We start from the raw sequence: 56,765 nt of genomic DNA on the forward strand, positions 1-56,765 counted from the left end.
AGTTTCAAGACCGGCAGGGCATGAGCGCCCGGCAAACGCCGCGAGAGGCAAATGCCGCCTCGCATTCGAGACCATCTCCCGCGCGCAGCCCGATCGGCAGTGCAGCGGGCGCCTTCAACGGCGGTTCTGCCGCCAAAGCCATCGCTTCTCCCGCCGGGGACAACTGGGAAGAATTCTGATCATGAACAACAACAATGCCATCAAGCAGTCGGGCTCTTATCTCGAAATCGTTTCGTTCCATCTGGGCGATCAGGAATTCTGTATCGACATCATGGCCATTCGCGAAATCCGCGGCTGGGCGCCGGTGACGCCGATGCCGCACACGCCGCCCTACGTGCTCGGCCTCATCAACCTGCGCGGCGCGGTCATCCCCGTCATCGACATGGCCTGCCGCCTCGGCATGAAGATGACCGAACCCTCCGAGCGATCGGCGATCATCGTCACTGACATCGCCGGCAAACTGGTCGGCCTACTGGTCGAGCAGGTTTCCGACATGATGACGATCAAGAGCGAAGACCTGCAGCCGCCGCCGGAAATCATCCCGGAAGCCCAGCGCGCCTTCTGCCGCGGCATCGTCGCACTTGAGAAGACCATGGTCTGCTTCCTGAACCTCGATACGGTTATCGCCGACGAACTGACGCAGGCGGCTTGATATTCTTTTATACTGATGTTGAAAGGCCCGGCTCGTCCGGGCCTTTTTGTTTGGAGAGACGCGATTCAACTCCATCTGCTCCGAGCCACGGTACACCCTCTCCTCCCTCATCTCTGTGCTTGTCACAGAGATCCAGCCACCGCGCGTCCGCGCGGTGAATGACTCTCCTGTCTCAAGAGAAAAGTCTCCCGCGCCCAAAGACTTGGGCGCGCTGGATCCCTGTGACGAGCACAGGGATGAGGGAGCTCGGGGAGAAGCCCCATACCTGCTCGATAAACCCGAAAACCTCGCCCCTACGGCTTCCCATTCTTCCACGTGACGTTCTGCCCATAGAGCGGAATCGTCGAGATCGACATCTTCGCCGAGCCATCCGTCAATTCCCTGGAATGGGCGAGATAGATGAGCGTGTCGTTGGTCTTGTCGTAGATGCGGTTGACGACCAGCGTCTTCCAGATCAGCGACATGCCCTGCCGGAACACTTCGCTGCCGTCCTTGGACAGGTCGATCTTGCCGATCTCGATCGGCCCCGTCTGCCGGCAGGCGATGGAATTGTTGGAGGGATCTTCGAACCAGTTGCCGTTCTTGAACCGGTCGATCAGGCTGCGGTCGAAATAGGTGACGTGGCAGGTGACGCCCTTGACCTCAGGATCGGAGACCGCCTCGACGATGATGTCGTTGCCGATCCAGTCGACCCCGACCTTGCCGACGACTTCGGCCGAGGCAGCACCGGCGGAAAGCGCGGCGAAGGAAAAGGCGGCGAGAAGAAGATTGCGCGGCTTGGACATGGCAGCTCCCTGAATGATCCGCACTCTACATAAGTGCGTCCCGATGCTTTGCAAGAAATGGCGGCCCGAGGAAACGATCAGCCTTTCCGGCAGGTGCAGGGCTCGTAGGCCCGTGCCGTCAGCCGGCCGGGCCGCATGCCGATCAATGCCGGTATGGCGTGAACGGCATTGGCCTTGACCGCCTTCGCCATCTCGATCGCCGCGGCCGCGCAGACGGCCGCATCCTCGGCGGCGTTGTGGTGCACGAAACGCAGGCCGAGATGTTCGGCGATCAGGTTCAGCCTATGCGAAAGGAAATGCGGCCAGATCCGTTGCGCCATCTTCAGGCTGCAGAGATAGGTCAGTTCCGGATAGGATTGCCGGTAGAGATCGAGGCTCGCCCGCCAGACGCTGAAATCGAAGGCGGCATTGTGCGCGATCATCGTCGCACCGCTGATATCCTCGTGGAACTCGTCCATCACCTCGGGAAACTCGGGCGCATCCTCGACATGCTCCGGCCGGATGCCATGGATCGCAACGTTCATCCCGGAAAAGCGCATCTCGCGCGGCCGGATCAGCCGTTCCTCGACGCGTGTGACCCTGCCCTCCTCGATCCAGGCAAGGCCGACGGAACAGGCGCTGCCGCGCTGTTCGTTCGCCGTCTCGAAGTCAATCGCGATGGTCTTCAAATCAGTAATCCGAATCATTTCCTGGAGAAAAGAAATACCGTCCTGCTTCCGGCCGCGCAAATTCGACACGACGCACGGTTGACTTTTCAACCCACATATCGAAACTTTCCGCCATGATCGGTTCCGTGACCATGGCAGCGCTTATCCATCACACCACGACCCTTGAAGGGTACGCGGGAGCGATGGTGCGTTAACAGCGATCCGATCATCCCGAAAACCCTGCCGAGGCGAGCAGGGTTTTCAGAAGAACTCGGCTTTCCTCCTGAAACCACGGAGAGTAGCCATGTCCGAAAATGAAGAGAATGAGCCTGGCCGCCGAGCGCGCCTGCCTGACGGCGTCCTTGTCCGCGCCGTCCGCCTATCCGATGCGGAAGAGATCACCGATCTGATCAATCTGCCGGGCTACCGGGCTGGCACATTGCGGCCGCCGTACCAGAGGGTGGAAGAGGTTCGCAAACACATGGAAAATCCATCGCCGGGCGCGCTGAACCTTGTCGTCACCCTCAATGGCAAGATCGTCGGCAATTGCGGCCTCAACCGGCTCGCGGGCCGCAGGCAGCACGTCGCCAGCATCGGCATGGGCGTGCATGACGATTTCACCGGCCGCGGCTTCGGACGGATCATGCTTGGCGCGATGGTCAATGCCGCCGACGACTGGCTGGATGTCAAACGGCTGGAACTGACGGTCTATATCGACAACGATGTCGCCATCGGCCTCTACCGGAAATTCGGCTTCGAGAGGGAAGGCCTGCTGAAGGCCTTCGGCTTTCGATCGGGGGAATATGTCGACGCCTATACGATGGCGCGGCTCAGCCTATGAGTGAACGAGGCTGACGGCACCGCCGTCAGTCTCTCACCCACTGATCAGCGCCAGCCACTCGTCCTCATCCATCGTCTGCACGCCGAGTTCGCGCGCCTTGTCGAGCTTGGAGCCGGCGCCCGGGCCGGCAACGACGATGTCAGTCTTCTTGGAGACCGATCCCGCCACCTTGGCGCCAAGGCTTTCCGCCCTCGCCTTCGCCTCGTCGCGGGTAAATTTTTCCAGCGAGCCGGTAAAGACCACAGTCTTGCCGGCGACCGGGCTGCCTGTTGTCACCGGCTGTTCGGCCTGCTGGGGCGTCACTTCCTCAAGCAGCCGGGTGATCACCTCGATATTGCGCGGTTCCTTGTAGAACTCCACCATGGCGCGCGCCACGACCTCGCCGATGCCTTCGATGGCGTTGAGATCGTTCCAGGCGTCGCCGGCAAGCGGTGCCGCCTCCTTCATCACGGTCGCAAAGGCTTCGTAGCTGTTATAGGAGCGCGCCAGCAGCTTCGCCGTGGTCTCACCGACGTGACGGATGCCGAGCGCGTAAATGAAGCGGTGGAGCGCAATGCTGCGCCGCTCGTTGATCGCCGCATAAAGCTTGCCGACGCTGACCTTGCCGAAGCCGTCGATATTCTCAAGCTTGGTCAGCGATTGCTGCTGGCGCCTCTCCAGCGTGAAGATATCGGGCGCGGTGCGGATCTGCAGTGACGCGTCCTCGTGTTCGAAGAAGAAATCGATCTGCTTCGAGCCCAGCCCTTCGATATCGAAAGCGTTGCGCGAGACGAAGTGCTTCAGATGCTCGGTCGCCTGCGCCCGGCAGATGAAGCCGCCGGTGCAACGGCGCACCGAATCCATCTTGCCGGTCTTCTCGTTGACCTCGCGCACCGCATGCGAGCCGCAGACCGGGCAGGTCTTCGGAAACTCGTATGCGCTGGCGGTGGCCGCGCGCTTTTCCATCACCACGTCAAGGATCTGCGGAATGACGTCGCCGGCGCGCTGGACGATGACGGTATCGCCTTCGCGGATATCGTGGTCCTCCGGACGGATGCGCTCGCCACTATTGCCGATGCCCTTGATATAGTCCTCATTGTGCAGCGTCGCATTGGTGACGACGACGCCGCCGACGGTGATCGGCTTCAGCCGCGCCACCGGCGTCAGCGCCCCGGTGCGGCCGACCTGGATCTCGATTTTCTCGACCTCGGTGAAGGCCTGTTCGGCCGGAAATTTATGCGCAGTCGCCCAGCGCGGCGAACGCGAGCGGAAGCCGAGACGCGCCTGCAGCTCGAGACTGTCGACCTTGTAGACGACGCCGTCGATGTCGTAGTCGAGATCCGGACGCTCGAGGCCGATCTCGTCATAATGCGCCAGGATGTCGGCCACCGAATTCAGCCGCTTCATCAGCGGGTTCACCGGAAAACCCCAGTCCTTGAAGGTCTGCACCATGGCAAACTGCGTATCGGCCGGCATTTCCGACATCTCGCCCCAGGCATAGGCGAAGAATTTCAGCTTGCGGCTGGCCGTCACCTTGGCGTCGAGTTGGCGCAGCGACCCGGCGGCCGTATTGCGCGGATTGACATAGGTCTGCTTTCCCTCCGCCTCCATCTGCCGGTTCAGCGCCAGGAAATCGCTCTTGGCCATATAGACTTCGCCACGGATCTCCACCACCGCCGGCACGCCCTTCGGCAGCTCATTCGGGATTTCTGCAATCGTCCGGATATTGGCGGTGACGTTCTCCCCCGTCGTGCCGTCGCCGCGCGTCGCGGCCGTCACCAGGCGGCTGTTCTCGTAACGGATCGACATCGACAGACCGTCGATCTTCGGCTCGGCGGTAAAGGCGATCGACTGGTCCGGCAGGCGGCCGAGGAAGCGATAGACGCCGGCGACGAAATCCTGCACGTCCTCCTGCGAAAACGTGTTGTCGAGCGACAACATCGGCCGCGCATGGACGACGGGTGAGAAGGTGACAGAGGGCGCCGCCCCCACATGCCGCGACGGGCTGTCCTCACGGATCAACTCGGGAAAGCGCGCCTCCAGCGCATCGTTGCGGCGCTTCAGCGCGTCGTAATCGGCATCCGAGATCTCCGGCCGGTCCTTGCCGTGGTAGAGCGCATCGTGATGCGCGATCTCCTTTGCCAGCCGCTCAAGCTCGGCGGCAACCTCTTCGATCGTCAACGTGTCGACGGCGGAACCTTCGGTGGACATGGAATATCACTCCAGGGAATCTGGCCAGAAAATCTCGATTGTTTTTAGAGCAAAATTTCTGGATGAAAAGAGAGGCGACGCCGGCTTTGCCGGGAAGATTGCCGTACAACATTGACGGGCCACTAATCCCTCCGCCCTCATTCCTGTGCCCGTCACAGGAATCCAGCCACGGCGCGTCTGCGCCGTGAATGACTATTTTGAAATAAGAAGGGTCTCTTGCGCCCAAGGACTTGGGCGCGCTGGATCCCGGTGACATCCCCCGGGGCAAAGCCCTGAGGACACAGGGATGAGGGAGTTCGAGGTGGGCGTTGGCGCCAGATTTCAGGCCCGTGAACTGCGCAGACACGCTGGAGTATCGTGCAGGCGTAACAGGAGATCGCCCTATCCGCCCCATTCCCAATCCCTCGCATTGCGCAACCGGATGCCGCTGACATGCAGGCTGGTGTCCCAGAGGCTCTTCAGCCGCCGCAAGCTGTCGACCACCCGAAGCTCCACCCTGCGCGGCGCAAACTCCCGATCGAGCCGTGACACGGCAATCCGCTCCATAGGAATGACGCGTCTGCGGGAAACCCACATGCCCGCATCGCCGAGATCCTCGAAATCCTCAGTCGGCATCTCATAGCGATGGATCGTCTCCGCTTCGAGCCGTTCCAGCCAACCGCGCTCGATGAAGGCCGCAGCCCGCCAATCGCCGAGCCAGCGCCGCCGCTCCGACTCCGGCGTTTCTGGCATCGCCCAGATCAGGATGCGCGGGCAGTCGCGCGGAAAGAGATACAGGAAGTCATGATCGCCATCGATCGCCCAGACGAGCGGACCGTTCAGCCATTCCCGGCCTGCCGGGCGGATGGAGGCAATGCGGACCGGGCGCGGTTCGAACACGGCAATGTCGGGATCATCGCTGAAGTGGAAAAGGCGCATCGCAACGGGTCACCACTGATCGGGAAGGCTGCACATAGCACGAAGCGAAACGCTGCCGGTTCGGACGATCAGCCGTTGCCGGCCAGCAGCCGTTTCGCCGCCGCCCTCGCCTCTTCGGTTACCGAAGCGCCGGCCAGCATGCGGGCGATCTCTTCGGTGCGATCCTTGTGCGCCATCGTCGCCACGCGCGTGGCGATCTTCTCCGATCCCTCGGCCGCCGGTCCCTTGGAAATCAACAGATGCGTCGCCGCCCTTGCTGCGACCTGCGGCGCATGCGTCACCGACAGCACCTGGACCCGCTCGGAGAGCCGCTTCAGCCGCTGACCGATCGCATCGGCCACGGCGCCGCCGACGCCGGTATCGATTTCGTCGAAGACGAGCGTCGGGGCCGATCCGCGATCGGCGAGCGCCACCTTCAGCGCCAGTAGGAAACGCGACAGTTCGCCGCCCGACGCGACCTTCATGATCGAGCCCGGCCGCGTGCCCGGATTGGTCTGGACATGGAACTCGACGACGTCGATACCTTCGGCGAGCGCCTCCTGCGCATTCGTGGTGATCTCGACCATGAAACGGGCGCGTTCGAGCTTCAGCGCCGGCAGCTCGGTCATGACGGCCGCAGCCAGTGCGGTGCCGGCGTGATGGCGCTTGTCGGAGAGTGAGCGCGCCGCCGTATCGTAATTCTCGTGCGCCAGGCCGACCTCGGCTTCGAGCCGGGCCAGCCTCTCCTCGCCCGCATCGAGGTCGGCAAGATCGGCGATCATGCGGACGGCGAGCGCCGGCAGCTCGGTCACGGGAACGGAATATTTGCGCGAGGCGGCTCTGAGCGCGAAAAGCCGCTCCTCCACCCGCTCCAGCTCTCTCGGATCGTACTCGGTCTTGCGCAGCGCCGCCTCGACTTCCATCTGGGCGTTGGAGAGCTGGTCGAGCGCGGCATCGAGCAGCGTCACGGTGTCTTCGAGCAGGCCCGGCGCCTCATGGCTCTTGCGCTCCAGCCGGCGTACCAGCGAGGCGATATGAGGCACGGGCGAGGCATTGCCGTTCAGGAACTCGGACGCCTCGGCAATATCGCCGGCGATTCGCTCGGCCTTCATCATCTTCTGCCGGCGATCGGCGAGTTCGTCTTCCTCGCCATCCTGCGGCGAGAGTTTCTCGAGCTCCTCGACGGAGGAGCGCAGATAGTCGGCTTCGCGCGCCGCGCCTTCCACCTTCTCGCGATGTTTCTTCAGCGTCCGCTCGCTGTCGCGCCACAGGCGATAGAGCCGGGCGACCTCCGAAACCTCGTCGGTAAGGCCCCCGAAGGCATCGAGCAGAGTGCGGTGGGCGTTGGTGTCGACAAGGGCGCGATCATCGTGCTGGCCGTGGATTTCAACCAGCATCTGACCCGCCTGGCGCATCAGCTGCACGCTGACCGGCTGGTCGTTGACATAGGCCTTGGTGCGCCCATCCGCCGATTGCTGGCGGCGGAAGATCAGGTCGCCCTCGTCATCGATGCCGTTTTCACGCAGGAGCTTGCGGGCGCCGTGATCCATGCCGACGTCGAACACCGCCGTCACCTGGCCCTTGTCCTCGCCATGGCGCACCAGGTCGCCGTCGCCGCGTCCACCGAGCGCCAGCGACAGGCTGTCGAGCAGGATGGATTTGCCCGCCCCGGTCTCACCCGTCAGCACGGAAAGGCCGGTCTCGAAGGCAAGATCCAGCCGCTCGATCAGGACGATATCGCGGATCGAAAGCTGGATCAGCATTGGATTTATGAACCGAGCAGGAGTTTCTTGCCTGCCGCAGCGATCCACGAGCCCTTGTTTTCCCGCGGCTCGGCGCCACCGGTCTGCAGCAGCTTGTAGGAATCGGCGTACCACTGGCTGTCGGGATAATTGTGACCGAGGACGGCAGCGGCCGTCTGCGCCTCGTCGACGATGCCCATCGCGTAATAAGCCTCGACAAGACGTGCCAGGGCCTCTTCGATCTGGTTCGTATTCGGATATTTCTCGACGACGATGCGGAAGCGCGAGATCGCAGCGAGATATTCCTTCCGCTCCATATAGTAGCGGCCGATCTGCATTTCCTTGCCGGCGAGCTGGTCGCGCGCAAAGCGGATCTTCGCCTGCGCGTCGTCGACATATTCGGAGTTCGGATAATTGTCGATGACGGCCTGCATCGCCTCGATCGTCTTGGCCGAGGCGCGCTGGTCCTGCGTCACGTCGACGATCTGCTTGGAATAGGTGAGACCGATAAGATACTGCACATAGGCGGCATCCTGGGACTTCGGATATTGCGACATGTAGCGGTTGCCGGAGGCAAGCGCATCGTCGAGCTTGCCCTGGCGGTATTTGACGAAGGTGCTCATCACAAGCGCCTTGCGCGCCCATTCGGAGAACGGGTTCTCGCGGTCGATGGCGTCGAACTTGCGCGACGCTTCCGCCATGTTGCCGGCCTTCATGTTGGCAAGGCCCTGGGTGTACAGCACGTCCGGTGGATCGGTTTCGAGACCGAGCTTGGTGATGTCGATGTCGGGGTCCGACTGGCAACCGGATATCGAGGCGCCTGCGCTGAGCACCAGAAGCGATGCGAACAAAGCACGCGCTGTCTTCATCATACCTTCAGATCCTGCATAACCCATTCGAAAGAACCCCACTGCCGCCGCTCGCTCCACGGCAGCCACGCCTCGCTGGCGTTTCTAGCCACAAATGTGCATCAAGAGCAACGCAATGATAAGGCATTAACGCATTTTTGTGGCAGCAGCCGGGGAATGACCGGCTTTTCCTCTTCTTCCCCGACCTGTGGCAGTAAAGCATCGGACCCCGCGGACATAAAAAAACCGCCTCCGGGAAAGAGGCGGCCTGGTCTTGAGAATGTGCTGGAGGTCATGCCGACCAGGGAGCGAATTCCGAAGCGCTGACCGCAATCATTTCGCGGGCGGCGACGCGCTGGCGCGGTGTCGACGTCTCCACCACCTCATAGGCGGAGGGATCGGCGAGCAGCGCCTTCAGCGCATTGGCATTCATCTTATGGCCGCCGCGATAGGAACGGTAGCAACCGATGAACTGAACGCCGGCAAGCGACAGATCGCCGACGGCATCGAGCGTCTTGTGGCGGACGAATTCGTCCTTGGCGTAACGCAGGCCTTCGACGTTGATGACGGTATTGTCATCCGAGATGACGACGGAATTTTCGAGCGACGAGCCGAGCGCGTGGCCCGAGGCCCAGAGACGCTCGACATCGCGCATGAAGCCGAATGTGCGGGCGCGGGAAAGCTCGGCCTTGAAGACGGCGGCGGTCATGTCGCCGGCCCACTTCTGCCGGCCGATCAGCGGGCAGTCGAAATCGATCTCGACTTCGAAGCGCGTGCCGTCATAGGGACGGAATTCGCTCCAGGAGCCGCCATGCTCGATTCGCACCGGCTTGGTGATCCGGATATAGCGGCGCTTGACGCCGAGCGAAACCAGACCGACCTGCTCGATCGCCTCGACGAAGGGCAGCGAGCTGCCGTCCATGATCGGCATTTCGGAGCCCTGCACCTCGATCACCACATTGTCGAGGCCGAGCGCATAAATCGCCGCCATGACATGCTCGATCGTCGCGACCGAATGGGCGGGCGAGAAGCCGAGCACGGTGCAGAGATCCGTATTGCCGACCTGCGAGGAGACGGCCTTGAGTTCGGTTATGTCACCATTGGCATGCAGGCGCTGGAAAACGACGCCGGTATCCGATTCGGCCGGGTTCAGCGTGATCGAGACATTAGCGCCCGAATGCACTCCGATGCCCGAAAGCGTCACGGGACGCGATACCGTCGTTTGAAAACCCAGCAAGCCAATTGCCATAAATTCTGCCTTTATTCTTCCGCACCGCAGTCTGCCCAATCGGCGCGGTCATCGTTCATTCTGTACAACGAGCCTGTCGAAAGGACCCGTGGGGCAGTTTCCTTGCACCATACTTACGTGTGCCGGCGCTCCAATCCAAATCACTGTTTCTTTCGCTTTGTTACGAAGTCACACGATTGAAATCGCTTGCGAATCAAGGGCTGAAAAACAGCAATGCCCGGGACCTTGATCCCGGGCATGAACGGTGCTGATTCAGCCGCTCAATTCGACTGGCGACGCAGGAATGCCGGGATTTCCAGCTGGTCGTCTTCCTGCATCATCCGGGCCTGCGGAACCGCCCGGCCCTGGTCGTCGAGATTGCCGCGGCGCGGTGCGTAGAGGCTTGCTTCAGGCGACAGCGGACGGCGCTGCTGTGAAGCGGCCGGCGGTGCTGCCGTCATGTCGGCGGCTACGGCTTCGTCGTCGCGGCGGCCAAGCGAATTGGTGATTCGCTTCAGCAGGCCCATCGGACCGCGCTCTTCCGCTGCATGCGCCGAAGCCGGCTGCGTGCGGTGGTCGAGTTCGGCCTGGACGACCGGCGGGAAATCCTCGACCTTCGGCATGCGCATCGGTTCGGGCGCCTGACGGATGATTGGCTCCTGCCGGACCGGCTGCTGCTGGACGGGCTGGCTCATGACCGGCTGGCTCATGACGGGCGCCGGAGCCTGCTGCTGCACCTGAGGACGCAGGACCGGAGCTTCTGGTGCAGGCGCGAAGATCTTGCTCTGCGGACGGAAGGTCTCCTGCTGTACCACCGGCTGTTGTACCGGTGCAGCACGCGGGGCCGGGAATTCGAGCTCGCGTTCCATCTCCGCTTCGCGGATGGTCTGCGCGATCGGATCGACGACCTTCGGTGCCTGCATTACGGGGGCAGGCTGAACTGCGGCCGCTGCCGGAGCAACAGCCGCGGAGGGACGGATAGCAGGCCTTGCGGCCGGCTGAAGGTTGCGCTCGGCCGCTTCGCTGATCGCCCGGTCGATGCCGGTTGCGACGACCGAGACGCGGATGATGCCTTCAAGCGATTCGTCGAAGGTGGCGCCGAGGATGATGTTGGCGTCGGGATCGACTTCTTCGCGGATGCGGGTTGCGGCTTCGTCGACTTCGAAGAGGGTGAGGTCGCGACCGCCGGTGATGGAGATCAGCAGGCCCTGGGCACCCTTCATCGAGGTCTCGTCGAGCAGCGGGTTGGCAATTGCGGCCTCGGCGGCCTGCAGCGCGCGGCCGGAGCCGGAGGCTTCGCCGGTGCCCATCATCGCGCGGCCCATTTCGCGCATGACCGAGCGGACGTCGGCAAAGTCGAGGTTGATGAGACCTTCCTTCACCATCAGGTCGGTGATGCAGGCAACGCCCGAATAGAGAACCTGGTCGGCCATCGCGAAGGCATCGGCGAAGGTCGTCTTGTCGTTGGCAATGCGGAAGAGGTTCTGGTTCGGAATGACGATCAGCGTATCGACAGACTTCTGCAGTTCCTGGATGCCCATCTCGGCCAGGCGCATGCGGCGCCCGCCTTCGAAATGGAACGGCTTGGTGACAACGCCGACCGTCAGGATGCCCTTGTTGCGGGCGGCCTGTGCGACGACTGGAGCAGCGCCCGTGCCGGTGCCGCCACCCATGCCGGCGGTGACGAAGCACATATGCGTGCCGTTCAGGTGATCGATGATCTCGTCGATGCACTCTTCGGCGGCCGCACGGCCGACTTCCGGCTGCGAACCGGCGCCGAGGCCTTCGGTGACGTTGGCGCCGAGCTGGATGACCCGTTCGGCCTTCGTCATGGTCAGCGCCTGGGCATCCGTGTTGGCAACGACGAAGTCGACGCCCTGGAGACCGGCGGTGATCATGTTGTTGACGGCGTTTCCGCCCCCGCCGCCGACGCCGAATACGGTGATGCGCGGCTTCAGCTCTGTGATGTCAGGCTTTTGCAGCTTGATGGTCATGGTACCTGTTCCTTCTCTCTCTGGCCGCATCGCCACGCCGGCCAATCACTCAATGTTCAGAAGCTTTCCTTCAACCACTGGCCCATCCGGGCTATGCGGCTGTTATTTCCTCCAAGCGACATGAGCAGACCGCTCTGTGACGCATGTGTCTCCATGTCCGCGACCTGCGGATAGATCATCAGTCCGACGGCCGTCGAAAAAGCCGGGCCCTTGGCCGCCGTCGGCAGTCCCGAAACGCCCATCGGTCGGCCGATGCGGACGTTGCGGGCAAGAATGCGCCGCGCCACATCGGCAAGGCCGGTCAGCTGGCTCGCGCCGCCGGTCAAGACGACGCGCTTGCCGACGATCGGGCTGAAGCCGGAGCGCTGGATGCGGTCGCGGATCAGTTCCATCGTCTCTTCGATTCGGGCCGAAACGATGCGCGACACCAGCGCCCGCGGCACCTGCGACGGCTGGTCGCGATCGTCCTCGCCGATCGGCGGGATCGAGATCAGCTCACGCTCGTCGGAAGAATTCGAGAGCGCCGTGGCATGCACGACCTTCAGCCGCTCCGCATCCTCGATGCGGGTCGACAGGCCGCGCGCCAGATCGGTGGTGACGTGATGACCACCGAGGCCGACGGCGTCGGTATGAACGAGCTTGCCCTCGGCAAAGACCGAGATCGTCGTCGTGCCGCCGCCCATGTCGATCGCCGCGCAGCCGAGTTCAACCTCGTCGTCGACGAGAGCGGCAAGGCCCGATGCATAGGGCGTCGCAACGATGCCCTCGACCGACAGATGCGCGCGGTTGACGCTGAGCTCGAGGTTTTTCAGCGCCGAACGCTCCGCCGTAACCACATGCATGTCGACGCCGAGCGCATCGCCATACATCGCCAGCGGATCGCGGATGCCGCGCTCGCCATCGAGCGAGAAGCCGGTCGCCAGCGAATGCAGCACAGAACGGTCCTGGCGCAGCGACTGCTGGCAGGCTGCCGACAACACCTTCTTCAGATCGTTAAGTTCGACTTCCTGACCGCCGAGATCGATCGTCGCGGTGTAGATGTCGCTGCCGAGACGACCGGCCGTCAGATTGACGATCAGGCTCTCGACGGTCAGCCCGGCCATGCGCTCCGCCGCGTCGACGGCGAGACGAATGACGCCTTCCAGCGCATCGAGATCGGCGATCACGCCGGTCTTGATGCCGCGGGAACGCTGGTGGCCGATGCCGATGATCTCGATATTGTGCGTGCGGCCCGGCAGGATCTGGCTTTCCTCGCGCGGCGTCAGCCGGCCGATCATGCAGACAACCTTGGTCGAGCCGATGTCGAGCACCGAGACGACATGCGACCGCTTCGACGAAAGCGGCTTCAGGCGCGGCAATCCGAAATGGGATGAACCGAACAAGCTCATATATTCTGCCCCGCCTTCTTCAATTCCTTGGTACGCTCCGTCACCGCCGTCTGTCGGCGGACCGCCGCCTCCGGCGTCAGCTGGATCGCGGTTCTGTCGGACAGCCTGAGATCGACCGCAGCAATGTCCCGCTCCAGGAGTTGATGCTCCTTGTCGAACTTCGAAAGCGTCGCCAGCGCCTGGTCGATACCGTCTTCCGGCAGCTTGACGACGACGCCGTTATCCATGTGCAGGTCCCAGCGCCGGCCTGATATCCAGACATAGGCCTTCACGCGGGCCTTCACGTCGGGCCACTTGGCGAAGGCGTCGCCGAGCGACGCCGCTGCCGTTTCCGCATCGCGGCCGACGACGAGCGGCAGCGCCGAAAACTTGTTGTCGCGCAGCGGTGCAATGACGCTGCCGTTCTTTTCGATCAGCGAAAGCTCCTGCCCGTGCTGCCAGATCGCATAGGCCTGGCGCTCCTTGAGTTTTACCTCGATCGTCTTGGGATAGACCTTGCGGACCTCGACGCTTTCGACCCAGGGGAGATGCGCGATCTTCCGGCGGGCGGCGTCAACGTCGAGGGCGACCAGCGAGGTGGTGCCGTCGAGGCCGATCAACTGCAGGATTTCGATTTCGGAGGTCTCCGAATTGCCGGAGACCTTCACGTCTTCGATCGCAAAACCCGCCGCCGTCGTCGTCGCCTGGGCGACGGCTTCCGTGTGGCCGCCAAGCGACATGCCGTAAAGCCCCGTCGCAGCCAGGAAAGCCAGCGCCGAAACCGTGCCCGTGTGGGCCGGGATGTAGATGCGGCCGCTGCCGAGGCTGATCAGGAAACGGGTAACGCGGCGCAGCGGACGCGGCAGCACGAACCGCTCTTCGGCTTCCATGACCGGAAGCACGGCATGATGGCTGGGGCGCCCTATCCTCTTGACTGTCAACGCAAACAAGACGCGTCCTCCACCATCCACCGGAGAAACTCACCAAAGGAATAGCCGGCATGACCGGCCATTTCGGGCACAAGCGAGGTTGGAGTCATGCCTGGCTGGGTATTGACCTCCAGCCAGATGATTTCGCCGTCTTCGGAGAAACGATCGTCGTAACGAAAGTCGGACCGACTGACGCCGCGACAACCGATTGCCTGATGCGCCCTTAGGGACAATGTTTGTATTTTTTGGTAAATATTCGGTGAAATTTTCGCCGGGATGACGTGTTTTGAACCGCCGGCCGCGTACTTGGAGTCGTAATCATAAAAATTGTGGCCCTGCGGCACCACCTCGGTGACGCCGAGCGCTGTCTCGCCCATGACGCCGCAAGTAAGTTCACGACCGTAGACGTAGCGCTCGACGAGCACCTCTTCGCCATAGTGCCACTCGGGCGAACTGACGACCTGCGGCGGATGCGCCTGATCTTCCGTGACGATGACGACGCCGAAGCTCGAGCCCTCACGCACAGGCTTCACCACATAGGGCGGCTTCATCGGATGCGCCGAGGGAAAGGCGAAACGATTGACGACTTGCGATTCGGCAACTGGAATGCCGGCGGCGGCGGCAACAAGCTTCGCCTTGTCCTTGTCCATCGCCAGCGCCGAGGCAAGCACGCCCGAATGAGTATAGGGGATTTCGAGATATTCGAGGATGCCCTGGATGGTGCCGTCCTCGCCGAACGGGCCATGCAGCGCATTGAAGACCACATCGGGTTTCAGCGCGGCAAGCTTCTCGGAAACGTCACGCGCCACATCGATGCACGTCACCTCGAAGCCCTCCGCTTCGAGAGCCTCTGCGCAAGCCTTTCCCGAGGAAAGGCTGACAGGCCGTTCCGAGGAAAATCCGCCCATCAGGACAGCGACATGCTTGCGACTCATCAACACCCCCAAAAATAACTTTCATTCTCGAAATCGACGCTTGCGCCAAGCTGTCGGCGCCGTTTCGGGCCTTTTGCCCGACCTGCATGCATTAGAGCATCATTATGGTTAATGAAGTGTTTACTTTCGTTAACTTCTCCTTCCCGGGGGCGGCAATTTTCCGTGCCGCGCACTTATTTTTTTGAGCTTCACGTCTTCGAAGTGATCTCAACCAATCTCTCAAGGCAGAAAAGCCCGCATGGGAAAACCATGCGGACTCAATAGGATAGCCTCAAATCTTGCAGTCAGTCGGCGTCGTCGAAAAACTTCCAGGCGAGGCCGCCGAGCGCCCCACCCGCAAGCGGTGCAATCCAGAACAGCCAGAGCTGCTGCAATGCCCAGTCGCCGACGAAAAGCGCCTGGCCGGTGGAGCGCGCCGGATTGACCGAGGTATTTGTCACGGGGATCGAAACGAGATGGATCAGCGTCAGCCCGAGGCCGATCGCCAGCGGCGCGAAGCCTGCAGGCACCCGGCTGCCGGTCGATCCCAGGATAATGATCAGGAAGAACATTGTCAGCAGCACTTCGATCAGCAGCGCCGAAAGCAGCGAATAACCGCCCGGGGAATGATCGCCATAACCGTTGGCGGCAAAGCCGCCGAATTCGAAACCCGCCTTGCCGCTGGCAATGAGATAGAGCAGCGCGGCCGCGGCGACGGCGCCGACCACCTGAACGACGATATAGGGAAGGAGGCGCGCGGCGGGAAACCGTCCGGCAACGTTCAGGCCGAGGGAGACGGCGGGGTTGAAATGACCGCCCGAAATGCCGCCGACCGCATAGGCCATGGTGAGCACGGTCAGGCCGAACGCAAAGGCCACGCCGGTAAAGCCGATACCCAGTTCGGGATAGGCTGCGGCAAGCACGGCGCTGCCGCATCCGCCGAAGACCAGCCAGAACGTGCCGAGAAATTCCGCAACAAGACTCTTTTGCATGCGCGCCTCCTAATCCTCAACCAGAGAGTTCATAGTGAATCTGCCGCAATTCGAGTCCGGTCAAGCCCGTGGGAAATGCCGCGGTAAGGTCCACACAAGGATTGGGAAACTGCAATGCGATCGATGCGACGCGACGAGACGTTTTCTCGAACCTGAAATTGCGTTAAGACCCGCCAGCCTCCCAAGGCGCTTCATAGAATACTGATTGGAATGAAAATGACCGAAGCGATCTCCGCATCGCCGACCCCTGCCTCGAGCGCGCAAGTCAATTCCCCGGCTCGCGTTCTCATCGCCAGCCTCGTCGGCACCACCATCGAATTCTTCGACTTCTACGTCTACGCAACTGCAGCCGTCCTCGTCTTCCCGCATCTCTTCTTTCCGGCAAGCGATTCGAGCGCCGCAACGCTGCAGTCGCTCGTCACCTTCTCGATAGCCTTTTTCGCCCGTCCCATCGGCGCGGTAATCTTCGGCCATTTCGGCGACCGCATCGGCCGCAAGGCGACACTCGTCGCTGCGCTGATGACGATGGGACTTTCGACCGTCCTGATCGGCATGCTGCCGGGCTATGATTCGATCGGCATCGCAGCCCCGCTGTTGCTGGCGCTTTGCCGCTTCGGCCAGGGCCTCGGCCTCGGCGGCGAATGGGGTGGCGCCGTCCTGCTCGCCACCGAAAATGCCCCTCCCGGCAAACGCAGTTGGTATGCCATGTTCCCGCAGCTCGGCGCCCCGATCGGCTTCATCCTTTCCTCCGGCTTCTTCCTCGTCCTGGCGGAAACGATGAGTAACGAGGACTTCCTCGATTATGGCTGGCGCATTCCGTTCGTCGCCAGCCTCGCACTGGTCGCCGTCGGTCTCTATGTCCGCCTGAAGATCGCCGAAACGCCGGAGTTCCGGAAAGCCGTCGAAAAGCATGAACGCGTCGCCGTGCCGATCGAGGTGGTCTTCCGCGGCCATCTGCGCAGCCTGATCCTCGGCACCTTCATCGCGGTTGCGACCTTCGTGCTGTTCTATCTGATGACTGTTTTCACGCTCTCCTGGGGTACGACACCGTTGGAAAAGGGCGGGCTCGGTTATTCCCGCGAGCAGTTCCTGGTCGTCCAGCTTGTCGGCGTCGTCTTTTTCGGCCTGACCATCCCGCTCTCCGGCTGGCTCTCCGACCTTTATTCACGCCGCATCATCCTGGCGCTGACGACGATTGCCATCGCAATCTTCGGCTTCTTCTACGCCACGCTGTTGACCAGCGGCCTGACGGGCGCCTTCCTCTGCTCGATCATCGGCCTCGCCTTGATGGGCTTCACCTACGGTCCGATCGGCGCCGCCCTTGCCGCCCCCTTCCCGACCATGGTGCGTTATACCGGCGCCTCGATGACGTTCAACCTTGGCGGCATCTTCGGCGCGTCGCTCGCTCCCTACATCGCCACCTGGCTCGCAACCCACTACAGCCTGGACTATGTCGGCTACTACCTCGCTGGCTCGGCCGTGATCTCGTTGCTCTGCATCCTGTTGTCTGGCCGCGAAGAAGTCTGAGCCTCGGGCAGCGAAATGAACACGAAGCCGCGACGCCACCGTCGCGGCTTTTTTATTGATGCGGTGCGCACTTCCGGCTAACCCGAGCATACAAGGTAAACCGGGAAACAGATCATGCGATGCCTTATTACCGGCGCAGCCGGCTTTGTCGGTGGACCTCTCGTCGAAAGACTGCATCGAGAGCGGCTTTGGGAGCTTCAGGTGACCACGCGATCAGCAGACGCACGCTTTCCGGCGGATATGCGGCATTTCCCCATCGAGATATCCAGCGAAACGGACTGGACGGCAGCTCTCGACGGTGTGGATGTCGTCGTCCATCTCGCTGCCCGCGTGCACATCATGAATGACCGCGCCGCCGATCCTCTGACGGAATTCCGCCGGATCAATACCGCCGCCACGCTGAATCTCGCCGAGCAGGCCGCGCGCGCCGGGGTCAAAAGGCTCGTTTTCATCAGCAGCATCAAAGTCAATGGTGAAGAGAATGACCGGCCTTTCCGCCATGACGACACGCCGATGCCGCTTGATCCCTATGGCGTTTCGAAGCTGGAAAGCGAAATCGGATTGCATGACATCGCCGCCCGAACAGGCATCGAAGTCGTCGTCATTCGACCGCCGCTCGTCTATGGGCCCGGCGCCAGGGGCAACTTCGCCCTGCTCGTCGGACTTGTGCGCAAAAGAATACCGCTCCCCCTCGCGTCACTGACGAACCGCCGGACACTGGTCGCGCTTCCAAATCTCGTCGACCTGATCATCACGGCCATGACGCATCAGGGCGCTGCCGGCCAGACCTTTCTCGCCGGCGACGGAGAGGATCTCTCGACTCCTGGGCTCATCGAGGGCATTGCCGCAGGCTTGGGTGTCAAGCCGATGCTGCTCCCCTTCCCCCCCGCCCTGTTGCAGCTGGGCGCGAGAGCGACGGGAAAAGATGCCGTCTACCAGCGTCTCTGCGGTTCCCTGCAGGTCGATATATCCCACGCCCGCAACGTGCTCGGCTGGTCGCCGATCGTCACGCCGGGCGAAGGTCTGAAGCTTGCTGTGACGTAAACCTTATTCGCTGGTGACGCCGTGGAACGGGCGCACTTCGCGGCCGGGCATGAAGACGCCGAGGCGCTTGATTTCCCATTCGAGCTTGATGCCCTCTTTCTCGAAGACCTCGCGGCGCACCTGTTCGCCCAGATATTCGAGATCGTAGCCGGTCGCCTGCCCCATATTGATCATGAAGTTGCAGTGAAGCGACGACATCTGCGCACCGCCAATGACGAGACCGCGGCAGTCTGCCTCGTCGATCAGCTTCCAGGCCGAATGGCCCGCCGGGTTCTTGAAGGTCGAGCCGCCGGTCTTTTCGCGAATCGGCTGCACCGTCTCGCGGTGATTGCGCACCGCGTCCATTTCGGCGCGGATCTTGGCGCGATCCTCAGGATAGCCCTCGAACAACACCGAAGTGAAGATCAGGTCGGCAGGTGGTGTGGAATGCCGATAGGAATAGCCCATCTCGGCATTGGAAAGCACGTGCTTGTTGCCCTTGCGGTCGACCGCATTGACCTCGATCAGCCGCTCGCGCGTCTCGACGCCGTTGGCCCCGGCATTCATGCGCGCCGCGCCGCCGATGCTGCCCGGAATACCGTAGAAGAAATGAAAGCCGCCGATGCCGTTATCCATCGCCATCGCCGCCACATGTTTATCGGGGCAGATGGTGCCGGCCAGAATGCGGTTTTCGCCGGCAAGCTCGACGAAGCCGAAGCCCTTGGCCGACAGGCGCAGCACGACGCCGGGAATACCGCCGTCGCGCACCAGGATGTTGGAGCCGACGCCGATCACCGTCAGCGGCACCTCTTCCGGCAAAATCTTCAGGAAGGCAACGAGATCATCGATGTCATGCGGCTGGAACATCAGCTCGGCCAGGCCGCCGGCCCGGAACCAGGTAACGCGGTCCATGGGGGCATCCGGGGTGATACGACCGCGAATATCCTTTACACCGTCTCCGAGAGACGCGAGAAGCTTTTCCCCATTCACCTGTTTCATGCGGACTTTCCCGATAGGCCTTCCAGTTGCTTGGGCAGCGCCGCCGCCCAGGATGTGATGCTCCCAGCCCCCAACAGAACCACAAAATCGCCAGGCTTTGCAACCTCCGCAACCATCTGCGGCAGAAGTTCCGCCGAGGTGAGAAAGCGGGCGTCGCGATGGCCGCCGGATTTGATCCGCGAGACCAGCGAAACGGAATCGATTCCGTCGATCGGATCTTCGCCCGCCGCGTAGACCGGCGCCAGGAAAATGCTGTCGGCATCGTTGAAGCAGGCGGCAAATTCCTCGAACAGGCTTGCCAGGCGGCTATAGCGGTGCGGCTGGTGGACCGCGATGATGCGCCCCTTGCAGGCTTCGCGAGCAGCGCGCAGCACTGCCTTGATCTCGACGGGATGGTGGCCGTAATCGTCGAAGATCTGCACCCCGTTCCATTCGCCGGTCAGCGTGAAGCGGCGCTTGACGCCGCCGAAGGAGGCAAGCCCCTTGGCGATATCGGCGCTCGATATGCCGAGCCGGTTGGCGACGGCGATCGCCGCCGTCGCGTTGGAAATATTATGCCGCCCGGGCATCGGCATGACTAGCCCCTTGAGCTCGATCACCTGGCCGGTGCGGCGGCGGCGAATGGCCACATCGAAGATCGAGCGCGTGCCGTCGATGCGCACATTGGTGAAGCGTACGTCGGCCTGCGGGTTCTCGCCATAGGTGATGATCTTGCGATCCTCGATGCGGCCGACCAGCGACTGCACTTCCGGATGGTCGAGGCACATGACGCCGAAGCCGTAAAACGGCACGTTCTCGACGAACTGCCGGAAGGCGGCGCGCACGGCGTCGAAATTGCCGTAATGGTCGAGATGTTCGGGGTCGATATTGGTGATGACGGCGACATCGGCCGGAAGCTTCAGGAAAGTGCCGTCCGATTCGTCGGCCTCGACGACCATCCACTCGCCCTCGCCCATGCGGGCATTGGTGCCGTAGGCGTTGATGATGCCGCCATTGATGACGGTCGGGTCGAGACCGCCGGCTTCGAGCAGCGTCGCGACCAGCGAAGTGGTCGTCGTCTTGCCATGCGTGCCGCCGATGGCGATCGCATTGCGGAAGCGCATCAGCTCGGCGAGCATTTCGGCGCGGCGCACCACCGGCAGCAGCTTTTCGCGCGCAGCAATCAGTTCCGGATTGCTCTTCTTGATCGCCGTCGAGACGACCACGACTTCGGCATCACCGAGGTTTTCCGCCCGGTGGCCGACGAACACCTCGATGCCTTTGTCGCGCAGACGCTGGACATTGGCGCTGTCTGATTGGTCCGATCCTTGCACCTTGTGGCCGAGATTGTGCAGCACCTCGGCGATACCGCTCATGCCGATGCCGCCGATACCGATGAAATGGACGAGACCGATCGCCTTCGGCAGTTTCATGCGCGTGTCCTCTTGAATTCCGCTAGTGTCCGTTTGGCGGCAATAGCCTCAACCATGTCGGCAAGCAAGTTCGCGGCATCGGGTTTCCCGGCGCGTTTCGCCGCCGCCGCCATATGCGCAAGCTTTTCCGGGTCGTTCATCACAGCCGTCAGGATCGCCGCGATCTTCTCCGGCGAAAGCTCCGACTGGGCGATCACCTTCGCCCCGCCGGTCGCCGCCAGTGCGGCGGCATTCGCCGCCTGGTCATGATCGAGAGCATGCGGGTAAGGCACGAGCACGGCAGGTCGGCCGATGACCGAGATTTCCGAAACCGTCGAGGCGCCGGAACGGCAGATGACAAGATGAGCCTTTGCCAGCCGCTCGGCCATGTCGGTGAAGAAGGGGGCGATATCGGCGCCCATCTCCAGCTTGGCAACGCAGCCGCCGACCATCTCCATGTCCTCCGGGCGCACCTGCTGGGTGATGCGCAGGCGCAGGCGAAGCGCGTCGTCGAGCAGGCTGATCGCCGTCGGCATCGCCTTGGAGAAATATTGCGCGCCCTGGCTGCCGCCGAAGACGACAAGATTGAAGGCTTCGCCTGCATGCGAAGGGGTATAAGGCACCTCGGCAGCGGCGATGATCGCCGGTCGGACCGGATTGCCCGTCGTCACCGTCTTCTCCGGGAAGGCGCCGCCGCCTTCCCGCAGGAAGCCGCCGGCAATGCCCTGCACGCGGGTCGCCAAGGCCTTGTTGGCGCGGCCCATCACGGCATTCTGCTCGTGGATCATCGCGGGCACGCCGAGCCGGGTGGCGGCAAGCAGCGGCGGCACCGTCGGATAACCGCCGAAACCGACGACGACGACGGGTTTCAGCCGCTGGATCAGCTTCTTTGCCGCGCGCATACCGCTCCACAGCGTCCACAGCGAGCGGGCGACGGCAACCGGGTTCTTCGAGCCGATCGTCGCCGACGGCACGACATGGATCTCCTCGGCCGGAAACTTGCCGGCATAACGCTCGGCCCGGCTGTCGGTGACGAGATGCACCGAATAGCCGCGCTCCTTCAGCTTGAAGGCCAGCGCCTCCGCCGGGAACACATGGCCGCCGGTTCCCCCGGCGGCAAGCAGCACGATGCCATTGCTCATAGTCTTTTACTCCGCCGGCATGCCGTGCGGGACGCGGAAAAGGCTCCGGTCCTGCGCACGTTTTTCCGGTCGATGGCGCGTCAGCGCCAGAATGAAGCCGGCGGTGACGCAGATTGCCACCATCGACGAGCCGCCGTAGGAAATCAGCGGCAGCGTCATGCCCTTTGCCGGCAGCAGTTCGAGATTGACGCCGATATTGATGATCGACTGGATGCCCATCTGCAGCACCAGGCCGGCAACGGCGAAGCGGTTGAAGTCGTTGCGCTCGCGATAGGCATGCGAGAGCCCGCGCAGCACCAGCACGGTAAACAGCGCCACCAGCGCCATGCAGAAGACGATACCGAACTCCTCGGCCGCGACCGAGAAGATGAAATCGGTATGCGCATCCGGGATGATGCGCTTGACGATCCCCTCGCCCGGTCCCTGGCCGAACCAGCTGCCGCGGATGATCGCCTCGCGCGCCGTGTCGATCTGGAAAGTGTCGCCCTCGCCAGTCATGAACTTGTCTATTCGCAATGCGACGTGCGGGAAGACGTAATAGGCGCTGAGCAGGCCACCGGCGCCGCCGATGCCGAGCAGCATGATCCAGATCCATGGCATGCCGGCCATGAAGAACATTCCGCCCCAGACAGCTGTCGTCAGGATCGTCTGGCCGAGGTCAGGCTGCGCGACGAGCAGGGCGGCGACGATGGCAAACAGGATGATGGCGAAGAGATTGCCGGGAATTTCCGGCTGGCGCGCATGTTCGGCAAACAGCCAGGCGCAAACCACGACGAAGGCGGGCTTCATGAATTCCGACGGCTGGATGGAAAGGCCGGCGATCCAGATCCAGCGCCTGCCGCCCTTGACCTCCTGCCCGACGAACAGCACCAGCACCATCATCGCAAGCGAGATGATCAAGAGCAGGATCGCCGTTCGCCGCACCTGCCGCGGCGTCAGGAACGACAGTCCGAGCATGACGGAAATCGACGGGATCATGAAGGCCGCATGGCGCTTGACGAAGTGGAAGGGCTCGAGCCCGATGCGCTCGGCGACCGCTGGCGACGCCGCAAACGACAGCATGAAGCCGATGCCCATCAGGAAGATGAACATCGCCAGGAAGAAGCGGTCGATGGTCCAGAACCAATCGGCCAGAGGCCCACGTTCCGCGCGGCTTACCATGTCATTTCTCTCCTGTTGCCGAACCGATCAGCATCGCAATTCCGTCAAGCGCTGCCACGTGTCCGACGAAGGCATCACCCCTGACTTCGAAATTCTTATACTGGTCGAAGCTTGCGCAAGCCGGGGATAACATCACGGCCGAAGAGCCGCTCTCGTCGCGCTCCGCATCGGCTGCCGCATGCACGACCGCGCGCTCCAGCGTGCCCGAAATCTCGTAAGGCACGGCCTCGCCGAGCGTTGCTGCAAATTCCGCCGCCGCCTCGCCGATCAGATAGGCCTTGGCGATGCGCGGAAAATAGGGAGCGAGCGTGGTGATGCCGCCTGCCTTCGGCAGGCCGCCGGCGATCCAGTAGATGCGATCATAGCTCGAAAGGGCCGGCGCCGCAGCATCGGCGTTGGTCGCCTTGGAATCGTTGACGAAAACGACGCGGCCCCGCTGTCCCACCGGCTGCATGCGATGCTTGAGGCCAGGAAACGAGACAAGGCCGCTGCGAATATCGTCCGCGGAAACCCCGACGGCAAGGCAGGCGGCGACAGCTGCTGCGGCGTTCTGCGCATTATGACTGCCGCGCAGCGTCTGGATGCCGTCGAGATCGGCGAAGGGCAGCACGGCGCCGCCGGCGGCCTGAACGAGCCTGGTGCCCTCGGCATAGATGCCTGATGCCACCACGTTGCGGCGAGAGATACGGACCACCTTGACGCCTGCCCGCTCGACGCGGTCGGCAATCAAAGCCGAATGGCTGTCGTCGATGCCGACGATCGCCACATCGCTGCCGGCGACCAGCCGTTCCTTGATATCGGCATAATGCTGCATCGTGCCGTGACGGTCGAGATGATCGGGCGTCAGGTTGAGCAGGATGCCGGCAGACGGGTTCAGCGTCGGCGCCAGATCGATCTGATAGGAAGAGCATTCGACGACATAGTAACGTCCGGCCTTCGGGGGATCGAGCGTCAGCACCGCCGTGCCGATATTGCCGCCGAGCTGCGTGTCGTAGCCTGATGATTTCAGAATATGGGCGATCAGCGCCGTCGTCGTCGACTTGCCATTCGTGCCTGTGATGGCGATGAACGGGCAATCCGGCGCATGGGCGCGGCGCTCGCGCACGAAGAGCTCGACGTCGCCGACGATATCGACGCCGGCGGCGCGCGCAAGATCAACGGTCCAGTGCGGTTTCGGATGGGTGAGCGGCACGCCGGGCGACAGCACGAACAGCGCCTGCTGGCTCCAGTCGATGGTGTGCAGATCCTCCGTCCTGATGCCTTCGGCGGAAGCCTTGGCGACGCTGTCCGGATTGTCGTCCCAGGCGGTCACATCGGCGCCGCCTGAAACCAGCGCCCGGGCGGTGGCGAGGCCGGAGCCGCCGAGCCCGAAGAGCGCGACCTTCCTGTCCTTGAGCGTCGTGACCGGGATCATCGCCGCCTCACCTGAGCTTCAGCGTCGAGAGGCCGAGCATGGCAAGGCCGACGGCGATGATCCAGAAGCGGATCACCACCTGGCTTTCGGTCCAGCCCTTTTTCTCGAAGTGATGATGGATCGGCGCCATCAGGAAGACCCGCCGGCCGGTCATCTTGAAGAAGCCGACCTGGATGATGACCGAGAGCGTCTCCATGACGAAGAGGCCGCCGATGATCGCCATGACGATCTCGTGTTTGGTGGCGACGGCAACGGTGCCGATCGTGCCGCCGAGCGCGAGCGACCCGGTGTCGCCCATGAAGATGGCGGCCGGTGGCGCGTTGAACCAGAGAAAGCCGAGGCCGGCGCCGATGACGGCGCCGAGCACGACGGCGAGTTCGCCGGTGCCGGGCACGAAATTGATCTGCAGGTAGTTCGCAAACACCACATTGCCGGCGAGATAGGCGATGACGCCGAAGGAGGCGGCGGCGATCATCACAGGCACGATGGCAAGCCCGTCGAGGCCGTCAGTCAGGTTGACCGCATTGCCGGCGCCGACGATGACGAAGCCGCCGAAGACCACGAACATGATGCCGAGATTGATCATGAAGTCCTTGAAGAAAGGAAAGGCGATCGACGAGCCGAAGGTCGAGCCGGCAACGCCCGAGGCAAGGGCGGTGCGCATCATGAAATAGACGGCGATGCCGGCGATGACGAATTCGATGCCGAGGCGCGCCTTGCCCGAGAAGCCCATATGGCTCTGCTTGGTCACCTTGAGATAGTCGTCGTAGAAGCCGATCGCGCCGAAGCCGAGCGTCACCAGCAAGGTGGCGACGACATAGACGTTGGAAAGATCGGCCCAGAGCAGCGATGCGCCGACGATGCCGGCAAGGATCATCAACCCGCCCATGGTCGGCGTGCCGGCCTTCTTGAAATGCGTCTGCGGCCCATCGGCGCGGATCGGCTGGCCCTTGCCTTGCCGGATGCGCAGCGAATTGATGATCGTCGGCCCGAACAGGAAGACGATCAGGGCTGAGGTGAAGAGAGCGGCCCCTGTGCGGAAGGTAATATATCTGAACAGGTTCAGAAACTTGAAATATTCCGACAGTTCGACAAGCCAAATCAGCATTCAGGGCCCCTTGTTTACCCGATCAAAGTTCGCGTTGCGTGTCGGAAAATGGCGGGAACTTGTCAAGGAGCGCGGCGACGATCTTGCCGAAACCGATGCCCAGAGACGATTTCACCATCAACACGTCGCCCGGTGCGACCGAGTTCAATACATAATCCGTCAATTCGCCGGTGTTCGCGCGATACTCGACATGGACACTTTCCGGCAACGATTCCTTGAGCGCAGCCATCTCTGCGCCGGCGAGCCAGACATGGGCGATGCCGGCTGCAAGCAGCGGCACGGCGAGATCGGTATGGACCTTCTGCGCATAGTCGCCCATCTCCAGCATGTCGCCGAGCACGGCGATACGGCGTCCGCGGCCGGTCGGCTCGGAGGCGGCCAGCAGTGCGATCGCCGCGCGCATCGAAGCCGGATTGGCATTGTAGCTCTCGTCGATCAGCGTGAAGCTGTCCCTGCCGCTGCCGATGGAAAGCCGGTGACGCTTGCCCCTGCCCTTTTCCGGCTTCAGCGTCGCAAGCGCTTCGATCGCCTTTTCCATGTCGGCGCCGACGGTCTTGACGACCCCGAGTGCTGCGAGCGCATTTTCGGCAATATGGCGACCGGGCGCGCCGATCGCGACCTCCAGCGTCTCGCCGCCGATCGTCAGCCACAGCGTCGAATTTTCGTCCGAGCCGTTGAATTCCGCCAACCGGAATTCGGCCTTGGCATGCTGGCCGAAGGAATGGATATGCTCGATGCCGAGCGACTGGGCCGTGCGGTCGAGGAAATTGAACTGGTCATTGTCGCGGTTAAGCACGACATGGCCACCGGGCTCGAGCCCCTCGAAGATCTCCGCTTTGGCGGCGGCGATCTCCTTGATGTTCTTGAAATTGCCGAGATGTGCCGGCGCGATCGTCGTGATGATGGCGACATCCGGACGGATCATCTCAACCAGCGGCCGGATCTCGCCCGGATGGTTCATCCCGACTTCGAAGACACCGTAATCCGTATCCTCAGGCATGCGCGCCAGCGTCAGCGGCACGCCCCAATGATTGTTGAAGGAGGCGACGGAAGCGTGCACCTTGCCGGAGGGCGACAGCACATGCCGCAGCATCTCCTTGGTGGTGGTCTTGCCGACCGAACCGGTGACGGCGATGATCCTTGCCCGCGAGCGCTCGCGGGAAACCTGCCCCAAGCGACCGAGTGCAGCGAGCACGTCTTCGACGACGATCATCGGCACGGTCAGGCGGCCCATGGCGGGAAGCCTTGCCTCGCTGACGACCAGAAGGGAGGCGCCGTTTGCCATCGCCATCGATGCGTAATCATGGCCGTCGACACGGTCGCCTTTGATCGCGAAGAACGCTTCGCCTGGGCCAATCGAGCGGCTGTCGATGGAAATGCCGGTGATGCCTTCGGGCAGAGAGCCGAAGGGACGCCCCGCCATCGCTGCGATCATGTCTTCGGTCGTCCAGAGCCAGCTCAAGATTGCAGTTCCTCCAGGGCCTTGCGCACCTCCGCGTGATCGGAGAACGGCAGGGTAACGCTGCCGATCGTCTGCCCTTCCTCATGCCCCTTGCCGGCGACGATCAGCGTATCGCCGGATCTCAACATGCCGACAGCCTCGCGGATCGCCGTGGCGCGATCGGCAATTTCCGAAGCGCAAGGCGCCGCGGCCATGATCTCGGCGCGGATCGACGCCGGCTCCTCCGAGCGCGGATTATCGTCGGTGACGATGACGACATCGGCAAGGCGGCAGGCGATTTCGCCCATGATCGGTCGTTTGCCGCGATCACGATCGCCGCCACAGCCGAAGACGACGACGACGCGGCCGGTGGTGAAAGGCCTGACCGAGCCCAGCACGTTTTCCAGCGCATCCGGCTTGTGGGCGTAGTCGACATAGGCAAGTGCGCCGTCTTTCGTATGGCCGACCAGTTCAAGACGGCCGGACGCGCCGACGAGCTTCTCGAGTGCGGCCATCGCCACCTTGGCCGCAACGCCGGTCGACATGGCAAGCCCTGCCGCAACCAGCGCGTTGGCGACCTGGAAATCGCCGGCCAGCGGAATGTCCACCTCGAAGATCTCGCCGCCGATATGGATTTCGGCCGTCTGTTTGTGGCGGAAATGCTCGACGCGTTTCAGCGACAGGTAATCGCCCCTGCGCCCAACGGTGCGCACATCGTGACCGGCATCGGCCGCAGCCTTGATCGCCTCGGCCGACCACGGATCGTCAGCGAAGATCACCGCCGGCGACCCCTTCGGCAGCAGCGTATCGAATAACCGCATCTTGGCGGCCATATAGGCTTCGATCGTCGGATGATAATCCATGTGGTCACGGCCGAGATTGGTAAAGGCGGCGGCGGCAAGCTTGACGCCGTCGAGCCGGCTCTGGTCGAGGCCGTGGCTGGACGCCTCCATCGCCGCATGCGTGACACTTTCGCCGGCAAGTTCGGCCAGGAGCTTGTGCAGCGACACCGGATCGGGCGTCGTCAGCGAACCATATTCGTTGCGCGTCGGCGAGACGACACCTGTTGTGCCGATCATCGCCGCCGCATGCCCCGCATGCGCCCAGATCTGCCGGGTGAAGGAGGCGACGGAGGTCTTTCCCGCCGTGCCGGTGACGGCGACCATCGTTTCGGGCTGTCTGCCGAAGAAGCGTGAAGCGGCGATCGAAAGGAAACGGCGCGGCTCCTTGACCGCAAGCACCGGGATGGAAGCTTCGACGGCCTGGGAGGCAATCGCGACGGCGGCACCTCGGCCGGCGGCATCGGCGATGAAGCCCGCACCATCGGCCTTGGTGCCGGCAACCGCGACGAAAGCATTGCCCGGCGCTACATGGCGGCTGTCCGAAGACAGGCCTGAAATATCAAGCCGGCCTGCAGGGCCTTCGAGCTGTGCTTCAATTTCCGGAAACAGTTCTCCGGCCAGATCTCGCAATTTCATCGAATGCACTTTTCTCTCTTGAAGCCGGTCCACCCCTCGCGAATCGGCGTCGATATTCATTCACACTCAATAAGACACCAGCAAGGCCGATCCGCCCTCCCCGAATTTCGGCTCGATGCCGAGAATGGGAGCCGCGCGGCTGATAATCTCGCGGGCGATCGGGCCCGCGGTACCGGCAGAGATCGTTCCGCCATATTGCTTCTCGCCGGTTTTCGGCTCGTCGCAGAAGGTGATCACGGCATATCGGGGATCGTTGATCGGGAATGCGGCAATGAAGGAGTTGAAGTTCAGGGTCGCGGAATAGCGGCCGTTTACCACCTTGTCGGCCGTACCGGTCTTGCTGCCGACGGCAAAGCCCGGCACGCGGGCGACGCGGCCCGATCCCTTGTATCCGTTGAAATCGAGCAGATAGCGGATTTCGTCGCTGGTCGTCTTTTTGATGACCTGCGTGGCGATCTCATCGGCCTGGTCGCGCGTGCGCGGCAGGAATGTCGGCTCGATCAGCTTGCCGCCGTTGACGAGAGCCGCGGCCGCCACCCCTGTCTGCAGTGCCGTCGTCGAGACGCCGTGGCCGAAGGAAATCGTGATCGAATTGATTTTCTTCCACACCCTCGGCTGACTTGGCATCTTCACCTCCGGCAGTTCGGTCTGCATCTTGGTCAGCAGGCCGAATTTGGTCAGATAGTCTTTCTGCGCATCGATGCCGACGATGTCGATGACGCGCGCCGTGCCGATATTCGACGAGTACTGGAAAATCTCAGGTACGGTCAGCCAACGGCGTTGCCCGTGGAAATCGTGGATGGTGAAGCCGCCGATATAGATCGATTTGCTGGCATCGAATGTGTCGGTCATCTTCACCTTGCCGCTGTCGAGCGCCATCGCCAGCGAAAAGGTCTTGAAGGTCGATCCCATTTCGAAGGTGCCGTTGGTCATCCGGTTGAGCCAGCCCTCCTTGGCGCCTTCCTGCGGATCGTTCGGATCGAAATCCGGCGCCGAGGCCATGGCCAGCACTTCCCCGGTATGCACGTCGATGACGGCAGCACCCGCCCCCTTGGACTGGAAGTTGTTGACGGCGTTGACGACCGCGTCGCGGACAATGTTCTGGACACGCAGGTCGATCGAAAGCCGCACCGGTTCAAGCGGCTGGTCGCTGGTCATGCCGACCGAGGCGAGGTCGGCAAGCCCCTGATCGTCTATATATTTCTCCATGCCGGCAACGCCGCGGTTGTCGATATTGACGTAACCGAGGATATGCGCGGCGGTCGAACCGCCCGGATAGAAACGGCGCTTTTCCGGCCGGAAGCCGATGCCGGGAATGCCGAGGGCCAGGATCTGGCTCTGCTGCTTCGGCGTCAGCTGCCGGCGCAGCCAGGCGAAATGCGAGGTTTTGACCGAGAGCTTCTTATAGGTATCCCGGACGTCGAGCTCGGGCAGAACAGTCGCAAGCTTCTCGACCGCCTCATCGGCATCGACGATCTTGTTGGGTTCGGCAAACAGCGAGACGGTTCGGATGTCGGTCGCCAGCACCTCCCCGTTGCGGTCGAGAATGTCGGGGCGCGAGGCCATCAGCCGATCGGGCGGCAGGATGCTGGAGACGACTTCCTGATCCTTCATCGCATATTCGACGAGGCGGCCGCCGATGATGACGTAGACACCCATGAAGCCGAGGATCAACAGGCCGACGCGGCTTTTGGCCTGCCCCGACTTCTTCTTGCGCGATCCCTCGATCGCCAGGCCGGCGGGCGAAGGACCGCCGAACCGGTTATAGACGCCGGCGGAGAAATGCGCCTGGCTCTTCAAAACCATGATGCGGGAAAGAAACGACATTATTCCACCGACCCCGTTTCGATCTCGTCTGCATCGTCCTCCGGCTCGGCGCGCGGCGCGGGCTTTGGAACGGGCTGCGCCTTGGTCGTAACCGTCGCGCCGGCCAGGCTCGCGCCTTTGGCGCCGGCCTTGGCCTCCGTCACGTCGGGCACGGGAACATCGGATTTCAGCATCGGCAATTCCTTGGCATGCACCAGCGCCGTCGATTGCGTCGGCTGCAGCTGCAACTCGTCATCATAGGCCTTGACCAGCCGCTCCAGCCGGTTCGGCTGCGATTGCAGCGCCCAGTCAGCCTTGAGAAGGTCGATCGTGTCCTCCTCGAGCTTGATCTCGGCTTCGAGGCGATGAACCTCCTCGAGCTTCAATTCGGCGCGATGCTTGATCGTGTAGGTCACGGCGGCGGTGGCCGTCATGACGCCGATGAGCACGAGATCGAACGTTTTCAGCATATCAACCTCCAAGCTTTCCGAGACTGGCGAGATTGGGAAACCCGAAGAGCGACATATCCGCAGCTTCAGCGGCGGCATCCGTCCTCAACCCGGCGCGCAGCTTGGCGGAGCGGGCGCGCGGATTGATCTCCGCTTCCGCCTCACTTGCCGAAACCATCGGCTTGCCGATCGCCGCAAAGGTTGCCGCCCGCTCATGGGCGACCGGCAGATGCCGCGACCCCGATGCCTTGCCGGCACGGTCGGAGAAGAATTTCTTGACGATGCGGTCTTCGAGCGAATGAAAGGTGACGACGACGAGCCGCCCGCCCGGCTTCAGCGCCGCTTCCGCCGCAAACAGCGCCTGGGCGAGTTCGCCGAGCTCATCGTTGACGAAGATGCGCAAAGCCTGGAAGACACGCGTTGCCGGATGGATCTTGTCCTTCATCTTGCGCGGCGTGACCAGTTCGATGAGACCGGCAAGATCCCGCGTCGTTTCGAACGGCTTTTCCTCGCGGCGCTTCTCGATCGCATGCGCAATGCGCGGCGCCTGGCTTTCCTCGCCAAGGAAATGGAAGATGCGGATAAGATCGGCGACCTTGGCACGGTTGACGACATCGGCCGCCGAAACGCCTGCAGCCGACATACGCATGTCGAGCGGTCCGCTCTTCTGGAAGGAGAAACCGCGCTCAGCCTCATCGATCTGCATGGAGGAAACGCCGATATCGAGCACGACGCCATCGAGCCCGCCTTGCGGCGCATGATCGGCAAGATGCGAGAATTGCGAATGAACAAGTTTGAGACGGCCACCATGGGCGGCAACCATTGCCTGGCCCGACGCAATCGCCGTCGGATCGCGGTCGAGCGCGATCACTTCGGCGCCGGCCGCAAGAATGGCGGAGCTGTAACCACCCGCACCGAAGGTACCGTCGAGGATGAGCTTGCCTGGCGCAGGCGCCAGCGCCGAAAGCACCTCCTCGAGAAGAACAGGAATGTGACGAACCGGTCCGCCACCGGCATCAGTTGAACCTCCGCCAGGATTCGCCACCATTCCGTTCCCTCGTTCTTTCAGGAACGCTTGCCCGCCAGCTTGCGCTCCCCTCGTGCCTGCGCCTGCGCAGCCACAAAAGCCTGCGGCTGCCAGAGCTGAAAATGATCCGCCCGACCGACGAAAGTCACTTCGTCCGAGATACCGGTAAAGCCGCGAATGAAATCCGTGACCATCAGCCGCCCCTCGGCGTCGAGCTTCATGAAGACCCCGCCTCCGTGAATGAGAAGCGACATCTCGTTCGCATCCGGCGAAAACGGATCCTCCGCAGCAATCTGCCGTTCGAATCTTTCGAGAAGATCCGGACCGCCGATACTGATCGCCGGAAACACAAAGTCCTGGAAGCAATAGAGCTCCTGAACATTGCGCTGCACCAGCACGGACCGAAACGCCGAAGGCACGGAAACCCTGCCCTTGGCGTCGATCCTGTTGGTCGCATTCGAAAGGAAGCGGCTCATGACTCGAAACATCCGTTCCCGCAGGGATCCGGACCAAAAGACGCCCGAAATTCCCGATATCAGGCACAGCTTCGCAAGCCGGATGAGCAAAAACCCCTCCGACGCTTCCGGAGAGGAAGACGCCTTTGCTTTGCGATGAATGGGCAGGTGATTGCCCCGGTGCAGTGCGCATTTGGGATAGCATGGGACCATATGGGCGTCAATGGGATACGCCCAGTTTGCACTCGACGCATGATCAAAAATTTATAAGCCGTTAAGTTTAACAAAGGGTTAGGATCGCCCTGGCGCGATGGCGCGCAACGGTGCTTTTGCAAAAAGAATTTTCCAACAGGCGGACTGCATGAGCATCCGCTTGAAAACATTTGATTTCAGTCTCTTACATGGAAATTAATCCTGAAACCAGGATCTTGTCGCGCCACAAAAGTTAATCGCCAGTTGGCCTGTAAGCCGGGTTCTGTATGGCTCCGGCGTGAACCGGAACGTGGCAGCCATTCCTCTGGGACAGCGCTCGCACGCTGCCTCACGCAACCCACCCGGATGACTGGCCTGGAAACCAGCCGGAAGGCCTTTCGGCCCGCCGCGTCATCCCTATTCGGTCTTGCTCCCGGTGGGGTTTACCGTGCCATTTCCGTTGCCGGAGATGCGGTGGGCTCTTACCCCACCCTTTCACCCTTACCTGTCATGACAGGCGGTTTGCTTTCTGTGGCACTTTCCCTGAGGTCGCCCTCGCCGGACGTTATCCGGCACCGTGTTTCCGTGGAGCCCGGACTTTCCTCACCCTATCGCCTTTCGGCATTGATAAAGCGCGGCTGCCCAGCCAACTGGCAGGGCTCCCATAAACGAGAGAGACGGCAATTGCCACCCAAATCAAAATTTAATTAGCGAAATTGCGGTGTGAAATCCGTGGAGTAGCCCTGTTCGCTGATTCTGCCCGCCAAAAGCAGCTCGGCCCCAAGCCGGCCGATTTCGTCCGAGCTCTTGGCCGAAGTGCCTGCACAGCCGGTCAGCACGGCGATTCCAGGCGATGAGGTATAGCCGATCATCGGGTAGCCGCTTTCCGTCTGCGACACGACGCAGGCTGCGGTCGAAATCGACAGCGGCGCCATATCGGGCACCAGACCTTCGACGATGCGGGTGAGATACGCACGCACGCTATCGCGCCCTTCGGTCCTGAACCAGGCGCGCATTGCCGCATCGCCATCGAGCACCAGATCGTCCGGGTCGCCGCCGATCTTCAGGTAGAATTTGCCATCGGGATAACGGATCGGCGGCAACAGGTAGATGTGGGTGCCGGGCACATCGAGAATGAGCGAAGGCATGGCAGCAAGACGCGCCGCCTCGCCCTCACTCACCTCGAACAGCGTCACGGTTCGGGCATAAACCGTCATGGCAACCGGCCGCGGCAACAGATTCTCCGCAATGGAAAATCCGCCCGCTGCCAGCAGCACTTTTTCACCGCGATAGGTCTGCCCGCCGGCGGTCTCGACGACACCAACCCCGCCTTCGTCGCGGATCGAGATGACATGGTCGCGGATGACGGCAGCACCCGCCTTTTCCGCCAGTAACGACTGCGCCTTGACGAGCTTGCGCGGACTGATGTGTCCGGCCCCCTCGCCTGGAACACGCCGGCGCAACCATCCGGAAAGGCGAAGTAGGGAAAGGCGGTCATCAGCCCCGCCTCGTCGAGCAGGCTGATCTCGGCGCCAAGCGAAACGGCGGCCTGCTGGGTTTTTTCGAGATAATCGCCTCCATCAGGCGCGACGACGACGCAGCCGACCTCTCTGTAGAAGTCGATGCCGCTGTCGCGGGCGATCTCGCCGTAGCGGCCGATCGAGCGGTTGGCGAGCAGCGCCCAGTTGCGGTCGGGATCGATGGTGCGGGTGATGCGCCCCTCATCGTAATGACTGGCGAAGACGCCCTGATGCGCCTTGCGATCGTCAGGCTCGTCCGGGCCGATCACCGCCACGCCGTCCACCTGGCGCGCCAGGTGCCGCGCCGCCGCAGCCCCCATCAGCCCGCGGCCGACGACGATATATTTGAAATCGACTGCCATGATGCTCCCTTTCAGGCAAAAACCGGCGTCAGCTCGCTGCCGAAATCCTTGTCGCCGAGCACCCCTTCTGTCAGAAGCACGGCCCCCAATCGTCCGAGTTCATCGGAGGATTTGGCCGCGACGAAATTGCCGCCGGTAAGCACCGCGATGCGCGGCGACTGCGTAAATCCGGCATAGGGATAACCGGTTGGCGTGAAATTCGCCACGCACGGCCCCGAGGTCACCGGGCAGCCGGCCAGCGCCGGCATCAACTCGAGGGCGATGTGCGAGAGATGCTCGCGCTCAGCCACGCTGCCATCGGAACGGAACCACGCGCCGACATCGTCCAGCTCTCGGAAAGAAAGCATCTCGGTATCGCCGCCGAGCTTCAGATAAGTCTTGCCGTCGGGGTAAGGCACCGGCGGCAGGATATAGATGTGATCCTCCTCCCGGTCGCCGAGCACGATCGTCGACGGCATATCACCGAAGATCGCCATCTCGCGCTCGCCGATCTCGTAGAAGGCGACCGTGCGCGCCATCACCCTGGTATCGACCGGGCGCGGCAGCAGGGCATGGAAATTGCTGAAACCGCCGGCCGCGACCAGCACGCGCTCGGCGCTGTAGCTTCTGCCGCCGGCCGTCACTTCGACATGGGAACCGGCGTCGCGCACGGATGTCGCGATGGCCTCGATCAGCGAAACGCCGTCCTGTTCGGCGAGTCTCGCCTGTGCCCGCACCAGCGCCCGCGGGTTGATGTGGCCGGCGCGCTTGCGCTCGAAATATCCGGTGAATTCAGGATCGACGGCAAGATAGGAAAAACGTTGGCGCAGATCCGACGGCGCGATGGTCTCTATATCGCTGCCGAGCGTCCGGCTGACGGTGAGTGCCCGGTTGATATAGTCCTGCTCGTCCTTTGGCGTCGGACCGGCAAAGAGGCAGCCGACCTCCGAATAGAAGGCGATGCCGCTCCTTGCTTCGATATCACGATAGCGGTCGAGCGCACGGGCGGCGAAACTTCCCCAGGCCAGATCACCGTCGAAAGTGCGGGTGATGCGCGCTTCGTCGTAATGGCTGGCGAATATCCCGTGGTGGGTCTTTCGCTCCTCCGGCTCGCGCGGGCCGATGAGTGCGATGCCGTCGGCCATCGAGGAGAGATGCCGTGCGGCGGCCGCACCCATCATGCCGCCTCCGATGATGATGAACCTGAAATCGACTGCCATATCGCACCTCGCTAAATTCCAGCGATACCATGGCAATCATCTTGAATCATCCGGCTCTTGTCAGGGATAGGCGCTTCAGCGCTCAGAGCATTGTCAGAACCTTGCCGCAATAGGACTTGGACACCGGGTTCATGCGTGTGGCGCCATGGCCGGCATTATATTTGAGGATGGTGTTGCAGGTCTCGCCACCACCGAGATTATGGGCGGCAGCCAGATATTTCATGCCGTACTTGATGTTGGTTTCCGGATCGAACAGGCCCTTGGCGCTGCCGGAATAGCCCATCATGCGGGCAGTTGCAGGCTTTATCTGCATCAGGCCGATTTCACCGTGGCTGCCGCGCGCATTCGGATTGAAATTGCTTTCGATGCGGACGACCGCGGTCGCAAGCGCAACCGGTACATCATATTGGTTCGCATATTTGCTGATCAGTGCGGAATAGGAATTGCCGGAAACATTGGCGACGGAATAACCGCTCTGGCGCTCGACCGTCTTCAGCGGGCGTTCCGCCGTCTTGAGCGGACGCTTCGCCGGCTTGACCGAACGCTCCGCTTTCTTCAACGGCCGCACTGTCTTCTGCGAAGGATCCTCGACTTTCTTCACCGGCGCATCGGCTCGAACACCCCAATCATTCGCAAAGGCAAAGCTATTTCCCGCCAGCACCATGCCAACGCATGTTGCAGCAACAACAATCAGTTTTCTCATGTAGTCTTGAACACTCCGACCCAAAGAATTTCCGGACGGCGCGCCTCGCTGTCATGATAAATACCAGATCAAGGACCGATCTGGATTCACGGTAATTCTTATCATTTCACATAACGCCCGTGGTTTAACTCGAAAACAACTCCGAGCACCCCTTGGCGGAGGTTCTTAGACCATCGCAATGAGGAGATAATAGGGAAATGATGTGGCAGGCCGAATTTCGCGCTGCAGTGCGAAATTCGCCGTTTCCGTAATTGTCGAGGAATCAGGAATAACGCGGCAGCGCTGACAACAGCCGATGCAGCGTGTCGATCGTCGAGAAATCGGCGATGCCATCCACCCGTTCAGGCCGGAAATGGCGCTGAAAGGCTTCTACGTCACCCGCGGTCTTTTCGGAAAATTGGCCTGTGATTTCAGTGCTGTACCCATAGAGCGACAGCATCGACTGCAGCGCTTCGACAGGCTGGCCGGCATCACCGCGCTGGAAGAAGCGCCCGCCGGTGATCGTTGCCGGCTCGACCCAGTGCCCGATACCCGCCCGATGGAGCTCGGACCAGGGGAATTTTTCGCCCGGGTCGACCTTGCGAATCGGGGCGACATCGGAGTGCCCAAGGACCCGTTCCGGCGCGATCGACCAACGTTTGACACAGTCGCGACACAATTCGATCACCGCGGCGATCTGCTCTTTCGGATAATCGGGAAGCCCGCCGGGATGGCCGGCATTGGCGATCTCGATGCCGATCGACAGCGAATTGATGTCCGTCTCGCCGTGCCAACTGCTCTTTCCAGCGTGCCAGGCACGCCGCACCTCCGGCACGAGCTGCACCACCTCGCCGTTCTCATGCACGAAATAATGGCTGGAAACCTGACTCTCGGCGCGACAGAGCCAATCGAGCGCGCCGACAGCCGTCGGCATACCCGTATAGTGCAACAGGATCATGTCCGGCCGGCGCCCGTCCGCGCGCTCGCCATGGTTTGGCGACGGCTGCACGCGGGCACTCCCGCAGTCGGCCTCGAAAGAGGTCATGCGGCGCGGCGTTCCTTCTCGATCGCCTCATAGGCGGCGTTCAGCGCTGCCATGCGCTCATTGGCAATGACGTGGAACTCCCTCGGCACGCCGCGCGAGATCAGTCGGTCCGGATGATGTTCACTGACGAGACCATGATAGCGGCGGCGGATGGTCGGGAAATCGTCCGAGGGCAACACACCGAGCACCTTGTAGGGATCGCCGCCGGACGAGACGTGACGGGCGGCGATCTGCTCGAAGCGCGTCTCGCTCATCTGAAAGATCTCGCCGATATGTCTGAGGAAATTCAGTTCCTTCTCGTGGATCAGCCCATCGGCCTTGGCGATATGGAAGAGACCGTCGAGCACATCTTCCAGCACCGTGCAATTGGCCGCGCAGGTAACACAGAGCGTCGAGAGCCGTTCGGCATAGGCTTCGTAGCCGGCGACGTCCTGGCGTGCGAGGTTGTAAAGCCTGGCGACGTTCTTTGCCTGGTCCTGCGGAAATTCGAAGATTTCGCGGAAGGCCTCGACCTCCTTCTCGCTGACGATGCCGTCGGCTTTGGCCATCTTGGCCGACAGCGCGATGATCGCCACGGAGAAGGCCACCTTGCGCCGGGTCTCGGGATCGCCTTCGAAAACCGTTCTTATAGCCTCGACCACCGCAGACAGAGCATTGCCCGCGGTATTGCCAATGGCATTCAACAGTTTTTCCCAGAAGGACATCGAAAATCTCACACACTTGTCAACTTATAGCGAACAGCTTGACCAAAGAATCGCAGCGTTTGCAAGGCGACTATTGGTCGTAGGGCCGAACACAGTTTTCACGATTTGGTAATTGTCGCACCGCAGCAAAGGTTCCTCCTGCGCTCGGCACCTCCGCTTCGCAGCACACCCCGCCGGCAATTTCCACAAGAGTTCTCGGCATTCAGAACGGGCTTGAAACGATTATATCAGCTCTTCCGGTCGCCACGTCGCAGAAAGGCGCTTTTTCGTAAATTCTTTACTTTACAGGCTCCTTTCACTGCCGCATCCATGCGCTCATGCATGTCGCCCGGAAGTGTGCAGCGGGTCCGGGATAACGACATGCATGAAAACAATGGGCTAAGCGCGTCGATTGAATCGAATTCGATGCGACGCCTATAGCTGACGCCGCCGCACCGAAACGCCATAGGAGGGATCATGGCCAAGCAGAAAGTTGCAATGCTGACCGCCGGAGGCCTGGCGCCCTGTCTTTCCTCCGCCGTCGGCGGCCTCATCGAACGCTACAGTGACATCGCCCCCGACCTCGACATCGTCGCCTACAAGTCCGGCTACCAAGGCGTGTTGCTCGGCGACAGCATCCAGATCACCCGCGATATGCGCGAAAAGGCGCCGCTGCTGCATCGTTATGGCGGCTCGCCGATCGGCAACAGCCGCGTCAAGCTCACCAATGCCGCCGACTGCGTCAAGCGCGGCCTGGTCAAGGAAGGCGACAACCCGCTGCGGGTTGCCGCCGAACGCCTCGCCAATGACGGCATCACCATTCTCCACACGATCGGCGGCGACGACACCAACACCACTGCCGCCGACCTTGCCGCCTATCTCGCCGCCAACGGCTACAACCTCACCGTCGTCGGCCTACCGAAGACCGTCGACAACGATGTCGTGCCGATCCGCCAGTCGCTCGGCGCCTGGACGGCCGCCGAAGTCGGCGCGCATTTCTTCGATAATGTCGGCAACGAACAGACGGCTGCCCCCCGCACGCTCGTCATCCACGAGGTCATGGGCCGCCATTGCGGCTGGCTGACGGCCGCTACCGCCCGCGCCTATCTCCAGCGTACCAGCCGCAACCAATATGTCGACGGCCTGATGATGGACGCGCATCTCAAAAGCATCGACGCCGTCTACCTCCCCGAGATGGCCTTCGACCTCGACGCCGAGGCCGCCCGCCTGAAGGAAAGCATGGACCGCACCGGCCATGCCACCGTCTTCGTCTCTGAAGGCGCCTGCCTCGACGCCATCGTCACTGAGCGCGAAGCCGCCGGCGAGACCGTCAAGCGCGACGCCTTCGGCCATGTGAAGATCGACACGATCAATGTCGGCGCCTGGTTCCAGAAGCAGTTCGCCAGCCTGCTGAATGCCGAACGCTCGCTCGTGCAGAAATCAGGCTATTTTGCCCGCTCGGCGCCTGCCAACAGCGACGACCTCCGGTTGATCCAGAGCATGGTCGATCTCGCCGTCGAAAGCGCGCTCAACAAGGTCTCCGGCGTCACCGGCCACGATGAAGCGCAAAACGGTAAATTGCGCACTATAGAATTCCCCCGCATCAAGGGCGGCAAGGCTTTTGACCTGTCGACGGCATGGTTTGCCGAAGTCATGGACAATATAGGGCAGAAATACAAAGAAGCGTGATTGACGGATGGTTAATATGATGTCTTTGCTTGTTCCTGAGGAATAGGAGGAGACACCATGTCACTTGAAGCCTGGTTCGCTTTTGCGGCCGCATCCGCCATCATGCTGGCCATACCGGGGCCGACGATACTGCTCGTCGTCTCCTATGCGCTCGGTCATGGACGCAGGACTGCGTTTGCGACGGTGGGCGGCGTGGCGCTTGGTGACTTCACCGCGATGACCGCGTCTCTCTTCGGTCTCGGCGCCGTCCTGGCCGCCTCCGCCACGCTCTTCACCGTCTTGAAGTGGATTGGCGGCGCCTACCTGATCTGGCTGGGAATCAAGCTCTGGCGGGCTCCAATTATCGGCGAACCGGTTGCCGACAACGACAATCTGCCGGAGGAAAAGTCGCTCAAGATCTTCCTCCACGCCTATGTCGTCACCGCCCTCAATCCGAAGAGCATTATCTTCTTCGTCGCCTTCGTGCCGCAGTTCCTCAATCCGGCCCTGCCTTTTTTCGGCCAGATGGCAATCATGGAAGCAACCTTCCTCGTCCTGGCGATCCTCAACGCTTCTACTTACGCATTTCTCGCCCACTCCGCGCGCGGCCTGATTCGCAAGGCGAGCGTTCAGCGCGCTGTAAATCGTACCGGCGGCACCCTGCTGATCGCTGCAGGTGCTGTAACCGCTGGGTATCGCCGTATTGCAGCTTAGAGCCTTTCCCGGTCAGATTGCAGCATTCTGCCGGAGCAGGTTTTCGTCAGGGCAAAGGCGATTGGCGACGGGCATACTCCAAGGTACGTCCGAGCCGATCGCCTTTGATCCTGGCGGAAAGATGCCCGGCCCACCGGCCGCACCGCTTCGCATGGCGAAGCGATAAGTGCGCCCGGCGTTTCCTGAGTCTTGCAGATTTGCCAAGCAAATCTGCGGGAGGGTTGGCTGAAACGGGCCGGCTGATCGACCGGCCGGCTTGGCCGTAGAACTGGGCTACGACGCGCGCCGGCCGGTCGACCATCCGACTCCGTTTGAGCCAACAGAATGCTGCAATCTGACCGGGAAAGGCTCTAAAATATTCCGTGGTTGCCGGAATGCCACGAATAGGTTAATGGGTCGGCAGGGTTTAAGCTTTTTAGTAACTTTTATAACGCTGCCGGGGCGGCGCGATTTCACGAAAGTGACGGAATGGTAGCGATCGGATTGTCCGGCCTGAAGCGCAGTCTTGTCGTTTCTACGGTGCTCTGCTGCGGCGTGATTACCGGCTGCGCCAGTGTCGAATACACCTCCCAGGCCGAACTGACAGCCGCCCAGACCGTGGTGCCGATGCCGAAACCCGGCGAAGACGCCACACTCGCCGCTATCCCGACAGCAGAGGGCGCGGCCGGTCAGGTCGCCGGCGCCATCATTCCCCAGACATCCCCATCCCTGACCGCAACGGCGATGCCGCCCGTTACAGCCTCTCAGCCTGCCGATCTCAGCATACAGCCGGCAGCCTATGCGCAGATCCCGCTGACGCCCGAGATGACGGCAATCCAGTCCGTCGTGCCGACGCCGCGTCCGGGAACCCCGGCACAGCCGACGACGGAGCTTGCCTTTGCCGCGACACCGCAGAACAGCGCGCTTGCAGCGCTCGCCGCAGTCGACACCACGCCGCGTGCCAGCATGGATTACGGTTTCGACGAATCCGGGCCGATCGATCCACCGACAGCGCCGCCGATGTTCAGTGACGACGACAAAGACGATGCACCGACGGTCGAAAAGAGCTTCGTCACCAAGCTCATTCAGAAATATTCGAAGCTCTACGAAATTCCCGAAACGCTGCTCCACCGCATCGTCCATCGCGAGAGCCGTTACAATCCGAAGGCTTACAATAAGCGCGGCTATTTCGGCCTGATGCAAATCAAGTACAACACTGCCAAGTCGATGGGGTATGACGGCGCCCCGGGCGGTCTCTTCGATGCCGAAACGAACATCAAATATGCCGCGAAATATCTGCGCGGCGCTTGGCTCGTCTCCGATAGCAGGGAAGACGATGCCGTCCGCCTCTATGCGCGCGGCTATTATTACGACGCTAAGCGCAAGGGCATGACCGACATCGCCCAGGGCAATTATTAAACAATAAACGACTGGAACGACGGAAGCCGCCTATGGCTGCGGCTGCGCTGGCTGTTGCGACCCGGCCTGCTGTTGCGGCGCTCCCGTTTGCGGCAAGGCCGCCAGAACAGCCTTGAGAAGCGTCTGCGACTGATAGCCGAGCCAGCTCGGTGTCAGGCCGAGCCTGACGACGACCAGATCGGCGGACGGCACGATCGCCACGCTCTGCCCGTCATGCCCCGTCAGCCAGAACGTATCCTCCGGTAGCCCGAACTTGGCACTCGAGCCGCCGGGCGCCAGCCAAGCCTGGCCCTGCGTATAGCGGCCGTTCGACGCTGCCGTCGGCGTGCGCATGGCGCCGACGAAACCTTCCGGCAGCAGCCGCTGGCCGTTCCAGACTCCGTCCTGCAGCAGGAACTGCCCGAAACGTGCCCAGTCATGCGCGGTCGCATAGAGATAGGAGCTTCCGGCGAAGGTGCCGCGTGCATCGAGTTCGAAGACGGCGCTCGTCATGCCGAGCGGCGAAAACAGCGCGTCGTCAGGATAGGAAAAGGCCGCCTGTGCATTGCCGACCCTGTCCATCCAGATGCGCGACAAGAGCACCGCCGTGCCGCTCGAGTAGCGGAAACGTTTGCCCGGCTCTGCCTCCATCGGTGCGTTGGCCGGCAGCGATACCATGTCGGGATCGAGATAGAGCATGCGCGTTACGTCGGCGACATCGCCATAATCCTCGTTGAAGGCAAGACCGCTCTCCATACCGAGCAGGTCGGAGACCTTGATCCTGGCGCGCCCGTCGTTCTTCCACTGCGCCAGCAGATCGTCGTCGTCGAAGGAAATCTTGCCGTCGAGCATCAGCCGGCCGAGGATCGCAGCATTCACCGTCTTCGTCATCGACCAGCCGATCAGCGGCGTCTTCGCTGAAAAGCCGGGACCATAGGCTTCGGCAATGATGCGGCCATTGCGCACCACCACGATCGCCCGCATTGCCGGGCCGACAACTCTCGCATCTTCCAGCAACGCGGCGATCTTCGCGTTCGGCTGATCGCCGGCGCCCTCCCCCTGCGGCCACACCGCCTCGTTCGCCTCCACCTTGGCCGGCGCGTCGAAAGGCACCGCATTCGCCGCCGCCTCGAAATTGCCGTCCGGCACGCTGGTGCAGCCGAAAGCGCCGCGATAGAGCGCATAACTCGGTGCAAACAGCCCCATGAAGCGCGCCGTCACCCGGTCGTTATCGCGGTCGACGCTGACCCGCACCAACCGCAGCAGCGGATTTCCGGGCGCCTGAACATCATCTTCGAGCACCTCCTCGGCCTCCCGGCCGGCGATGAAGACATTGGAGCAGACGATCTTGGCGGCATAGCCGTCACCGACCCGCAGCAGTTCCGGCGGCTGGACGAATAGCCAGCCGGCAGCACCGATGACGACGAACACGACAAGGAGAGCAAGCGCCTTCAGGATACGCAGGACAAATCGCATGGCATTCCTCCATGCCGGGAGAGAAGCAGGAATCGCCGGCGCCGGAAAGAGGCCGCAACCAAGAAGAGCCGTCATTGCGATCACTTTACCAGGAGGGCGATCTCTCCGGTGAACGGTACCCCACAGCCCACGTCATCAAACTGTAGCAGTGGCGCGCTACACGCCCTGAACGCTAAAAAGGTGACAGACTCATGTCAGAATTTGCACCGGATGCCGGCTTCCGCAAGAACCGGAAACTCAAGGACGCCCTTCTCCGCCATAAGGCTTTTTCGAAGGACGGCTTTTCCGAGCGTCTTTTCGGCCTTCTCTTCTCCGGCCTCGTTTATCCGCAGATCTGGGAGGATCCGGATCTCGACATGCAGGCGATGGAACTGAAGCCAAACCATCGCATCGTCACCATCGGCTCCGGCGGCTGCAACATGCTCGCCTATCTCTCCAAGGCGCCGGCCTCGATCGACGTCGTCGATCTCAACCCGCATCACATCGCTCTGAACCGCCTGAAGCTTGCCGCTTTCAAGCACCTCCCCGGCCACACCGATCTCGTCCGCTTCCTGGCGATGCCGAACGAGAAGTCGAACAGCCGCGCCTATGACCAGCATCTCGCCGCCAAGCTCGACGAGGCGACCCGCAGCTATTGGAACGGCCGCAAGTTCGGCCGCCGCCGCGTCACTGTCTTCGACCGCAACATCTACGAAACCGGCCTGCTCGGCCGCTTTATCGGCGCAGCCCACCTTCTTGCCCGCCTGCATGGCGTCAAGCTGCGCGAGATGACCAAGACCCGCTCGATCCGCGAGCAGCGCCAGTTCTTCGAAGAGCAGATCGCGCCGCTGTTCGAAAAGCCGGTCGTGCGCTGGATCACCGGCCGCAAGAGCTCGCTCTTCGGCCTCGGCATTCCGCCGCAGCAATATGACGAACTCGCAAGCCTCGCCGCCGATCATTCGATCGCACCGGTCTTGAAGCATCGCCTGGAAAAGCTCGCCTGCCATTTCCCGATGAGCGACAATTACTTCGCCTGGCAGGCCTTCGGCCGCCGTTACGCTGCCGAACAGGAAGGCCCGCTGCCGACCTATCTGAAGTCGGAGCACTACGAGGTGATCCGCGCCAATGTCGACCGCGTCAACGTCCACCATGCAAGCTTCACCGAGCTTCTGGCCCGGGAGCCGGCCGCCTCGCGCGACCGCTACATCCTGCTCGACGCGCAGGACTGGATGACGGACGAGCAGCTGAACGACGTCTGGCGGGAAATCACCCGCACGGCGCGTGAAGGCGCCCGCGTGATCTTCCGCACCGCGGCCGAAAAGAGCATTATCGAAGGCCGCCTGTCTCCTTCGATCCGCGACCAGTGGGATTACTTCGAGGAGAAGTCGAGGGAGCTGACCGCGCTCGATCGCTCGGCAATCTACGGCGGCTTCCACATTTACGGGAAGAAGGCGTGAGCAAGGTCGGCACCGAGACGGCAGGAAAGAGCAACGAACATGCCAGCCTGATGGATGGCATGTACCGCTACCAGCGGCATATCTACGACCTCACCCGCAAATATTACCTCCTCGGCCGCGACAGCACGATCCGCAATCTCGACGTGCCCGAGGGCGGCACCCTGCTCGAGGTCGGCTGCGGCACCGGCCGCAACATGGCTTTCGCCCACAGGCATTTCCCGAGCGCCAAGCTGTTCGGCCTCGACATCTCCCAAGAGATGCTGATTTCGGCGCGCAAGACCTTCGCCACCAAGGCGGCCATCCCGGAATTCCGCGTCGCCGACGCCACGGCGTTCACGCCGCGCGAATTCGGCGTCAGCGGCTTCGACCGCATCCTGATCTCCTACGCCCTGTCGATGATCCCGGACTGGGAGCGCGCCGTCGATGCATCGATCGCCGCACTCAACCCCGGCGGCCAGCTGCACATCGTCGATTTCGGCCAGCAGGAAGGCCTGCCGGGCTGGTTCCGCCGCATGCTGCAGTCCTGGCTTGAAAAATTCCACGTCACCCCGCGCCCCGATCTGCGCGAGGTGCTGGAGGCGCAAGCCCATGAAAACAACGCGAGATTGTTGTTCGATACCGTCGGCGGCGGTTATGCCTGGAGGGCGGCGATTATCAGCAAGCGCTCATAATTCGCTTGAAACTAACCGATTTTTTACGTTGATATGGTGAAAAGAGGGTTATCCCTCGCTGACTCGTCATTTCCGAAGGTCAAGCTGTGGGGCAAAGAGATCATTCGAGTTACGACGGGACGCCCATGCGCCGGCTTTTGTTTTGCGTTTTGCCCCTGGCCATCATGCTGGCCGGCTGCACCTCCTCCGGTTATGACTATCTCGAAACGGCATCGATCAAGCCGAAGACGCGCTTCAAGGACACCGATCCTCAGGATTTCGGCCCAAAGCATCCGCAGCAGAACCAGATCCATGGCATCGATATCTCCAAATGGCAGGGCGATATCGATTGGAACACGGTCAAGAATTCCGGTGTCGCCTTCGCCTTCATCAAGGCGACCGAAGGCAAGGACAGGGTCGATCCGCGCTTCGACGAATACTGGCGCGAGGCCCGCTCCGCCGGCATCCCGCATGCCCCCTATCATTTTTATTATTTCTGCTCCTCGGCCGATCAGCAGGCGGACTGGTTCATCCGCAACGTGCCGAAGGAGGCCATGCGCCTGCCGCCGGTGCTCGACGTCGAATGGAACGCCGAATCGAAGACCTGCCGCTATCGTCCCGATCCGCAAACGGTACGTGCCGAAATGCAGCGTTTCATGGACCGGCTGGAGGCCTATTACGGCAAGCGCCCGATCATCTACACCTCGGTCGATTTCCACCGCGACAATCTCGCCGGCTACTTCCAGGATTATCATTTCTGGGTCCGTTCGACGGCAAAACACCCCGATGTGACCTATACCGACCGCCGCTGGGCCTTCTGGCAATATACCTCGACCGGCGTCATTCCCGGTATCAGCGGTCCCACGGATATCAATGTCTTTGCCGGCAGTGCAAAGAACTGGAACAATTGGGTTGCCGCCGTTTCCAAGGATAGAAATTCTTAGTAACGTCTTCCAATGTTTCTTGCTTCCGTCACATTCCTCTGTGAAAGCGACGGCAATCTGTTTGATATAAGGACCGCATCCATGCACCGCTCGCTCGCAAGCCGCTCTGCACTCGCCCTTCTGTTTGCCCTCGCCTTGGCCGGCGGCGCGGCCGCCCAGCAGGCGCCGGACGCAGCCCCGGCCGCACCCTGCGGCGGCGATCTGTCCGCCTTCCTTGACGGCGTCAAGAAGGATGCGGTTGCCGCCGGAGCAAGTGCCGCAGCCGCCGACGCGGCCCTTGCCGGCGCCGAGATCGACCCCAAGGTTCTCAGCCGGGATCGGGCCCAGGGCGTCTTCAAACAGACCTTCCTCGAATTCTCCCAGCGCACCGTCAGCCAGGCCCGCCTCGACATCGGCCGCCAGAAGATGAAGCAATATGCCGACGTCTTTGCCCGCGCCGAGCAGGAATTCGGCATTCCCCCAGGCGTCATCACCGCCTTCTGGGCGATGGAAACCGATTTCGGCGCCGTCCAGGGCGATTTCAACACCCGCAGTGCGCTGGTGACGCTGTCGCATGACTGCCGCCGCCCGGAGCTCTTCCGCCCGCAGTTGATCGCCCTCATCGAGATGGTCCAGCACGGCGATCTCGACCCCGCCACCAATACCGGCGCCTGGGCCGGCGAGATCGGCCAGGTGCAGATGTTGCCGCGCGACATCATCGCCTATGGCATGGACGGCGACGGCGACGGTCACGTCCGCCTGAAGCAGAGTGGCCCGGACGCCATCCTGACAGCGGCGAAGTTCATCCAGCACCTCGGCTTCGAGCGCGGCCAGCCCTGGCTGCAGGAAGTGACCCTGCCGGATAACCTGCCCTGGGAGAAATCCGGCCTCGGCGGCACGATGAAGGCAGGTGAATGGTTCGCGCTCGGCGTCAAGCCGCGTGACGGCAATACCGCCTTCGGCAATTTGGAAGGCGACCTGGTGCTGCCGCAGGGCCGCATGGGACCGGCCTTCATCGCCTACCCGAATTTCAAGATCTATCTCGAATGGAACAAGTCGTTCATCTACACGACCTCGGCCGCTTATTTCGGGACCCGGCTTTCCGGTGCCCCGACCTATCTCAAGGGCGTGCCGGAACAGGGGCTCGCCAACGACCAGATGAAGACGCTGCAGACCAAGCTGCAATCGCTCGGCCATGATGTCGGCGAGATCGACGGCATCCTCGGGTCCGGCACGCGCGTCGCGATCCAGAAGGAACAGCAGCGTCTCGGCATTCCGGCAGACGGCTGGGCAACGCCTGCCCTGCTCAACGCCCTCTGATCCCGCGGACACCGCACCGCTGCCCGCTTCGCAAGAAACGGGTGGCGCTGACGGCCGCCTGCCCTCAACATAGGGGTGAAGAATCGCGGCCCATTATTATCGACGGACGATAGGGCGGCGAAGCGGCTTCGCGTGGAGGAACCGGCATGGACAGCAGGATGAATGCCTGGACCTGGAGCCTGCTGGTCCTGCTCGGCCTGATCTGGGGCGGCTCCTTCTTCTTTGCCCGCATCGCCGTCCAGCATGTGCCGCCGCTAACGCTCGTCTTCCTCAGGCTGCTGCTCGCGGCCGTGGCGCTGCATCTCTATATCGCCGGCCGTTTCGACTTTTATTCGATCCTCAAGGCCCGCTGGCGCGAGTTCCTGCTCCTCGGCCTCATCAACAATGCCCTGCCGCATGCGCTGATCTTCTTCGGCCAGACCCGCATCGGCGCTGGCCTCGCCGCGATCCTGAACGCGACGACGCCGATCTGGACCGTGCTCATCGCCAATTATTTGACCTCCGATGAGAAGCTGTCATCGGCAAAGATCGCCGGCTGCCTCGTCGGCCTGGCCGGAACGATCATGCTGATCGGCCCCGGCATCTCGTCCGGCGGCGAGGCGCCGCTCTGGGCGCTGCTTCTGCCGGTGCTTGCCGCCATCTCTTATGGTTTCGCCGCCACTTACGGCAAACGTTTCAAGAATGTTCCCGCCCCGGTCACCGCCGCCGGCCAGCTGACCGCCTCCTCGCTGATCACCTTGCCGCTATCGCTGGTGGCCGATCGCCCCTGGACGCTCCCCTTGCCGGGAGTCGGTATCCTCCTCGCCATCCTGGCGCTGGCGCTGGTATCGACCGCCTTCGCCTACATTCTCTATTTCCGGATCATGGCGGCCGCCGGCGCCACCAACGCCTCGCTGGTCACCCTGCTGGTGCCGCCGAGCGCCATCCTTCTCGGCGTGCTGTTCCTCGGCGAGGGGTTCACGCTCGGCGAATTCGCCGGCATGGCGCTGATCGGTTTCGGCCTCGTCATTCTGGACGGCCGCGCCTATCACCTATTGACCCGCACCGCTTGAAGGCCGGTTGCGGATTCCCTATAATTTCAACCGGTTGCGGGCTCGCCATGTTTCAGGCGCATAGGTAAATACGCAGTCGCCGGATTTAACGGCATGTTAAAATCTGTGAACAAAAATTTATTGAAAATTACCGTTTTATTTCAACTTCTTGCAGAAGCACTGCTCGACTTGTCCACCGCAGCCTTCTGCAGCGCAGCATAGAATTTGCTTCCCAACCGACATATTTCAGACATATTATTGTCCGGTTAACGCGAGGAGACAGACATGGGACTCACGCAATCCTTGAATGTTCTGTTGGTCAGTGCAGCGTTTGCTTTCGTCTTGTCCATGCTCTTCATCTAAGCCGGCGACACGAAGGCGTAATGACTGGTAGTACCTGAACTCCCCTGATCAATCCGCCAATGAAAAAGCGCATGTCCCGCCCGACATGCGCTTTTCACTTTTTGAACTGGAAGATCAGGCGGCCGCGCCTGCACTTTTTGCCGCCCGCCGCGAGAGGCCGAGATTGTCGAGCACGGCGGAAACCAGCGGCGAACGGTTCATTGTATAGAGATGGAACTCATCAAGGCCGCGCCGGACGAGATCCTCGATCTGCTCGGCGGCGACATCGGCCGCAATCTTCGCCCGTTCTTCGGGCCTGTCGTCGAAGCCGGCGAAGCGCTCGTCGAGGAAGGCCGGGATGACGGTGCCGCAGGCGCCTGCGAAACGCTTCAGCTGCGTCAGGTTCTGGATCGGCATGATGCCGGGCACGATCGGGATCGAGATGCCGGCGGCGCGCACCTTCTCCAGGTAGCGCTCGAAATTGTCGTTATCGAAGAAGAACTGCGTTAGCGCCCGGTCGGCGCCGTTGTCGGCCTTGCGCTTAAGCATGTCGATATCGGCAGCCGTATCGCGGCTTTCCGGGTGTTTTTCCGGATAGGCCGAGACCGAAATCTCGAAATCGCCGACCGCCTTGAGGCCGGCCACCAACTCCGCCGCATTGGCGTAGCCGCCGGGATGCGGCTGGTAGGGTGCGCCTGCGCCGCCGGGCGCATCGCCGCGCAGCGCCACGAAATGCGTCACGCCGACCTTGCGGAAGGTCTCGATCATCTGATGCGTCTCTTCCTTCGTCGCGCCGACGCAGGTCAGGTGCGAGGCGGTGGCAAGCGGCGTCTGCGACAGGAACCGTGTGACGGCAGTCAGCGTCGGCGCCTTGGTGGTGCCGCCGGCGCCATAGGTCACCGAGACGAAATCCGGATCCCAGTCCTGCAGCTCGCTGACCGTCTGCCAGAGCTGGCCCTCCATCTCTTCCGATTTCGGCGGAAAGAATTCGAAGGAAATCCCAATGTTGCGGCCGCGTGCTTCGTTATTCAAAGCCATGTCATACTCTCCCGGCAAATGTAGGTTCGGCGCCTTCGCTTGTCTGCGAAGCCATGAGGCGCCTCGGATCGCGCGCGAGCCAGACGGTGACCGTCAACCCCTGCCCGCTTTGCTGACCCGGATGAAGATCGACGACCTGCTCGACGTCGAGCCCGGCCCTGTGCAGCCAGTCGGATATCGCCTGGTGCGAAAAACCGAGACGGACATGCGCATGCTCGTCGCGGAGGTATTCGAGCGTGTGCGGCGCAAGGTCGATGACCACGAGCCTGCCGCCCGGCCGCAGCATGCGTGCCGCTTCGGCGATCGCAATCTCCGGCTGGTCGAAGAAATGCAGCACCTGATGGATCGTCACCAGGTCGAAATCCTGGCCCTCGAACGGCAGGTTGAGGATATCGGCGTGGCGCACGGTGGCCTTGGTGATGCGGGACTTGTCGAGATTGGCGCGCGCCACGCTCAGCATGTCGCGGCTGGCATCGACGCCGATCGCCCGGCGGTAAAGTCCGGACAGCAGCTCGAGGATGCGGCCGGTGCCGGTGCCGAGATCGAGCAGCGAATCGATCGGCTGGTTGCCGAGCAGCCGGATGACGGCGGCGTCGACCTCCTCATCGGCGGCATGCAAGCGGCGAAGCTCGTCCCACTCCGCCGCGTTGCGGCTGAAATAGGCCTGCGCCCGCTCGGCGCGCTGGCGCTTGACCTGCGACAGCCTTTCGCCGTCGCGAAGCACGGTCGGATCGTTTTCAGAGACATGCTTCAGCAATGCCCGCACCAGCATGGCCGCCTTGCCGTCCTGCTTGAGCCGGAAATAGGCCCAGGCGCCTTCCTGGTAGCGTTCGATCAGTTCGGCCTCGCCGAGCAGCTTCAGATGGCGGGAGATGCGCGGCTGGGATTGGCCGAGAATTTCGGTAAGATCGGTCACCGTCAGGTCGCCGCCGTCAAGAAGCGCCAGAAGACGCAGGCGCGTGGGCTCGCCGGCCGCCTTCATGACGTCCACCAGCGCATCCAGTCCAAGCTTCAACGGTTCGCTCATCTTCGATCCAATCAAGATATAAAGATATCTTTATGTGATTTGAACGATGGTGACAAGCGGCAATTCGCACTCCAGCGAAATTGCCTGCTCAAATTGCGACAGCGCTGACGTAAAAAAGCCCCGGCCGAACCGGGGCTAGACTGCAAAAAGGCTGTGATCAGCGCGTCAGGCGCTTATGGGCCTGGCTGCCCGGGTTGAGGGCATCTGGGCCAAGACGGCGAACCTTGTCCTGCTCATAATCCTCGAAGTTGCCTTCGAACCATTCGACATGGCCTTCGCCCTCGAAAGCCAGGATGTGCGTCGCCAGGCGGTCGAGGAACATGCGATCGTGGCTGATGATGATCGCGCATCCGGCAAACGCCTCAAGCGCGCTTTCCAGCGCACCCAGGGTTTCCGTATCGAGGTCGTTGGTCGGTTCGTCGAGCAGCAGCACGTTGCCGCCGGCCTTCAGCATCTTGGCAAGGTGAACGCGGTTGCGCTGACCGCCCGAGAGGTTGCCGACCTTCTGCTGCTGATCGCCGCCCTTGAAGTTGAAGGCGCCGCAATAGGCTCTGGAGTTCATATCGAACTTGCCGAGCTTGATGATTTCGGCGCCCCCCGAGATTTCCTCCCAGACGGTCTTGCTGCCGTCAAGTGCATCGCGGCTCTGGTCGACATAACCTAGATGGACCGTCTCACCGATGCGCACTGATCCCGCGTCCGGCTTTTCCTGGCCGGTGATCATCCGGAACAGCGTCGTCTTGCCGGCGCCGTTCGGGCCGATGATGCCGACGATGCCGCCGGGCGGCAGCTTGATCGACAGGTCGTTGATCAGCGTGCGGCCCTCAAACCCCTTGGTGATGCCTTCCATCTCGATGACCACCTGGCCGAGGCGCTCGCTGACCGGGATGATGATCTGCGCGTCGCCGGGACGCTGCTTTTCGGCGGCTTCCACCAGTTGCTCATAGGACTTGATACGCGCCTTGGACTTTGCCTGACGGGCCTTCGGACTGGAGGCGATCCATTCCTGTTCGCGGCTGATCGCCTTCTGGCGACCTGCCTCTTCCCGGTTTTCCTGCTGCATGCGCTTGGCCTTGGCAAGCAGGTAAGCCGAGTAGTTGCCTTCGTAGGGAATGCCGCGGCCGCGGTCGAGTTCGAGGATCCAGCCGGTGACGTTGTCCAGGAAGTAACGATCGTGGGTGATCATCATCACTGCGCCCGGATAGTCGCGCAGATGCTTTTCGAGCCAGGCAATCGTCTCGGCGTCCAGGTGGTTGGTCGGTTCGTCGAGCAGCAGCAGGTCCGGCTGCGAAAGCAGCAGGCGGCAGAGCGCGATCCGGCGGCGCTCACCACCGGACAGGCTGGTGACATCGGCGTCGCGCGGCGGGCAGCGCAAAGCTTCCATCGCCATCTCGACCTGGCTTTCCAGATCCCAGAGGTTCTGGCTGTCGATGATGTCCTGAAGCTTGGCTCCCTCTTCCGCCGTCTCGTCGGAATAGTTCATCATCAGTTCATTGTAGCGCTCGAGCACGGCCGTCTTCGAGGCAACGCCTTCCATGACGTTTTCGAACACCGTCTTGTTGGGATCGATATGCGGTTCCTGCTCGAGGTAGCCGACCGTGGCACCCTCGGCGAGCCAGGCTTCGCCGGTATATTCCTTGTCCTGGCCGGCGATGATGCGCAGCACAGTGGATTTACCGGCGCCGTTTGGCCCGAGAATACCGATCTTGGCATCCGGGTAGAAGGAAAGGTGGATGTTCTCCAGGATCTTCTTGTTGCCATAGGCCTTGTTGAGGCCGGACATATGATAGATGAACTGACGTGCCATGCTGCGCTGCTCCGGGCGGGAAACTTCGATTGTGCCGCTATGTAGGCGAAACAGCGCCTTCGAGCAACGCCGAAACCCGGTTTACGCAGGATTTCCGGTCAGAAGCCCGCAGCGTCGACGACGCCCTCGTCGCAGCCGAACGTCGTTTTTCCCGCGCCCTGGATCAGATCGGCAAGGCCGGCGCTCTTCGCCGACGCCGCCCCGGCAGCCTCCGAAAGCCCGATCGTCAGCCCGCTGACCATTTTGACATTGCCGGCCCGCCGGCAGCTCATCTTGACGCGGTCGCCGGCACCCGGCCCGAAGCTTTTGTCGAAGGCCGCCTTGATCGCCTCGGCCTTGACAGGCTTGCCGATATTGGCGGCAAAGAGATCGCGCACGGCCGAGGTGTTGAGCGCGCCCAGAAGATGCACGCCGACGCCGAAATAATCTTCGGCACTCATTTTCGTGCAGGTGCCGTGCTTTGTCCATTCATGCCGTTCCAGGCCGGATTGCGTGCCGGGCATCGCCTTTGCCAGCGCCGCCTGCGTTTCGGCCGACAGCGTCACCTCCGGCAATGTGTTCCACTTGCCGTCCTTGTCGGCGGCCTTCTGCTCGGTGCTGACGCCGCAATAATCCTGTCGCATCGGCCACAACCCGTGCAGCGAAAAATTCGTCGCATCGGGACGCTCGCCGGTCTGGCTGGCGCATTCGGCCTTCTTCTGGTTGGTCTGACAAAAGGCCGGCTGCCAGCTCGCCGCCAGAATAAAGCGGGTCGTCCCGCCGCCCTCCTGCGCGAAAGCGGCGCCGGCAAGAACCATCGATACGGCGAACGTCAAGGTACGCAACTGCATGCTGCTCATTTCAACCCCCAAAAAGAACAATACAGGAACAAATAAGCACGAAGATTAAAAGCCCGCAACCATGAATCGTAGCGTTGCCGCATTTTGTTATCGGATAAGCCCGGAACCGCTGTTGCTTTTGGGCGCTGATCTGGTCTGTTGCGTCAGGGAGGATGCCATGTTTTCTGAAACGCAAAGGCTCGCCGTGCCAGGGGCATCGCTCGCCTATCACCATGCAGAGGCCGCCGCCCCGGCACGCGGCATCCTGTTGATATCGCACGGTCTCGCCGAACATTCGAAACGCTATCGCGTCTTTGCCGAGGCAATGGCGGCGCGCGGTTATCATGTCTATGCCCATGACCACCGAGGCCATGGCGAGACGACGGCGCCTGACGCGCCGATCGGCCGTTTCGCCCGGCAAGGCGGCGTCGACCGGGTGATCGGCGACGTCCTTGCCATGCGCGCCCACGCGGCCATGCTCCATCCCGGTCTGCCGGTCATCCTCTTCGGCCATTCGATGGGCGGCCTGATCGCCCTCAATGCAGCCGTCACGGCGCCGGCCGATTTCGACGTCGTCGCCGTCTGGAATTCGAATTTCGCCGTCGGCCCTGCCGGCCGTGCCGCCCAGGCAATCCTGCTGGCCGAACGCATGCTGAAGGGCTCCGACGTGCCGAGCGGCCTCCTGCCGAAGCTCACCTTCGGCGCCTGGGGAAAATCGATCCCGGGCCGCCGCACCGAGTTCGACTGGCTGTCGCGCCTTCCCGGTGAAGTCGACAAATATGTCGCCGATCCGCTCTGCGGCTTCGATGCTTCGGTCTCGCTCTGGCTCGATCTCTTCGAACTGACGTTTCGCGCGCCGCAGAAGTCTCATCTCGACCGGTTGCCGCGCGATATGCCGATCCATCTGGTCGGCGGCGGAGAAGACCCGGCGACCGAGCGTGGAAAAGCCATCATCTGGCTGTCAAACCATTTGAAGGCGCGGGGCTTCTCTCGTATCAGCACTCAGATATATCAGGACATGCGGCACGAAACGCTGAACGAGATCGGTGCGGACGCGGCGATCGCAGCCTTCGCCGCCTGGTGCGACGAGGCCGTCGCAAAATCCTGAGCCAGAGAGATTCCATCATGAGCAGCACCGCCGCCCGCCCCGCTTCCTCCGCCTCCGACGTAACAATGGGGCTTGCGCTGATGTTTCTTTCGGTGATGTTCTCGCCGCTCATCGATATTTTCGCCAAGCTTGCAATCGTCACCGTCCCCTCTGCCGAGATCACCGCCGCACGGTTTGCCGTGCAGGCTCTCTGCATGCTGCCGATTGTGATATGGCGACGCAGCTTTACCGATTTTTCCTGGCGCCAGAGCCTGTTCCATGCCATCCGCGGCGCCATCATCACCGTGTCGATGATCTCTTTCGTCACGACGCTGAAATATATGGCGGTCGCCGACGCGATTGCGATCTTCTTCGTCGAGCCGATCATCCTGACGATCCTCGGCGGCATTTTCCTGAAGGAGACGATCGGCTGGCGGCGCTATACCGCCTGCGGCGTCGGCTTCTTCGGGGCGATGCTGATCATCCAGCCAAGTTTTCAGGAGGTCGGCTATATCGCCCTCCTGCCCGTCGTCAGCGCGTTCTGCATCGCGATCTTCGTGCTGATGACCCGCGTGCTCTCGCATAAGGAGGACCCCTGGGCGATGCAGTTCCAGATGGGCATCTGGGGTCTGCTGTTTTGCGCCATCCTCCTCTATCTCAGTGACGGCACCGGCTCCGACATCTTCGATCCTGTCATGCCGGATGGTCCCGCCTGGTTCTATCTCGCCGGCGTCGGCGCCATGGCCGCGATCGCCGGCATCTTCGGCGTCTATGCCTATCGCGCGGCACCGGCCTCGACGCTGGCGCCGCTGCAATATTTCGAGATCGTCTCGGCGACGATCTTTGCCTGGCTGGTTTTCGGCGACTTTCCGAATGCGGTCAAATGGCTCGGCATCATGATCATCATGGCATCGGGCCTGTACATCCTCTGGCGCGAGCGCCGCTTTGCTTCAAAGCCTGTATCCGATACATCTGAGGTGACGCTGGCGCCGTAGAAACGGACGAGGGAATATGACGGAGACGACGAAAAAGCCGCCGCTTGCCGGCATAAGGGTGATCGAGCTTGCCCGGGTGCTCGCCGGCCCCTGGGCGGGCCAGATGCTCGCCGATCTCGGCGCCGACGTCATCAAGGTCGAAAATCCCGATGGCGGCGACGATACCCGCCAATGGGGCCCGCCCTTCGTCGAAGATGCGGATGGCGAAAACCTCTCGGCCGCCTATTACCACGCCGCCAATCGCGGCAAACGCTCCGTCACCGCCGATCTGAAGAGCGAGGAAGGCCAGGATCTGGTCCGCCGCCTTGTTGCCACCGCCGATGTGGTGATCGAGAATTTCAAGCTCGGCGGCCTCGTCAAATACGGCCTCGATTACGACAGCCTGCGCAAGCTGAACCCGAAGCTCGTCTATTGTTCGATCACCGGTTTCGGCCAGACCGGCCCCTCTGCCGGCCTCGCCGGCTATGATTACATCGTCCAGGGCATGTCCGGTTTCATGTCGATCACCGGCGAGCCGGACGGCCAGCCGATGAAGGCCGGCGTTGCCATCGCCGATATCTTCACCGGCATCTATGCCGTTTCGGCGATCGAAGCCGCGCTGATCCACGCGCTGAAAACAGGCGAAGGCCAGCTCGTCGACATGGCGCTGCTCGACGTGCAATCGGCCGTGCTTGCCAATCAGAACATGAATTACCTGGTCTCCGGCACCGCACCCACCCGCCTCGGCAATGCCCATCCGAATATCTCGCCCTATGAGGTCGTGCCGGCGGCCGACGGTTATCTTATCCTGGCGGTTGGAAACGACGGCCAGTTCCGCCGCCTCTGCACCATTCTTGGCCTGGAGACGGTGGCCGGCGACGAGCGTTTCGCCACCAACAAGGCCCGCGTCGCCAATCGCGGCGAAGTCCGCCGGCTCATCTCCACCG

Annotated in this window: 48 protein-coding genes, 1 other RNA gene and 2 pseudogenes (2 of these 51 running past the window's edge); 16 read left to right on the plus strand and 35 right to left on the minus strand. The window is 62.1% G+C overall.

Annotation, left to right across the window (positions count from 1 at the left end):
- Positions 1 to 179, plus strand: a pseudogene (locus RLEG4DRAFT_RS39190) (methyl-accepting chemotaxis protein); its annotated part reaches 262 nt to the left of the window's first position; the annotation flags it as partial.
- A gap of 2 nt (positions 180 to 181) precedes the next feature.
- A complete protein-coding gene (locus tag RLEG4DRAFT_RS24580; RefSeq protein WP_003565015.1) occupies positions 182 to 652 on the plus strand; it encodes a chemotaxis protein CheW in 471 nt (156 codons plus the stop codon).
- Between the two features lie 293 nt (positions 653 to 945).
- On the opposite strand, the gene RLEG4DRAFT_RS24585 is transcribed toward RLEG4DRAFT_RS24580, so the two are convergent.
- Positions 946 to 1,437 carry a CreA family protein gene (locus RLEG4DRAFT_RS24585; RefSeq protein ID WP_003580850.1) on the minus strand — a complete coding sequence of 164 codons (492 nt, stop codon included), beginning with the start codon at positions 1,435 to 1,437 and terminating at the stop codon, positions 946 to 948.
- Positions 1,438 to 1,514: 77 nt separating this feature from the next.
- Complete coding sequence (locus tag RLEG4DRAFT_RS24590; protein WP_003580852.1) at positions 1,515 to 2,105, minus strand: 3'-5' exonuclease; 591 nt, start codon at positions 2,103 to 2,105, stop codon at positions 1,515 to 1,517.
- A gap of 283 nt (positions 2,106 to 2,388) precedes the next feature.
- On the opposite strand from RLEG4DRAFT_RS24590, the gene RLEG4DRAFT_RS24595 reads away from it, so the two are divergent.
- On the plus strand, positions 2,389 to 2,925 hold the full coding sequence (locus RLEG4DRAFT_RS24595) for a GNAT family N-acetyltransferase (RefSeq protein ID WP_003580854.1): 537 nt from the start codon (positions 2,389 to 2,391) through the stop codon (positions 2,923 to 2,925).
- 33 nt (positions 2,926 to 2,958) lie between these two features.
- Here the strand turns inward: RLEG4DRAFT_RS24595 and ligA are convergent, their stop codons facing one another.
- From ligA to aqpZ, 10 genes are all read right to left on the minus strand, one after another.
- Positions 2,959 to 5,115 (minus strand): NAD-dependent DNA ligase LigA, encoded by a 2,157-nt coding sequence (gene ligA / locus RLEG4DRAFT_RS24600; protein ID WP_003580855.1) that lies wholly within the window; start codon positions 5,113 to 5,115, stop codon positions 2,959 to 2,961.
- Between the two features lie 381 nt (positions 5,116 to 5,496).
- The gene (locus tag RLEG4DRAFT_RS24605) at positions 5,497 to 6,033 is read right to left on the minus strand and encodes a DUF6886 family protein (RefSeq protein ID WP_003580856.1); all 537 of its coding nucleotides are present in this window, start codon (positions 6,031 to 6,033) and stop codon (positions 5,497 to 5,499) included.
- Positions 6,034 to 6,101: 68 nt separating this feature from the next.
- The gene (gene recN / locus RLEG4DRAFT_RS24610; RefSeq protein ID WP_003580857.1) at positions 6,102 to 7,775 is read right to left on the minus strand and encodes a DNA repair protein RecN; all 1,674 of its coding nucleotides are present in this window, start codon (positions 7,773 to 7,775) and stop codon (positions 6,102 to 6,104) included.
- A gap of 5 nt (positions 7,776 to 7,780) precedes the next feature.
- On the minus strand, positions 7,781 to 8,650 hold the full coding sequence (locus RLEG4DRAFT_RS24615; RefSeq protein WP_171898236.1) for an outer membrane protein assembly factor BamD: 870 nt from the start codon (positions 8,648 to 8,650) through the stop codon (positions 7,781 to 7,783).
- A gap of 244 nt (positions 8,651 to 8,894) precedes the next feature.
- Positions 8,895 to 9,851, minus strand: coding sequence for a UDP-3-O-acyl-N-acetylglucosamine deacetylase (lpxC, locus tag RLEG4DRAFT_RS24620; protein ID WP_003580859.1), 957 nt, complete (start codon positions 9,849 to 9,851; stop codon positions 8,895 to 8,897).
- Positions 9,852 to 10,111: 260 nt separating this feature from the next.
- On the minus strand, positions 10,112 to 11,824 hold the full coding sequence (ftsZ, locus tag RLEG4DRAFT_RS24625) for a cell division protein FtsZ (RefSeq protein WP_003580860.1): 1,713 nt from the start codon (positions 11,822 to 11,824) through the stop codon (positions 10,112 to 10,114).
- A 56-nt stretch (positions 11,825 to 11,880) separates the two neighbouring features.
- Positions 11,881 to 13,212 carry a cell division protein FtsA gene (ftsA, locus tag RLEG4DRAFT_RS24630; RefSeq protein ID WP_003565034.1) on the minus strand — a complete coding sequence of 444 codons (1,332 nt, stop codon included), beginning with the start codon at positions 13,210 to 13,212 and terminating at the stop codon, positions 11,881 to 11,883.
- Positions 13,209 to 14,141, minus strand: coding sequence for a cell division protein FtsQ/DivIB (locus RLEG4DRAFT_RS24635; RefSeq protein ID WP_003580861.1), 933 nt, complete (start codon positions 14,139 to 14,141; stop codon positions 13,209 to 13,211). Before RLEG4DRAFT_RS24635 ends, ftsA begins: the two co-directional genes overlap by 4 nt.
- Entirely contained in the window at positions 14,129 to 15,055 is a 927-nt protein-coding gene (locus RLEG4DRAFT_RS24640) for a D-alanine--D-alanine ligase (protein ID WP_003580862.1), read from the minus strand. Before RLEG4DRAFT_RS24640 ends, RLEG4DRAFT_RS24635 begins: the two co-directional genes overlap by 13 nt.
- Before the next feature lie 284 nt (positions 15,056 to 15,339).
- Positions 15,340 to 16,026 (minus strand): aquaporin Z, encoded by a 687-nt coding sequence (gene aqpZ, locus RLEG4DRAFT_RS24645; RefSeq protein WP_003580863.1) that lies wholly within the window; start codon positions 16,024 to 16,026, stop codon positions 15,340 to 15,342.
- A gap of 210 nt (positions 16,027 to 16,236) precedes the next feature.
- On the opposite strand from aqpZ, the gene RLEG4DRAFT_RS24650 reads away from it, so the two are divergent.
- Complete coding sequence (locus RLEG4DRAFT_RS24650; RefSeq protein ID WP_432416823.1) at positions 16,237 to 17,553, plus strand: MFS transporter; 1,317 nt, start codon at positions 16,237 to 16,239, stop codon at positions 17,551 to 17,553.
- Between the two features lie 114 nt (positions 17,554 to 17,667).
- A complete protein-coding gene (locus tag RLEG4DRAFT_RS24655) occupies positions 17,668 to 18,597 on the plus strand; it encodes a UDP-glucose 4-epimerase family protein (protein WP_003580866.1) in 930 nt (309 codons plus the stop codon).
- A gap of 3 nt (positions 18,598 to 18,600) precedes the next feature.
- On the opposite strand, the gene murB is transcribed toward RLEG4DRAFT_RS24655, so the two are convergent.
- The 18 genes and pseudogenes from murB to RLEG4DRAFT_RS24740 form a co-directional block, all read right to left on the minus strand.
- Entirely contained in the window at positions 18,601 to 19,575 is a 975-nt protein-coding gene (gene murB, locus RLEG4DRAFT_RS24660; protein ID WP_003580867.1) for a UDP-N-acetylmuramate dehydrogenase, read from the minus strand.
- On the minus strand, positions 19,572 to 20,987 hold the full coding sequence (gene murC, locus RLEG4DRAFT_RS24665) for a UDP-N-acetylmuramate--L-alanine ligase (RefSeq protein WP_003580869.1): 1,416 nt from the start codon (positions 20,985 to 20,987) through the stop codon (positions 19,572 to 19,574). The genes murB and murC overlap by 4 nt, the downstream gene beginning before the upstream one ends.
- Entirely contained in the window at positions 20,984 to 22,108 is a 1,125-nt protein-coding gene (murG, locus tag RLEG4DRAFT_RS24670) for an undecaprenyldiphospho-muramoylpentapeptide beta-N-acetylglucosaminyltransferase (protein ID WP_003580870.1), read from the minus strand. Before murG ends, murC begins: the two co-directional genes overlap by 4 nt.
- A gap of 6 nt (positions 22,109 to 22,114) precedes the next feature.
- Positions 22,115 to 23,269 (minus strand): putative lipid II flippase FtsW, encoded by a 1,155-nt coding sequence (gene ftsW, locus RLEG4DRAFT_RS24675; RefSeq protein WP_003565051.1) that lies wholly within the window; start codon positions 23,267 to 23,269, stop codon positions 22,115 to 22,117.
- A 1-nt stretch (position 23,270) separates the two neighbouring features.
- Positions 23,271 to 24,683 carry a UDP-N-acetylmuramoyl-L-alanine--D-glutamate ligase gene (gene murD, locus RLEG4DRAFT_RS24680; protein ID WP_003580871.1) on the minus strand — a complete coding sequence of 471 codons (1,413 nt, stop codon included), beginning with the start codon at positions 24,681 to 24,683 and terminating at the stop codon, positions 23,271 to 23,273.
- Positions 24,684 to 24,690: 7 nt separating this feature from the next.
- Positions 24,691 to 25,791: a phospho-N-acetylmuramoyl-pentapeptide-transferase gene (gene mraY / locus RLEG4DRAFT_RS24685; RefSeq protein ID WP_003565055.1), complete on the minus strand. Its 1,101-nt coding sequence runs from the start codon at positions 25,789 to 25,791 to the stop codon at positions 24,691 to 24,693.
- Positions 25,792 to 25,813: 22 nt separating this feature from the next.
- Positions 25,814 to 27,253, minus strand: coding sequence for a UDP-N-acetylmuramoylalanyl-D-glutamyl-2,6-diaminopimelate--D-alanyl-D-alanine ligase (locus RLEG4DRAFT_RS24690; RefSeq protein WP_003580873.1), 1,440 nt, complete (start codon positions 27,251 to 27,253; stop codon positions 25,814 to 25,816).
- Entirely contained in the window at positions 27,250 to 28,770 is a 1,521-nt protein-coding gene (locus RLEG4DRAFT_RS24695) for a UDP-N-acetylmuramoyl-L-alanyl-D-glutamate--2,6-diaminopimelate ligase (protein WP_003580875.1), read from the minus strand. Before RLEG4DRAFT_RS24695 ends, RLEG4DRAFT_RS24690 begins: the two co-directional genes overlap by 4 nt.
- A 6-nt stretch (positions 28,771 to 28,776) precedes the next feature.
- Positions 28,777 to 30,537, minus strand: a complete 1,761-nt coding sequence (locus tag RLEG4DRAFT_RS24700) for a peptidoglycan D,D-transpeptidase FtsI family protein (protein WP_003580877.1) — start codon at positions 30,535 to 30,537, stop codon at positions 28,777 to 28,779.
- Entirely contained in the window at positions 30,537 to 30,986 is a 450-nt protein-coding gene (gene ftsL, locus RLEG4DRAFT_RS24705) for a cell division protein FtsL (protein WP_003580878.1), read from the minus strand. Before ftsL ends, RLEG4DRAFT_RS24700 begins: the two co-directional genes overlap by 1 nt.
- 1 nt (position 30,987) lies before the next feature.
- Positions 30,988 to 32,013, minus strand: coding sequence for a 16S rRNA (cytosine(1402)-N(4))-methyltransferase RsmH (gene rsmH / locus RLEG4DRAFT_RS24710; RefSeq protein WP_003580879.1), 1,026 nt, complete (start codon positions 32,011 to 32,013; stop codon positions 30,988 to 30,990).
- A 17-nt stretch (positions 32,014 to 32,030) separates the two neighbouring features.
- Positions 32,031 to 32,468, minus strand: coding sequence for a division/cell wall cluster transcriptional repressor MraZ (gene mraZ, locus RLEG4DRAFT_RS24715; protein ID WP_037094786.1), 438 nt, complete (start codon positions 32,466 to 32,468; stop codon positions 32,031 to 32,033).
- Between the two features lie 427 nt (positions 32,469 to 32,895).
- Positions 32,896 to 33,293, minus strand: an RNA gene (rnpB, locus tag RLEG4DRAFT_RS38210) — RNase P RNA component class A.
- A 53-nt stretch (positions 33,294 to 33,346) separates the two neighbouring features.
- Positions 33,347 to 34,521: pseudogene (locus RLEG4DRAFT_RS24720) on the minus strand (NAD(P)/FAD-dependent oxidoreductase).
- A gap of 11 nt (positions 34,522 to 34,532) precedes the next feature.
- Positions 34,533 to 35,720 (minus strand): NAD(P)/FAD-dependent oxidoreductase, encoded by a 1,188-nt coding sequence (locus RLEG4DRAFT_RS24725; RefSeq protein ID WP_003580882.1) that lies wholly within the window; start codon positions 35,718 to 35,720, stop codon positions 34,533 to 34,535.
- An 82-nt stretch (positions 35,721 to 35,802) separates the two neighbouring features.
- Positions 35,803 to 36,423, minus strand: a complete 621-nt coding sequence (locus tag RLEG4DRAFT_RS24730; RefSeq protein WP_003580883.1) for a lytic transglycosylase domain-containing protein — start codon at positions 36,421 to 36,423, stop codon at positions 35,803 to 35,805.
- 262 nt (positions 36,424 to 36,685) lie between these two features.
- Positions 36,686 to 37,447, minus strand: coding sequence for an N-acetylmuramoyl-L-alanine amidase (locus tag RLEG4DRAFT_RS24735; protein WP_003580884.1), 762 nt, complete (start codon positions 37,445 to 37,447; stop codon positions 36,686 to 36,688).
- Entirely contained in the window at positions 37,444 to 38,151 is a 708-nt protein-coding gene (locus RLEG4DRAFT_RS24740; RefSeq protein ID WP_003580885.1) for a J domain-containing protein, read from the minus strand. Before RLEG4DRAFT_RS24740 ends, RLEG4DRAFT_RS24735 begins: the two co-directional genes overlap by 4 nt.
- Before the next feature lie 456 nt (positions 38,152 to 38,607).
- On the opposite strand from RLEG4DRAFT_RS24740, the gene RLEG4DRAFT_RS24745 reads away from it, so the two are divergent.
- From RLEG4DRAFT_RS24745 to RLEG4DRAFT_RS24755, 3 genes are all read left to right on the plus strand, one after another.
- Positions 38,608 to 39,819: a pyrophosphate--fructose-6-phosphate 1-phosphotransferase gene (locus RLEG4DRAFT_RS24745; RefSeq protein WP_003580887.1), complete on the plus strand. Its 1,212-nt coding sequence runs from the start codon at positions 38,608 to 38,610 to the stop codon at positions 39,817 to 39,819.
- 57 nt (positions 39,820 to 39,876) lie between these two features.
- A complete protein-coding gene (locus tag RLEG4DRAFT_RS24750) occupies positions 39,877 to 40,512 on the plus strand; it encodes a LysE family translocator (protein ID WP_003580889.1) in 636 nt (211 codons plus the stop codon).
- Between the two features lie 468 nt (positions 40,513 to 40,980).
- A complete protein-coding gene (locus RLEG4DRAFT_RS24755; RefSeq protein ID WP_003580890.1) occupies positions 40,981 to 41,910 on the plus strand; it encodes a lytic transglycosylase domain-containing protein in 930 nt (309 codons plus the stop codon).
- 30 nt (positions 41,911 to 41,940) lie between these two features.
- On the opposite strand, the gene RLEG4DRAFT_RS24760 is transcribed toward RLEG4DRAFT_RS24755, so the two are convergent.
- Positions 41,941 to 43,365 (minus strand): serine hydrolase domain-containing protein, encoded by a 1,425-nt coding sequence (locus RLEG4DRAFT_RS24760; protein WP_003580893.1) that lies wholly within the window; start codon positions 43,363 to 43,365, stop codon positions 41,941 to 41,943.
- A gap of 191 nt (positions 43,366 to 43,556) precedes the next feature.
- On the opposite strand from RLEG4DRAFT_RS24760, the gene RLEG4DRAFT_RS24765 reads away from it, so the two are divergent.
- From RLEG4DRAFT_RS24765 to RLEG4DRAFT_RS24785, 5 genes are all read left to right on the plus strand, one after another.
- A complete protein-coding gene (locus RLEG4DRAFT_RS24765; protein WP_003580895.1) occupies positions 43,557 to 44,801 on the plus strand; it encodes a DUF3419 family protein in 1,245 nt (414 codons plus the stop codon).
- The gene (locus tag RLEG4DRAFT_RS24770) at positions 44,798 to 45,472 is read left to right on the plus strand and encodes a class I SAM-dependent methyltransferase (protein ID WP_003580897.1); all 675 of its coding nucleotides are present in this window, start codon (positions 44,798 to 44,800) and stop codon (positions 45,470 to 45,472) included. The genes RLEG4DRAFT_RS24765 and RLEG4DRAFT_RS24770 overlap by 4 nt, the downstream gene beginning before the upstream one ends.
- A 125-nt stretch (positions 45,473 to 45,597) precedes the next feature.
- Positions 45,598 to 46,395 carry a glycoside hydrolase family 25 protein gene (locus RLEG4DRAFT_RS24775; protein WP_003580899.1) on the plus strand — a complete coding sequence of 266 codons (798 nt, stop codon included), beginning with the start codon at positions 45,598 to 45,600 and terminating at the stop codon, positions 46,393 to 46,395.
- Between the two features lie 81 nt (positions 46,396 to 46,476).
- Positions 46,477 to 47,694, plus strand: a complete 1,218-nt coding sequence (locus RLEG4DRAFT_RS24780; protein WP_003580901.1) for a lytic murein transglycosylase — start codon at positions 46,477 to 46,479, stop codon at positions 47,692 to 47,694.
- 146 nt (positions 47,695 to 47,840) lie between these two features.
- Positions 47,841 to 48,746 (plus strand): DMT family transporter, encoded by a 906-nt coding sequence (locus RLEG4DRAFT_RS24785; protein ID WP_003580903.1) that lies wholly within the window; start codon positions 47,841 to 47,843, stop codon positions 48,744 to 48,746.
- Between the two features lie 456 nt (positions 48,747 to 49,202).
- Here RLEG4DRAFT_RS24785 and metF read toward each other — a convergent pair whose 3' ends face one another.
- The 4 genes from metF to RLEG4DRAFT_RS24805 all read right to left on the minus strand — a co-directional run bounded on the left by metF (position 49,203) and on the right by RLEG4DRAFT_RS24805 (position 53,778).
- A complete protein-coding gene (gene metF / locus RLEG4DRAFT_RS24790; protein ID WP_003580905.1) occupies positions 49,203 to 50,105 on the minus strand; it encodes a methylenetetrahydrofolate reductase [NAD(P)H] in 903 nt (300 codons plus the stop codon).
- 1 nt (position 50,106) lies between these two features.
- Positions 50,107 to 51,132: an ArsR/SmtB family transcription factor gene (locus RLEG4DRAFT_RS24795; RefSeq protein ID WP_003580906.1), complete on the minus strand. Its 1,026-nt coding sequence runs from the start codon at positions 51,130 to 51,132 to the stop codon at positions 50,107 to 50,109.
- A gap of 157 nt (positions 51,133 to 51,289) precedes the next feature.
- A complete protein-coding gene (gene ettA / locus RLEG4DRAFT_RS24800) occupies positions 51,290 to 52,939 on the minus strand; it encodes an energy-dependent translational throttle protein EttA (protein ID WP_003580908.1) in 1,650 nt (549 codons plus the stop codon).
- A 98-nt stretch (positions 52,940 to 53,037) separates the two neighbouring features.
- The gene (locus RLEG4DRAFT_RS24805) at positions 53,038 to 53,778 is read right to left on the minus strand and encodes a ribonuclease T2 family protein (protein ID WP_003580909.1); all 741 of its coding nucleotides are present in this window, start codon (positions 53,776 to 53,778) and stop codon (positions 53,038 to 53,040) included.
- Positions 53,779 to 53,935: 157 nt separating this feature from the next.
- Between RLEG4DRAFT_RS24805 and RLEG4DRAFT_RS24810 the strand changes: the two genes are divergently transcribed.
- The 3 genes in view from RLEG4DRAFT_RS24810 to RLEG4DRAFT_RS24820 are tightly spaced (at most 17 nt apart) and all read left to right on the plus strand, a layout consistent with a single transcriptional unit that may run on beyond the window.
- A complete protein-coding gene (locus RLEG4DRAFT_RS24810; RefSeq protein ID WP_003580911.1) occupies positions 53,936 to 54,865 on the plus strand; it encodes an alpha/beta fold hydrolase in 930 nt (309 codons plus the stop codon).
- 17 nt (positions 54,866 to 54,882) lie between these two features.
- Positions 54,883 to 55,839: a DMT family transporter gene (locus tag RLEG4DRAFT_RS24815; RefSeq protein WP_003580912.1), complete on the plus strand. Its 957-nt coding sequence runs from the start codon at positions 54,883 to 54,885 to the stop codon at positions 55,837 to 55,839.
- A 16-nt stretch (positions 55,840 to 55,855) separates the two neighbouring features.
- Positions 55,856 to 56,765, plus strand: partial view of a CaiB/BaiF CoA transferase family protein gene (locus RLEG4DRAFT_RS24820; RefSeq protein WP_003580914.1) — the 5' portion only. 290 nt of this gene lie beyond the right edge of the window; the window shows 910 of its 1,200 coding nt (coding positions 1–910); it begins with the start codon at positions 55,856 to 55,858; the stop codon falls past the right edge of the window.

Source organism: Rhizobium leguminosarum bv. trifolii WSM2297, from assembly GCF_000271845.1.

Excerpts from the sequence above, each read along its gene's own strand:
- RLEG4DRAFT_RS24580 (WP_003565015.1), top strand. The coding sequence starts at position 182 with ATGAACAACAACAATGCCATCAAGCAGTCGGGCTCTTATCTCGAAATC.
- RLEG4DRAFT_RS24585 (WP_003580850.1), bottom strand. The coding sequence starts at position 1,437 with ATGTCCAAGCCGCGCAATCTTCTTCTCGCCGCCTTTTCCTTCGCCGCG.
- RLEG4DRAFT_RS24595 (WP_003580854.1), top strand. The coding sequence starts at position 2,389 with ATGTCCGAAAATGAAGAGAATGAGCCTGGCCGCCGAGCGCGCCTGCCT.
- ligA (WP_003580855.1), bottom strand. The coding sequence starts at position 5,115 with ATGTCCACCGAAGGTTCCGCCGTCGACACGTTGACGATCGAAGAGGTT.
- RLEG4DRAFT_RS24605 (WP_003580856.1), bottom strand. The coding sequence starts at position 6,033 with ATGCGCCTTTTCCACTTCAGCGATGATCCCGACATTGCCGTGTTCGAA.
- recN (WP_003580857.1), bottom strand. The coding sequence starts at position 7,775 with ATGCTGATCCAGCTTTCGATCCGCGATATCGTCCTGATCGAGCGGCTG.
- RLEG4DRAFT_RS24615 (WP_171898236.1), bottom strand. The coding sequence starts at position 8,650 with ATGGGTTATGCAGGATCTGAAGGTATGATGAAGACAGCGCGTGCTTTG.
- lpxC (WP_003580859.1), bottom strand. The coding sequence starts at position 9,851 with ATGGCAATTGGCTTGCTGGGTTTTCAAACGACGGTATCGCGTCCCGTG.
- ftsZ (WP_003580860.1), bottom strand. The coding sequence starts at position 11,824 with ATGACCATCAAGCTGCAAAAGCCTGACATCACAGAGCTGAAGCCGCGC.
- ftsA (WP_003565034.1), bottom strand. The coding sequence starts at position 13,212 with ATGAGCTTGTTCGGTTCATCCCATTTCGGATTGCCGCGCCTGAAGCCG.
- RLEG4DRAFT_RS24640 (WP_003580862.1), bottom strand. The coding sequence starts at position 15,055 with ATGAGTCGCAAGCATGTCGCTGTCCTGATGGGCGGATTTTCCTCGGAA.
- aqpZ (WP_003580863.1), bottom strand. The coding sequence starts at position 16,026 with ATGCAAAAGAGTCTTGTTGCGGAATTTCTCGGCACGTTCTGGCTGGTC.
- RLEG4DRAFT_RS24650 (WP_432416823.1), top strand. The coding sequence starts at position 16,237 with ATGAAAATGACCGAAGCGATCTCCGCATCGCCGACCCCTGCCTCGAGC.
- RLEG4DRAFT_RS24655 (WP_003580866.1), top strand. The coding sequence starts at position 17,668 with ATGCGATGCCTTATTACCGGCGCAGCCGGCTTTGTCGGTGGACCTCTC.
- murB (WP_003580867.1), bottom strand. The coding sequence starts at position 19,575 with ATGAAACAGGTGAATGGGGAAAAGCTTCTCGCGTCTCTCGGAGACGGT.
- murC (WP_003580869.1), bottom strand. The coding sequence starts at position 20,987 with ATGAAACTGCCGAAGGCGATCGGTCTCGTCCATTTCATCGGTATCGGC.
- murG (WP_003580870.1), bottom strand. The coding sequence starts at position 22,108 with ATGAGCAATGGCATCGTGCTGCTTGCCGCCGGGGGAACCGGCGGCCAT.
- ftsW (WP_003565051.1), bottom strand. The coding sequence starts at position 23,269 with ATGGTAAGCCGCGCGGAACGTGGGCCTCTGGCCGATTGGTTCTGGACC.
- murD (WP_003580871.1), bottom strand. The coding sequence starts at position 24,683 with ATGATCCCGGTCACGACGCTCAAGGACAGGAAGGTCGCGCTCTTCGGG.
- mraY (WP_003565055.1), bottom strand. The coding sequence starts at position 25,791 with ATGCTGATTTGGCTTGTCGAACTGTCGGAATATTTCAAGTTTCTGAAC.
- RLEG4DRAFT_RS24695 (WP_003580875.1), bottom strand. The coding sequence starts at position 28,770 with ATGAATATCGACGCCGATTCGCGAGGGGTGGACCGGCTTCAAGAGAGA.
- RLEG4DRAFT_RS24700 (WP_003580877.1), bottom strand. The coding sequence starts at position 30,537 with ATGTCGTTTCTTTCCCGCATCATGGTTTTGAAGAGCCAGGCGCATTTC.
- ftsL (WP_003580878.1), bottom strand. The coding sequence starts at position 30,986 with ATGCTGAAAACGTTCGATCTCGTGCTCATCGGCGTCATGACGGCCACC.
- rsmH (WP_003580879.1), bottom strand. The coding sequence starts at position 32,013 with ATGGTGGCGAATCCTGGCGGAGGTTCAACTGATGCCGGTGGCGGACCG.
- mraZ (WP_037094786.1), bottom strand. The coding sequence starts at position 32,468 with ATGAGCCGCTTCCTTTCGAATGCGACCAACAGGATCGACGCCAAGGGC.
- RLEG4DRAFT_RS24725 (WP_003580882.1), bottom strand. The coding sequence starts at position 35,720 with ATGGCAGTCGATTTCAGGTTCATCATCATCGGAGGCGGCATGATGGGT.
- RLEG4DRAFT_RS24730 (WP_003580883.1), bottom strand. The coding sequence starts at position 36,423 with ATGAGAAAACTGATTGTTGTTGCTGCAACATGCGTTGGCATGGTGCTG.
- RLEG4DRAFT_RS24735 (WP_003580884.1), bottom strand. The coding sequence starts at position 37,447 with ATGACCTCTTTCGAGGCCGACTGCGGGAGTGCCCGCGTGCAGCCGTCG.
- RLEG4DRAFT_RS24740 (WP_003580885.1), bottom strand. The coding sequence starts at position 38,151 with ATGTCCTTCTGGGAAAAACTGTTGAATGCCATTGGCAATACCGCGGGC.
- RLEG4DRAFT_RS24745 (WP_003580887.1), top strand. The coding sequence starts at position 38,608 with ATGGCCAAGCAGAAAGTTGCAATGCTGACCGCCGGAGGCCTGGCGCCC.
- RLEG4DRAFT_RS24750 (WP_003580889.1), top strand. The coding sequence starts at position 39,877 with ATGTCACTTGAAGCCTGGTTCGCTTTTGCGGCCGCATCCGCCATCATG.
- RLEG4DRAFT_RS24755 (WP_003580890.1), top strand. The coding sequence starts at position 40,981 with ATGGTAGCGATCGGATTGTCCGGCCTGAAGCGCAGTCTTGTCGTTTCT.
- RLEG4DRAFT_RS24760 (WP_003580893.1), bottom strand. The coding sequence starts at position 43,365 with ATGCGATTTGTCCTGCGTATCCTGAAGGCGCTTGCTCTCCTTGTCGTG.
- RLEG4DRAFT_RS24765 (WP_003580895.1), top strand. The coding sequence starts at position 43,557 with ATGTCAGAATTTGCACCGGATGCCGGCTTCCGCAAGAACCGGAAACTC.
- RLEG4DRAFT_RS24775 (WP_003580899.1), top strand. The coding sequence starts at position 45,598 with ATGCGCCGGCTTTTGTTTTGCGTTTTGCCCCTGGCCATCATGCTGGCC.
- RLEG4DRAFT_RS24780 (WP_003580901.1), top strand. The coding sequence starts at position 46,477 with ATGCACCGCTCGCTCGCAAGCCGCTCTGCACTCGCCCTTCTGTTTGCC.
- RLEG4DRAFT_RS24785 (WP_003580903.1), top strand. The coding sequence starts at position 47,841 with ATGGACAGCAGGATGAATGCCTGGACCTGGAGCCTGCTGGTCCTGCTC.
- metF (WP_003580905.1), bottom strand. The coding sequence starts at position 50,105 with ATGGCTTTGAATAACGAAGCACGCGGCCGCAACATTGGGATTTCCTTC.
- RLEG4DRAFT_RS24795 (WP_003580906.1), bottom strand. The coding sequence starts at position 51,132 with ATGAGCGAACCGTTGAAGCTTGGACTGGATGCGCTGGTGGACGTCATG.
- ettA (WP_003580908.1), bottom strand. The coding sequence starts at position 52,939 with ATGGCACGTCAGTTCATCTATCATATGTCCGGCCTCAACAAGGCCTAT.
- RLEG4DRAFT_RS24805 (WP_003580909.1), bottom strand. The coding sequence starts at position 53,778 with ATGAGCAGCATGCAGTTGCGTACCTTGACGTTCGCCGTATCGATGGTT.
- RLEG4DRAFT_RS24810 (WP_003580911.1), top strand. The coding sequence starts at position 53,936 with ATGTTTTCTGAAACGCAAAGGCTCGCCGTGCCAGGGGCATCGCTCGCC.
- RLEG4DRAFT_RS24815 (WP_003580912.1), top strand. The coding sequence starts at position 54,883 with ATGAGCAGCACCGCCGCCCGCCCCGCTTCCTCCGCCTCCGACGTAACA.